The organism is Allomesorhizobium camelthorni (assembly GCF_011045125.1).
In the GTDB taxonomy this organism is placed as follows: domain Bacteria; phylum Pseudomonadota; class Alphaproteobacteria; order Rhizobiales; family Rhizobiaceae; genus Allomesorhizobium; species Allomesorhizobium camelthorni.
Genome location: NZ_JAAKZF010000025.1, coordinates 1 through 55,370, shown reverse-complemented (window position 1 = coordinate 55,370; position 55,370 = coordinate 1). Strand labels below are relative to the sequence as shown.

Below are 55,370 nucleotides of genomic sequence, written 5' to 3'. Positions count from 1 at the left end.
GTCTCAAAGAAGTCCAGCCGCCCCAGCGCCGGGAACTCGTCCAGCATCATGAGCAGTTGATGCTTTCGGCTCTTCCTGGGATCGCCCTCCAGCCGTTCGGTGAGCCGCCGGCCGATTTGGTTGAGGATGAGCCGCACCAGCGGCTTGGTCCGCGAGATGTCGGACGGCGGCACGACCAGATAGAGCGACAGTGGACGATCCGAATCCATAAGGTCGGCAATGCGCCAGTCGCAGGCCGATGTCGTCGCCGCAACGGTGGGATCACGATAAAGCCCGAGGAAGCTCATCGCCGTGGACAACACGCCCGAACGCTCGTTTTCCGATTTGTTCAGCACCTCGCGTGCTGCCGAGGCGACGACCGGATGCACCTGCGGCTTTTCGGCCGTGCCGAGATGATTGGTGGTCATCATCCGCCGTAGCGTCGCGGCAAACGAGCGCTGCGGATCCGATAGGAAAGTGGCGACGCGGGCAAGCGTCTTTTCCTCCTCGGCATAGAGCACATGCAGGATAGCGCCGACCAGCAGCGCGTGACTGGTCTTCTCCCAATGATTGCGCCGCTCCAGCGCGCCTTCGGGATCGACCAGTATGTCAGCGATGTTCTGGACGTCGCGAACCTCGTGTGGGCCTTTGCGGACTTCCAGCAGCGGATTGTAGCGCGCCGATCGGGGATCTGTCGGATTGAACAGAAGGCAATGTGAGAACTTCGACCGCCAACCTGCTGTCAGCTGCCAGTTCTCGCCCTTGATGTCGTGGATGACAGCCGAGCCGGTCCAGGAAAGAAGCGTGGGAACGACCAATCCGACGCCCTTGCCCGATCGTGTCGGCGCAAAGGCCATGACATGCTCCGGCCCGTCATGCCGCAGATAGCGATCCTTCAGTTTGCCGAGAAACACGCCGGCCGGACGAAACAATCCCGCCCTCTCGATCTCGCGCTTCGTGGCCCATCGTGACGAGCCGTATGTCGTGACCAGGCCACGCTGCCGGGCGCGCCAGAGCGAGCCAGCAATTGCGGCGGCGCAGCCCATCAACCCGCTCGCCGCCGCCAACATGCCAGCCCTGTCGAAAACCTCCGGCGCATAAGCTTCGAAGTAGAACCACCACGCAAACAGCTTCCAAGGCTTGTAAATCGGCCAGCCGGCCGCCCAAAACCATGGCGCGCCGAGCTGCTCTTGGTAGCCCAGCATATAGGCGCACCATTGGGTCGCAGCCCATACGCCAAGGATGAGAATGGCGAACACGACGGCGATCTGGCCGATAAGGAGCTTCGTCGGTGTCATGGGCGCAGCTCCGCTGTTTTGACAGACGGAATGCAGCATGACGCCGAGTGTCAGGCAATCGAAGGAGTCTTATGTACGATTCGGTGCGATCGGGCGGACATTACCGGCTTTGAACTGCTTGGTTGCGCCACTAGCCGACCGCTGCTTTCACTCCTTCGTGTGGACGGACCTTTGCGGAAGACGCAGGACCGGCGTCCATGATCAATTTTGTCGAGATCCACAGCCATGGTTCTCAAAATCTGATGTGGCATTTTCCATGCGCGGAGGATGTCGCCAGCTTGATTATTCAGCCGCGACGATAACCGGAATCGGAGCTAGTCTGACGAAATACGCAACGGGGTCATCCAATGTGGTTTGACGAGTTACCGGGAAAATCGTGGGCAAGCCTCTGGTCAGGCTATGTAGTATGTGGCGGGAACTGCTCCGGCATTCGTAAGATCGATGCGTGCTGCCCAGCGTGCGGTGCCGACCGATTTGATACATCGCCCAAGATCATGACAATAAATGGCAAGGAGGTGGTCATCCATGCCACCCTCGCGGGCGCCGAAGGCCGTTACGAGGACTACATCTATCTCGAGATGCTCCAGCGCGAATGGGAGCGTCCGGCCGCAGAGTTTGAACGCTTCTCACATTTCTCCGATACTGAACGTCCATCCGCTAGGGCAGCTTTGGTGCTGCTGTTTTGGGGCTACTTCGAGACTCGTATCGACCGGCTTCACCGCGCGGCGATGCGTGCGCTTCCACAGCGTGTTTTGAATGACGAGCTTCGGCGTTACTCCGGGATCAGGAGCCGCCTCTACGAACTCTACAAGATATTCTTCGGGACGACCTATTTCGATGATCTTCGCGATCAGGGATTTGTGGCAGTTGCTGATCTACTGAAAGACATTCACGAACGCAGGAACGCATTCGCACACGGAAAGCCACAGGCAATCAACGATGTTACGGTGAATGCGCTCGTCGAGAACCTCAAAGCTGAGCATGACGCTTGGATCGCGATATACAACAGGCGAGTGAGGTCCCGAGATGGCTGAGGCTCCCGCAATGCACATACGCTTGCCGGCGGCCGAGTCATAGAACGTGTATTGCCTTTCTCCCCGCGTTAATCGGGGATGTCATCGTCCGTTCCTTGTCGCCGAACCCTTGCGATCATCGATACGCTTTCACGGCCTCAACAAGGACCTGCGGTGTTGTGAGAAATGCTTATGCCACGGCGGCGCCGAAACCTGGCGGCAAGAGAATTGTCGACGCGGTCAGGGCATTGATCGGATACAAGAGGATCAGAACGTTGTGCTTCGTATCGAACGCTTCGGCGACGCATTCGTGCGGCACGCCATTCCGGTCTCTGATCAAAAGCGAAACGGGCCGAGTCATCTTCCGGCCTATCGGCATGACCGGGCCCAGGACATGGCTCAGAGTAATCTTCGCGTCGGTCGGTCGCCCAAATTGCATTATGAAGGATGGCGAAGGTTCGATACGGCGGACGACGGCTTCGGCTCCATGGCCGTTGACGAATTGAATTGGCTCCAGGATGTAGACGACGCACGCGCGGTGATTGGTGCGGGCAAACTCGCGCGCTGACGCATAGACCGACGCCCCGAACTTCTTTGCGAGATTCATCGGGGTCTTGATCTCGAACGCGCAGTCGGCGGCGTAGCGCGCGTACGTGTCGCCCTTGAAGAGGGCGTAACGTGCGAAGTTGTTCGCCTCGCGCTCGAACTGGTCGGCGATCTCGGGAGCGAGCGTCTTCTCGCAGTCTTGGAAGAAGCGAAAGAGCTTGCGGTGAGTCGGCATGTCGTGGTGCGCGGTTTCGTGCAGCGTCAGGAACGTCTGCTTCGACTTCGCGACCTTATCATCGATATGGATGAGGCTTTCCGCCGCGTCGTAAAGACCGAAGACCTTGGCGACGGCGGACTTGATGCGAACACCGGCGTCGGCGGCCTTGCTTCGCACATAGGCGATAATGGCGGCAGCATCGAACATGCTCGTCGGCGCGACACGAACCTCGGCGGCGGCGAGAATGTCATCCAGCGGAACCGGAAACCGATCCCACGCGGCAGCACGGTCGAGGAGCTTGCGTGCCCGCTCCTCAACCGCGCGAAGGTCTTCCGGGTCGAGGCTGCTGTCGTCAGGTTTTGTCACCCGGTCGCTTCCTGCTTCTGATGAACTTGAGATACTGTATCATTTCGGCTTCTTCTTCCGCTGTAAGATTATGCTCGGCAAAAGTCGCGACCCGTCCATGTCTTTCGCTGTCGTCGCGCGTCGTAGGCGACGTTAGATAGCCCGCCATCTCCATCAGCTTCTCGAAGCTTATGGCATACAGCTCGGCGAGTGCGTGTAAAATGTTGGGTGACGGCTTCTGAATCTTGTCGTTTTCGATTTGACTGAGATACGCATTCGATACTTGTTTGTTCGTGGCTTCCTCGACCTCACGTAACGTCATCTTCCGGTCGGTGCGAATCGAAGCGAGATACTGACCCAGAGTTGGCTTCACGGTACTCCTCTCGTCGGTGCGGGCTAGCATAGCGGCGTCCTTCTGCAACGCTTTGTTCTCCTTACAATTCTAGACCTCGCCGCTCGCGTCGTCAAGCTTGCAAAGTGTTTGCTTGATATCCTTAGCATGCTATGCCATATTGGAATCGAGGCAGCCGCGGTGGCGTGCCCGGTTCCCAAGGAGGGAAAACCAATGACTGAACGCACTGACATGAAGGGGGGCGACTCCGGCGTGGAGGAAGTCCTCAACGACATTGTCGACCTCGAAGAGTACGCGAAGCTCGGCAAGCACCCGCCCTTGGCCAAGGGTTACCGCATCCGCGTCAACGGCGAGCCTTTCGTTGTTCACGATCCGAAGCCTACCGGGCGCGCGATCCTGACACTCGCCGGGCTGACCCCCGCCGAGACCTACGCCCTGCGGGTCAAGCTCGCTGGTGAAAAGCCGCGTAAGGTCGGGCTTGATGAGAACATCGACCTGCGGCACCCCGGCGTCGAGAAGTTCAAGGCGCTACCGCGCGACCAGACGGAGGGCTGATCCATGGACCCCCGTCGCCAGTTCGACTTGCTCCCCGTCGATCGCGAGTTCCTTGAGGAGTACGGACTGTTGTGGGAAACGATCGTGGACGGCTCCCAATGGGTGCTGATCCACGATTTCCCGACGCCGCATGGGTACAACCATACGCGCGTCACGGCGGCGATCCGGATCGAGACCGGCTATCCGAACACCGAGCTCAACATGGTGTATTTGTTCCCGCCGCTCGCCCGGATCGACGGCAAGCCGATTGGCGCTACGGAAGCGCAGCAGGCGCTCGACAGGAAGTCGTACCAGCGTTGGTCTCGTCACCGCACCGGCGCGAACCCCTGGAAGATCGGGCGCGACTATCTCGGCACGCACATCATCCTGATCGAGGACTGGCTAGAGCGGGAGTTCGAAAAATGCCCGCTCGCATAACGCTCGCCTTGTCGGGCGATCAGCATGATCACCTGATGAGCTTTCTCTTTCCGGGGGACGGCAAGGAGGCCGTTGCCATCCTGCTGTGCGGACGGCGCGATGGCGACCGCTGCCATCGCCTGGTCGTCCGCGAAATCCACGGGATTCCTTACGAGGACTGCTCTGAGCGCACGCCGTCGCGTGTCACTTGGCCACCCGACTACATCGCACCGATGCTGGATCGCGCCGCTGCCGAAGGACTTTCAGTCGTGAAGGTTCACAGCCATCCGACCGGTTATGGCGCGTTCTCCGAAATTGACGACGAGGGCGACGCGCGCCTCCTGCCGATGATCCGGGGGTGGGTTGAAACCGATATCCTCCACGGCAGCGTTGTCATGCTGCCCTACGGCCAGATGTTCGGCCGCGTCTTGCTGGGCGACGGCAGCTTCGCGCCGATCGACTGCATCTCTGTCGCGGGCGATGATCTCCTTTTTTGGTACGCGGACGCGGGAAGCGCCGCGCTGCCGAACTTCGTCGCATCTCACGCGCAAGCCTTCGATGAAGGCACGATCCAGCGCCTTCGCCGCCTGTCCTTTGCAGTTGTAGGAGCCTCCGGCACCGGGAGCCCGACGATCGAGCAACTTGTGCGGCTCGGTGCCGCCGAGATTGTGATTGTCGACGACGATCATATGGAGGATCGCAACGTCAATCGGGTCCTGAACTCGACGATGCAGGACGTGAAAGACTGCCGCAGCAAGGTCGACGTGCTGGCCGATGCTGCCGAACGGATCGGCCTCGGAACTCGCATCATCCGCGTGCCTAAGAACCTCTGGCATCCCGACGTGGTCCGCGAGGTCGCGCAATGCGACGTGATCTTCGGCTGCATGGATACAGTCGACGGCCGCTATCTTCTGAATGCGCTCGCTTCCTATTATGCGATCCCGTATTTCGATATCGGCGTGCGCCTCGATGCGGTCAGAGACGGTACTGGCAAAGGCCGCATCCGCGAGGTCTGCGGCACCGTCAATTATCTGCGCCCCGGCCGCTCCAGCCTGATGAGCCGGGGTTTGTTCACGATGGCCGACGTTGCCGCGGCCGGGCTCCGGCGCAACGATTCGAACGCTCACGACCGCCAGGTCGAGGACGGGTACATCAGGGGCGTTGCCGCACATCGGCCTGCCGTCATCAGCGTTAATATGTTCGCCTCCGCGCTGGCCGTCGATGAGTTTCTCGCCCGTCTCCATCCTTTCCGGGAGGAGCCGAACGCCAACTACGCGAGCGTGACCTTCAGCCTAGCCAGCATGGAACTGATCTACGATGCCGAAGAGGGCATTTGCGAGATTCTCGGCGGCACAGTCGGCATCGGCGACTCGACCCCGATGCTCGGACTCATGGAACTGGCCGAAAGGCGGTCGTCGTGAACTGGTTCAACTCGTTCCTGCGGCGGGCGCGCGCCCGCCTCGATCGCTGGCTTCATCCGCCCTATCGCACGTTGATGGCGCAGGAAGCGCTTCCGAAGAAGCTCAGGCGCAAGACGATCTATATCGTCGAGGAGGATGGCTTCGAGGAGCAGGCGGCAATGCTATGCCCATGCGGCTGCCGCCGCGTCTTGCACATGAACCTACTCCCCGATGAACGCCCGTGCTGGCGTCTGACCCGGCATGAAGACGGCACGGCAAGCCTTCATCCTTCCGTCTGGAGGAAGAAGGATTGCGGGTCCCATTTCTGGTTCCGAAGAGGGCGTGTCGAATGGTGTCGGGAGACCGACCGCTAGCTAAGCCAGTTGGGACGAGCCAGTGTCTGCGGGTACGGCAAAAGGATCCTCGAATCTTAGCCACACCACTTCTCGGGCGTCAGCTTCGCGCGAACGCGAACGTTTGTCCCTTCTAAAAGCAGAGCGTCCTACTGCGGTCATCACGAAACACCGGGTCCACCTCTCTGCTGCCCGATTGTCCAGGAAATCCCCTCGCCGCGCATCATCCCCGAAACCTGCTTGCCGATATGCCGCTCGAGCACCGGGCGCCACGGCACAAGGGTAAACTCGCGCGATTTCTCGATGACGGCGTATTTGCCACTGGCGAGCTCAACTGAGCGGCGGAGCGTTCCTTCTACTCGCTGGCCGGATCGCGCTTCCGCATACGGCAGACCAAGCTCCTCCGAGATTTGACCGGCAACACGGATCAGCTCGCGCTGGCGCAGAACCGCCAGCACGTTGGCGCGGTAGACGATCCGATCCTGCTCTTCACGCGCGAGCCCTTGTGCAATCAGCCACTGCCGCCGACGGACCTGGGCCTCTCGCACATCGCGCCCGAAGCCCGAGTCCTGCAAGGGCTCTGGTTTATCGGAAACCAGCTCGCGATCGATCCAAGTGGCGCCGTCAAAACCGACCTGCTGCTCCAGCTTCAATGAAGAGAGCTTGTCGACTGTGACGGGCACAGCCCTGGCACGCTGACGCTCGTATTCCGCCACGCGGCTGAGATGATCCGATGCGATGATCCAGGTGCCGTCCGGCTCGCGCTGCACACCGCGGGTCGCGCGCCGGATCATCTCCAACCGGCGGACATGGGTTTCGGCGAAGCCTTCGGTGGCGGACGGGTCATGCTTCAGATGGATATCGATGTTGTAGCGCCCGTCATTGGCGGCAGCGATCTCGGCGACGGTTCGGTCAACCTGCTTGGGTTCAGTGTTGCTTGGCGTAACCCGAACGATGCAGCCCTCCGGCGTCGGCTCCGTCGCGTCGCCCCTGCCGATATCGATATAGCGGGTTCTGCCGTCCACGCCATCGACGATGAGATAATGCCGGTCGTTGATCTCATCGGCGAGTCCGCGCGCGACGACGCGGCCGGCGACAGGCTGAGCCGGCTCGCCGGATCGATTATGGATGACGCAGTCGGCGGCACTGCGGACGAGCCCTTTACCGGTCAGCTCGCGATGCATGGTCTTGATGATGTCGCCGCGCTCGGCCATGCGGCGCAGCGTGGGCTCGAGATCATCATTGAGACGCCAACGGCCAGGATTGATCTCCTCAGCGAGGCCTAACCGCTCAAGCTTGCGAAGGCGGCCCTGGCGCAGCGTCTGGCGGAACGAATCGCGATCCGCCGGCGAAACAGAGCCATCACCCTCGCGCATGCGTAGCAGCTGCAGGTCGATGCTGGTAAAGCGCTCCTGCTCCATTTCCTGGCGCAGGCGCTGCTCGATCTCGCGGTCGGTTCGGGGACCAAGATCGAGGCTGACCAGCTCGGCGGCCCGCTCGCGGATGCCAGACGAGATGTACTCGCGTGCGATGACGAGATTCTCGCCTCGGTCATCCTTGCCGCGGAGGATGATGTGGGTGTGCGGATGACCGGTGTTGAAATGATCGACGGCAACCCAGTCGAGCTTGGTGCCGAGGTCTTCTTCCATCTGCGCCATGAGGCGCCGGGTCAGCGGCTTGAGATCATCGTACTGGATGCCGTCTTCGGGCGCGACGATGAAGCGGAACTGGTGGCGGTCGCCGTCGGCCCGATCGACAAATTCCCTGCCGTCCACGCGATCCTGGTCAGCGCCGTAGAGCTGGCCGGGTTCGCCCTCCCGCGTGACACCGTCACGCTGGATGTAGCGCAGATGCGCCCACGCCCCGTCCATGCCCTTGCCGGCCAGCCTGACGATACGCGCCTTGACCATCACCCGGCGTTGCCGGAAGGCGGCATAGCGGTCGCGCGATTTGAGCAGCGCGGCCGCCGCGCCGCCGCGCCCCGTTCGGCTTCCGCTGAAGCGGCCACCACCACGGTGTTTGCCGCCCGCCCCGTTGATCGCCGCCAAAAGCTGGTTGGCGTAGCGCTTGCCGGCTTTCGAGCCGCGCGACCCGATTTTGCCCAGCTTCGGCCTGAACTCGTCATCCTTCACGCCAGCCTCCGGATATTAGCAGCAAGATCAGTGGCTTGCGCGCCCTAGCCTCCGGCGCGTGCGAGCAGCCTCCAGGAAAAACGATGTGCAGACAGGAACTTAGCCGCCTCGTGGAGGCGGTGCCTTTATCTTGCCTTACGCGCCCGCCCGTCCCCCGGCCGCACCGCCCGCACATCACCTGCGATCCGGTTTCTTCGGCCGAACGCGATCCCTCGCCAGCGGCACGAAGAGATCGCCGTTCGTTTCACCGGCGCGAACGCCGTGCCGAAGGAAGAAGAGCGACCGTCCGGAGGGAGCGTTTCGCTCCTTCGAAGCGTCGGACTTGCCTTTGAGTTCGTCCATGTCGGCGGCGGAAACCCCGGCCTCTTCGAGCTCTTTCAGATAGGAAACCGTCTCCTTGGGAAGCGGTCTGCCCGTGCGCAGATGCTCTTCGTAGCGCTCGGGTCCGGCATTGTAGGCGGCGAACAGGCCGGGGAAGCCGAAGCGGTCATACATGGCGCTGAGATAGGCTGTTCCGGCCAGAATATTGTCGCGCGGATCGTGCGGATCGGGCCCCAGACCGTGCGCGATGCGCATGTCTCGCCAGGTGCCAGGCATCACCTGCATGAGGCCCATTGCGCCGGCGTTCGAGCTAATGGGAAGGCCATCGAGCATGGTCTCGCCGTTGCTCTCTGCGTCCATGACGGCGTAAATCCAGGCCTCGGGAACAGAGAAACGCCTGCTGGCTTCGGATACGAACTGCTGCCACCGTTGAAGCTGCGGATTGCGGGAGATGGCGACCGGCTCGGCGCCGGTCGAGGCGGAACAGGCGCATGGCGGGATCGTAATGATGCCCAGCACCAGGAGGGTCACTCGGTCCATAGCGGCACGAGCCTCCCGATGACATTTGCGACCGGAACCGGCCCGAAATAGCCGCTGTCGAATGAGTCGGCTGCCTTGCCGCTGAGCAGGAAAACCTCGTCATCGGCGAGCTTTCGGCATTCGCTCCACCATGGCAGCGGACGCCCCTGGCGGTCGGTTTCGAGGCGGCGCGCGGCGATCTCGCCGCTTATGATGACGAACTCATTGAATGCACAGACATGCTCGCCGGGCAGTGCGGCAAGGCGCTTTACCAGCGGCACGTTGCGAGGCAGGTAGCCGCGTTTTTCGGCGAGGTCGGCGACCCATTCCGGCGGGCGCACGAGCGCCAGATCGCCGCGTGCGGACGCTGCAAAACCGACCCGGTAGAGCCCCACCGGCGCGCTCGCCGAGGCGTTCCAGACCAGCCAAAGCGATGGTTTGACGAAGGCGGTAAAACCGATCAGGCCGAGGCCGAGCGCCGCAACGGCGATGGTCCGGCGCGCCCGAAAGCGTGTCAGCCGGCTGCCGATCAGATGGATGGAAGGCCGCCCGCTCATGACCGGCCCCCATCGCCGGCGGAGCTGGAGCCGCTCTCATCGTGCTCGGAAGTGGAGTCTTGCGAGCTGCCTTTCGACCAGTCGTCGAGCTCGTCTATGTGGTAGCGGACATAGCGGCCATGCTTGCGGTATTTCGGGCCGCCCCCAGTCAGCCGCATCTTTTCGAGCGTCCGCTGGGACAGACCAATATAGAAGGCCGCCTGCGCGGTGTTGAGAAACGGACTGCCCTTCTTGGCGCGGGCCGCGCGCTCGTTTTCGTCGTCCATGTTGATCCTCGTTTCGCTTCGGACAAGCGACCGCGAGGATGGGCGAGCGAGATCGCTACAGGGACGGGCGAAGAGTCGGATGGGAGTTTTCGCCGCCCCGTCGGGCGCGCGATGTTCGGCGCAAAACGCGGAGAAAGCCCCCGCGCCGATTGCGGCGCGAGGGCTCGAACTGGCCGATCAGTCGGCCGGGTTCCAGATGACGGCGTAGGTATCGTCATCGTCCTGGCCGGCGGCGCGGCCAAGATTGGCGTAGAGTTTGCGCGGGCCGAATTCCGGTGCGGCGATGGAAAGGCTCACATAGTCCTTGCCGGAGGTCTCGCCGGTGCGGATCCAGCCCGCGCCGACCTCGACGCCCTGCGTCAGCACCCGGAAGTCGGGATGGTTGTCGGCGGACTTGCTCTGGTTGGGCACGATGTCGATGTCGGCGCGGACGCTGAGCGTCCTGAGCTGGCCCTTGTAGCCGCCGTTTTCTTGGCTTGTGACGTAACCGATCGCGGTCATTTCGAAGTCTCCTTTTCGCATCGCTGGGGACCATTCCCCTGCGATGGCGGACCGTGATGGGCGCGTCCGGACCGCCCGAACCCGGCAGGGCCGCAGCGGCAGCGGAGGACCCGAGCGGGCGGCTTTTTTGAAGCGAAGCGGCGCGAGGAAGCCGCCGCAGGCGGCGGGGAAAAAAGCTGGCAGCGAGGGTTTCGGGCGGTCCGGAACCGCTCATAGGTCGATAAGCCAGCGCAGGGAAATGGTCCTTGAAGACGCGGGGAGACGGGTCGCGTGATCGCGATGAACGCGGCGAGCAGATGGATGCCAGGCTGCCGGTGAGCACACGCTCAGACGCTGTGCCGATGAACGGATGTGCCCACGCGCCTGGCGCCCCGGCAGGCATTCCGGCGTGGTCATCGAGCGCTGACAGCGGCGAGTTTGGCGACCGGATTTGTTGCGCGACGCGGGGTGCAAAGACGGCGGAACGTACAGCCAGCGCGACCGGGAAACGACGTGAGCGGCGGCTTTCGACAAGCCGCCGCCCGGTGTGACTGGCTCATTCCGAGACGAACAGCGGCCGCACCTTGGCCCACTGATCGGCGGCGTGGAAACCGCCGCGATTGGTGTAGCTTTCGGCCGGGAATTTCAGCCAGCGCGGCAGCCATTTGTCGATTTTCTGGCGACCGTTCTCGCCCGACAGGCAATCGCGGATGATCTTCTTCTGCGTCTTGACTTCTCGGCGACGTTGCCGTCCGCGACGTGTTTGCCGGCCAGATCGGCCAGCATGGCGTTGGCGATTTCCTTGTCACGCAGGAGATCGAAGAAGGCACCGTCCGGCTGCCACCATGCGCCCGTATCGACATTCAGATGGTTGCCGAGCGCCTCGATGACGGCGCTGCCGGCTTCGAGCATCTCGGCCATGACTATGGTCAAAACGCGCATGACATCGGTCTTCGGAGAGCGCCAGCAAGCGGGCGAACACACGCGCGCCGTGGCATAGTCGTCGCCATTGCCGCCGGCGATAGTGCCGCCTTCATCCAGCGCTCCGAACAGTGCCAAAACCTCACGCCGCTGCTCGGTGAATGCGGCTTCGGCCTTGCAGCCGGCAATGCTTGCGGCCACCGTTTCAAATACCGGCGCGCTGCGGTTCGGGACGCACCTGCCACAGACCGGAACCGGTGATGGCGTGCGCCACCATCAACCGCAGGGCAACGCCCGGATGGTCGAGCATGGCCCCGCGCAGAGCTCGTGACACTCGGCCTGGCCGTGATGCGAGACGGCGATGAAGACCTTGCCGCCCTTCTTCTTCGGCGTCTTCCCTGGTCCCATGGTAGAGATACTGCCCCGGTTCCAGCACGACCGCCTCGCCCAGCCGACCTCCAGATAGGCATCGCGTCGGCAGCAATCACTTCGTTCTGCTTTTTTCCCAGAACATGCCGGCATCGACGAAATAGCTGTCGTCGAAGAGACGCAGACGAAGGCCGACAATCGGCCTGGGCTCGTCCAGTGTGTAATTCCCGTTGAGATGATACCGCTGGCGCTCCCGGATCGAGCTTGAGCGTCTCGTTGATGATGATCTGGCCTGCGGCGACCTCAACACCGAGGCGCTTGGCATCGATGCATCGAACGGCGTCATGCGGCGTGTCGTACGCGCTCTCATGGTGATGCGTGTCCAAAACCCGACAGCGGCAGAAAACATGTCAGGTTCAATACAAGCGGCCATCTGGGCATTGTGGAGGTTTCAAAGCCTAATCATGCGCTTACTGGGCGCTGAGCGCGCTGGCACGGCCTTTGCAAATTGACATGCGGCAACACTGAGTGAGGGCTGATTGCATGCAGGACGCGCAAGACGAGCGATGCTCTCTCTTGAACCCGTGTGCCCCGTCTCTGAGAGGGAAACAAGCTCGCGCATAAACAGGCGCAACCTTTGGCAATAGCTTTGGAGAGCTACATGGTGCTGCAGATGGAGTCCCCGGCTCCTTCGATCAAAGTGGAGAACTGGCTGCGTGGCGAGCCCCTCGCGAACTTCCAGCCCGGCAAAGTGTACATCGTCGAATTTTGGGCAACTTGGTGCGGACCATGTGTGGCGGCGATGCCCCATCTGGTGCAGCTGCAGGAGAAACACAGGGACAGCGGACTTGAGGTCGTCGGAGTCGCGGCACATGAAGCCGCTCCAACGGCCGTTGAGGCCCGAACCAAATTGGACGCGTGGTTGACCGAAAAGTGCTCGAATCTGAACCATCGGATCGCGTTCGACCACACAGGCGAAATGAACAAGCTTTGGATGGAACCCAGCTTGGCTGTCGGGATTCCGACCTCGTTCGTTGTCGACCGAGACGGACACATCGCCTTTATCGGTCATCCGATGGAACTCGATGAGGTTTTGCCGAAGGTGCTTAACGGCAGTTGGCGCACCAGCGATCAAGCGAAATCCGCCGTTGCGGAGCGGATCGCCAGAAACGAACCCCTAGCGCGCGAACAGGCGTTGAAGAAGCCGATCAATGAGAGATATTGGGCGGCGGTGAAGACAGAGGATTGGAAGACGGCGCTCTCGGCAATCGAAGAGGGCATCGCCTTGATGCCGGACGACATCAATTTCCGCCAGGCTCATGTGCATCTGTTGCTTCACAGAACGCACGACATGCGCACCGGTTTGCCGGTCATGCGCCAATTGGTTCGCGACGCGATCGACAGAAACTCCGAGCATTGGATGATTGTGGCGCTAGACCAACTCTTCCATCCGAACCTTGACCATTCGCGCTTTCCGTCTGCTGAGCGCTTCGCGATGGGCAAGGAGCTGTCCCAACACATGCTGGCACTCAATCCCCCGCAGGGCGACGGCCGTAAGTTCCTGTTTTATCCGGCGGTCGCCCGGTACCATCATGAGAGCGGCAACAAAGATCGCGCGATCGAGTTGATCGAGCTGGCGCTGAAGTCGCTGGACGGTCCAGAGCCTATCGCGGACGGACTGAAACAGCACCTTCTACCGGATTTGCTGCAGGCCCTGGCCAACTACAAGGGTGAGAAGGTTTGTCACGGCGCTCTCTGTGCGGCTCCGAAAAACAATGTCCCCAAAGTGCCAAGGCGCAGCCGACCGAGGAGAAAACATAAAACAGGGTGATAGTCGGAATTGTTTGAGACGAAATGCAACCTGATCCTTATGCGTACCGGGTCCCGCTGGAGCATGGCTGATCGAAAAATTTGCGTCCCATAAATAGTTGCGCGAATTGGAGGTCAGTCGCGAACAGGTGACGTCCTCTGGTGCTCGTCTGAAATTTGCCTGAGCGCCTCGTCACCGCCTTCCTTAGCCGCCAACCCGCTTAAGGAGGCAAAGCCGCTCCGAGCCCGAAAGACAGGTCACTGGATTGGACCACCACGTACCACGAGTACGTCCGCCGCGCATTCCGTTGTTGAAGAGCTTCGCGAGCGCATCCGGCAGCTCGAGGGCGGGAACGCGCGTGTCCGTGCCGTGCCGCCGTTCGGCCTGTCGGCGATCGACGGGGTTCTCCCTGGAGGCGGGTTCGCGCTTGGCAATGGTCCGTTCAGCACCTGGTGGACCGTTCGCGGCTGACCGTCAGGTTTTGATGTGAGGGCAGAATTAGCCGGGCAGATAAGTTTTTGATGTGAACGGCGCAAAGCCCGAGCCCAGCTTGCGCAATCGCCTGGTCCGATCTTTTGAGCGCACCGACCACATCCGAAAGGCCGGCGGCCTCCTCACGGCTTTCAGGGGATTTTGATGAAGCAAAGCAGTCAGGAACAACAGAGGACAAATGGAATGACGATGCAGACGGGTCGAGATGTAGGGGGGAGCAAAGGATCACGGTTGGTGAGCGCCGGAGCCGTGCAGGTCAGGGCCGCGCCATGGCGTGCTCGTCTAGCCAGGTTCCGCTCTTTGTCAATGCGCAGTACCGCCGCGGTGCTGTTTGTCGCGGCCGCTTCGTCCGGGGCGTTGGGGCAGGACAAGCCACCGTATGTCAATGCCGACGGAACCGGGACCAACGATCTGGAAGCCGCCATGCAAAGCTGGCGCGATGACCCAGAATTCCAGAGCAATTGGGGACTGAAGGCAATGCACGCCGACGGTGTCTATGCTTTGGGCTTTACCGGAAAGGGGATCAGGATTGGTGTGTTCGATTCCGGTATTCGATCTAGCCATCAGGAGTTCGGGGATGGACGGCTTAATCTCATTGACGTCAAAGGGTTTTCCACGGACGGGAAACAATTTGCTATGAGCGGCGAGTACAATCCAGAAATCAATGATGATCATGGAACTGCCATGACCGGACTGGTCGTCGCGAGCCGCAATAACAAAGAAATGCACGGCGTTGCTTTCGATTCGCCGTTCTATGTTGCCAATACGGGCGGAACCGACGCTCTGGAACAAGGCTCCAACAATCCAGCCCTCGACTTCAACTTCTTCAAATCAACGTTCGATGCACTTGGCGAAAAAAATGTAAGAATGGTCAATGAGAGTTGGGGAAGCGGTTCAGCTATTCCTTCAGAGAATAGGACAGGTAGCATTTCCGACTTGGTTTTTGCCTCTAGGAATTTCTGGAAGCTGCGGACTGTAGGAGCCAAAACTTGGCTTGATGCAACAGTCGATGGGGTCAGACAGCATGGCTTTGTTCAGGTGGTCTCCAACGGCAATAATAGCAAGTCTGCCAATCCTGATTTATTTGCTAGCCAGCCGTTTTTCAGTCCGGATGTGGAAAGGAAGTGGTTGGCTGTTACCGGTTACGACGAGACCGGCAGTCAAGTTTATCATAAATGCGGCGTAGCAAAGTGGTGGTGTATCATGGGCCCCTCTGGCATGACCTCGACCACGACAGACGGTAAATACATGGATAATGCCAACGGCACATCGGCATCGTCCCCAAACGTTTCAGGGGCTCTTGCCCTTGTCATGAACCGATACCCCTATATGAGCAACGAAGAGGCTGTTACAACGCTCCTCACCACAGCTCAAAACAAAATTGCTGATCCGGATCGCAAAGTGCCTGAACATGGCGTTAAGACCTATGACATTCTTACCGCGGTGAAGAATAGCAACGATCCGGTTCCGAATGAACTTGGCGGCTGGGGGCTTCCCGACCTGCAGAAGGCGATGGCGGGTCCCGGCCAGTTTTTTGGGCCTTTTGCGGCAGGCTTGCCGAAGGGCATGTCCGACACCTGGGAGAACGACATTTCCGATGAGGCGATCAGAGCCCGCAAGGATGACGATGTAAAAGAACAAGCAACTCTGCGCCGGCTTTTACAAAATGGCCAACGGGAAAATGGCGAGACATTCACCGAGGACGACAAAAAACACCTGAAGGAGCTCATCGACCTTCGCGAGAAAGCGATGCTGACTCGCGGCAAGGATCCGGTGACAGGCAAGACCTATGTTGGCAGTTTGGAGAAGCTTGGCGACGGACATCTCGTTTTGGCGGGGAAGAACACCTATGAGGGCAGCACTTGGGTACGCGGCGGCAAGCTGTCGGTGGATGGATCAATCACCTCGACGGTGACGGTGGATGGCAGCGGCATTGGTGAAGAGGTTGAATACTATACGCCGCAGGGCGACAAGCGAACCGAACAGGGCACGATCGGCGGGACGATTGGCGGCACCGGCACGATCGGTGGATTGATCGCAAAAGCGGGCGGGACGGTTGAGCCGGGCAGTGTCGCGCAGCCAATCGCCACGCTTAAGGTTGGCAATGTGGGTGTTCGCTTTGAGAAAGGCTCGACCTATGCGGTTGAGGGCAATTCGCTGGGCGCGAGCGACCGGATCGAGACCACCGGCACAGCCACGCTCAATGGCGGGACGGTCGAGGTGCATCCGCAGGCGGAGGGAGGACGGCTTTATCTGCCGAAGGAGCGCTATCAGATCCTGACAGCGGTCCGGGGGGTGAATGGTCAATTCGACAAGACGACCTCGGACCTCGCGTTTCTGGATCCGTCGCTTGATCACCGGACCCATGATGTCGGACTGACACTGACGCGCAACGACGTGGCGCTGGCCTCGACAGCGGCAACGGCGAACGAGACGGCGGTTGCGGTGGCGCTGGAAAATGCCTTTCCCCTGACGCCGTTGCTGACATCACACGGCAAATCGACCCCGGCGGGAGAGCCTCAGACGGATGCAACGCCGAACCCGGCGCCGGCCGTGCCGGTTGCCGAGGCGCCGCCACCGCCCACTGTACAGGCGCTGCCGGCCGCCCCGCTCGATCTGCTGCCGCTTGCCATTCTCAATTTGAGCAAGGGCTCGGCCGGCTACGCCTGGGTGCCGCTGTCGGGTGAGGTTCATGCGACGGTGAAGGGTGCGCTGACAGGGGAGAGTTCTTATGCGCGCGATGCGGTGACGGAGCGTCTGCGCGCGGCGTTTGACGGGGCTGGGGCCTCATCCGTGCCGGTGATGGCCTATGGGCCGGACGGGGTGGAGCCGGCTCCCGCCGCTACGGATTGCTTTGCAGTGTGGGGCCAGGCCTATGGCGCCTGGGGAACTGCCGATGGGGATGGCAATGCGGCCGGTTATCACCGCTCGGCGGGCGGCTTCTTGGTGGGCGGGGATGTCTCCGCTGGTGATTGGCGGCTAGGCCTTGCGGGCGGTTATGGTCATTCCTCCTACGAGGTCGATGCGCGCGCCGCATCGGCCGAAGCGGACAATTATACTCTTGCCCTTTATAGCGGCGCCCGAATCGAGGCGTTGTCTTTGAACTTTGGCGCGGCGCATAGCTGGCATTCGATCGATACCCGCCGGGGGGTCGTCTTCCCAGGCTTTGCCGACTCGGTGACGGCGTCCTACGATGCCCGTACAGCGCAGGTCTTTGGCGAGGCAGGCTACGAGCTGAGCTACGGGTTTGCCCGCTTCGAACCCTTCGCCAATCTGGCGCATCTGCATCTCAAGACGGATGGCTACCGGGAGGAGGACAAGAACGGCGCCGGCTTGACGAGCAGCAGCAGCAGCAGCGATGTGACCTACACCACGCTGGGGCTTCATCACGGTAGCGACTTCGATATTGGCGGCAGGGCCATCAAGGCGCGTGGGACGCTTGGCTGGCGGCATGCCTTTGGCGATGTGGTGCCGCAGGCCACGCATGCCTTCGCCGGCGGCCAGAACTTTACGATCTCCGGCACGCCGGTCGCCAAGGACGCTGCCATCGTCGAGGCCGGGCTAGACTTCCATCTGGCCGCCAACGCCAGTCTCGCGGTCTCTTATGAGGGTCAGATCGCGTCCTCTGTGCAAGAGCATGGCGTCACCGCAAAGCTTGGCGTGCGGTTCTGATAGAAGTGGAGCGCACAAGCGGACGTGCAGGGAATTCCGACGCTCACGGGTGTGATGGGGGATTGCCTGAGGAGGCGAAACATCGCCAAAGCCACGGAGGAGGATCGGCGGCAGCGGCGGCATTGTGCTCGGCATAGTGACGGCACCGACCTTGGCTGTCATTGGCGTCAAGGCCGATGCTGCCTTTGTCGATCTGTGCACGCGCTCCCGATTGGAATGCCGAAGAAGACGGCGCCAGATCCATGACGAGGCGCCGGGACAAGACGGTTTATTCGCCAGCCCTCTATTCGGCCCTTCTTTCGGCGGCATTTTTGGGCTCGCGGCCGGCCTCGGCTCTGGCGCGGTTTGCCGGGCGTCTTCTCAGCACCACATCGGCTGCACTGCTGGTTATCGAGCCCGTGGCGATCGAACTGGCGCGCGCCCAGCAGACGGGGCCCGGCATTGTCGCTGATCCGAATGCGGCGGCCGGTGTTCGCCCGACGATTGGGACAGCAGCCAATGGCGTGCCGATCGTCGATATTGCCAGGGCCAAAACAGGGCGGGCCTGTCGCACAATCGATATCAGGACTTCAATGTCGGAACGCCCGGCGCCATCCTCACAACTCCATCAATGAGGTGTCGCGCTCACAGCTTTCCCTTTGGCGAGGCTTTCGGTGAAAGACTCCGACAGCAGGACGGGAACACCAAGGCCGGTTGAATAGATGGCGAGCAGCGCGATCCCGTTCGACGCGGTTGAGGAAAGCGCGCTGAACGTGAAAAGCAGGCTGCCGATGGAACGGGTGTGGTCCGCCGGCTACGGCGTTGCCGACCATATAAGAGATATAGCCCGGCACGAGAGGCAGGAACGAGATTGCACCGGCCGGCGGTACTGTCAAAATGCCGCTGTTGAAGATCGGGCACCCTATCAATCAACCCTTGGGCTTTTTTCGCGCGCTTGGGCGATGGAGCGTTGCAGCGTGGGAAAGTCGATCAACCCAGGGATCACTTCGTCGCTGACCACCAACGCCGGCGTCCCGAAGATGTGCAGATCGCTGGCGAGCGCGCGATTGCGCGCGAGGGCGTCTGCGATGGCCGGATCATCCATATCCCGCTTGAGCTGCTCAACCTCGATGCCCACCTGTCCTGCGATAGTCAAAATGGAGCTTTCGCTGAGCCGACCGCGAGAACCCATAAGGGCGAGGTGGAACGCCTCATACTTTCCCTGTTTGCGGGAGGCGAGCGCCGCCGCTGCGGCGAATTTGGAATCCGGTCCCAGGATCGGATACTCTTTGAACACAATCTTCAGCTTGGGATCGTCCTTGACGGCTTGATGGACGACAAGGGCTGCCCCCCGGCATTGCGGGCAGTTGTAGTCGAAAAATGTGACCAGAGCGACATCGCCTTCCGGATTGCCAACAGTTGGCGCAGCCGGGTCGTTGAAGAGTGCGTCGCGCCGCTCCGGAATGAGCATCCGCAACTCCGCCGCGAGCAGGCGACGGTGTTCGCTCTGGCGCAGCCAGTCTATGATAACTGGATAATGTAGGGCTGCCAGCCCGAGAAGAAGCAGGGCTAGGACCGAAAGAGCGATCAAGCCGGCTTTTAGCTTGTTAGACATGCGTCAGACTCCAATCCACAGTGAACGGCAGGGCCGCCAAGGTCGCCGCAAGCTCTGTGCCAAGCAGCGGCAGCGCGAGGAACACGCAGGTTTCCGAAATGGATAAGGGCTGCTGGCGCTTGCCTTCACCGAAAGAAGGTCCGCGACCATTTGAGGAGGCTGCTCAGCGTCATGCTCGCCGGAAAGCGCAACAACGGTTTGCCACGCCGCTTCGATGGGGACTATCTCCCATTCACGGCGGAATTGATCACGTCGCCCTGCGCACGACAGCGGCTCCGTCCCACTATCCAGGCGTCGACGATGATGGCTGGTTTGTAGGACTTTCGACATACGGGACTGCGTTGAGTTGATGAGGCTGCGGCAGCCCAATGACGGTGAACCAAACCCGCCACTGCACGGACTGTGCAGGCCAGCGGCTAAATCCAAACAGGAATATGGCATCTCCTTCGACGTCATGCCGGCAGCTGAATTCGCAGGCGTCGGCAATTTCAGCGTCGAGCCCATATCCGGTTGCGAGCTCGACACCGATTTCATGTTCTGTCGCCAGCGGGTCCATGCGTCGCTGACCCCGATCGTGAGCGCCGCGCCGCCTGCAGACCCCTTCCATCCAGCTTGACGATGCGGGACTGATGACGACGCGCCGCTGCCGCAAGGCGGCTAAGCGGTTGTTCGGGACTTTCTCGAAATCAGCGAATGACCGGCTCGCCATGGAAGCGCCGGCGCGAGGGCGGCGAAACGCCGAAGCCGACTTCCATCATCAGCCTGGGCGTGTGCGCGGGCACGGTGCCCATATGGAAGCCGAACGGATCCTCGACGAAACCGAGACCGGCCTGGCCGGTCAGCGTGACCGGGCTCTGCTCGCCGTAGACGTCCAGAACCTCTTGCGCCGGATGGCCCACCAGAAGCGTCAGCTGGTGCTTGAGGGCGCGGCGGTTATGGCTGCCGCGGACATAGACATGCGGGCCGGCGCCCTCGTCCACCGGCTTGAGATAGAAGAAGAACTTCAGCATCCGCCAGTCATCGAGGTCGAAGTGGTATTTGCCGAGCGAGGCCAAATTCTTGTCGGCGTCCGAGGCCTGGCCGGTCGGGAAGCTCCACCAGACGCGCGTGGTGATCAGTTTCGCCTGACCGCCGAGATAGTGCGCAGCGACATCCATGAGCAGAGGATCGTTCTGGATGGCGAGTGCCGCCTTGCAGCCGAGAACGCGCTCGAAATAGTGGCCGCTGAGCAACGGACGGCCGAAGCGGGCCTCAGCCTGCGCATGGTCCGTCGGCATGAATTCGAGGCGGCGATCGAAATTGCCGAAGCAAGGCGTGCACCGGGCGAAGGCGGCGATCTCCTCATGGATCAATGTCGGCAGGACGAGTCCGGAAAAAAGCCCATCGGACCGCAGCGCGTCGACAACGTCCTGGCGATTGACGCCGGCAAACATCGTGTCCTGGGCTTTTTGCGACGCTCGAACCGGCTTTGCACCACGCCAGTGCATTCTCCGTGCCGGCATGGTGCGGGCGAGGACGAACATCGGAAGCCATGCCGGGTTCTCGCGAAGGTCCGACAGGTAGGTCGGAATGCGCACGGCGATGCGACGCAGCAGGCTGCCGTTTCGCGCGATCGCCTCGAGGCTTGTAGCGCCGGATTTGTCAGGGCTTATCGTGGTCATCAGGGTCCTCGGGTATGAATGCGATATCAACGAAGCATCGGTTTACGCTCCGTCATTGTTACCCAAACCCGATTCCCGCACCGGAAGGACACCTAACCGCGCGTCATGTTTTGTGCAATGCACAACAACCTTATCCGCGACAGCGCAGACGGTATCGCCGTCGAGCGCGGCGACGCGTTTGACCAGCGGCACATTTGCGGGCAGGTAGCCCCGCTCGGCCGCAAGCTGACGGATGTGTCGGGGCGCGCGGGCAAGCACCAGATCGCCACGGGAAATGGCAGCGTCGGGATCGACCCGGTAGAGCCCGAGAGGCGCGCTTTGCGAGCCATTCCAGACCAGGCGCGGGGTTGGGTCGCCGATCATTGACGCGCCAAGGATGGCGAGCCCGACGCCGGTCAGAACAAGGGCAGAGCGCATGGTTAGCCCCTCCCCGCGCCCGATTCACGCGCATCGGTGGTTGCTCCCTTGCCATATCGGAGCGACCATTCGTCGAGATCGTCGATGTGATAGCGGACATAGCGGCCGTGCTTGCGGAAGCGCGGACCGCTTCCGGCCGTGCGCATCTTTTCCAGCGCGCGGTTGAGGAAGGGGCTGCCCTTTTTAGCGCGTGCGGCGCGCTCGTTTTCGTTGTTCATGATTGATCCCTCGTCGAGACAGCGGGCGGCGGCGAAGGTCGCCTCATCACGGCGAGGATCGGCGAACGAGGCCGGCTTGAGGACCGGCGAAAACACGGTCTGGGGTTTTCGCCGCCTTTGCGCGAAAGTCGGCAAGGCAGGAAGAAGGCCCCCGCGCAAGCCAGGCGCGGGGGCTTTTGGGCCGTCAGTCGGCCGGGTTCCAGATCACGGCGAAGACTTCCTCCTCGTCCTGGCCGGCGGCGCGGCCGAGATTGGCGTAGAGCTTGCGCGGCCCGAATTCGGGGGCGGCAAGGCCGAGCGAGACGTATTCGTTGCCCGACTGCTCGCCCGTCCTGATCCAGCCGGCTCCGATTTCCACGCCGCCGGTCACGACCCGGAAATCGGGCTGAGCATCGGTGCTCTTGGAGCGGTTGGGGACGATTTCGATGTCGGCGCGGATCGAGAGCGTCCTGATCTGGCCCTTGTATCCGCCGGAAGACTGCTTGGTGACGTATCCGATTGCAGGCATTGCTTGATCTCCTTTTGCCTCGCCGGGGACCATTCCCCTGCGATGCGCGAACCGTCATGGGCGCGGGCCGGACCCGCTAACCCGCAGGGCCGCAGCGTCAGCGAAGGACCGGAGCGGACGGCTTTTTTGAAGCGAAGCGGCCGCGAGGAGCCCGTGCGGAGCTTGCGGAGGAAGCGGGCGGGGAAAAAAGCCGGAAGTGATGGTTTGTGCGGGGACGGCAAGCCCATAGGTTCAGCCGTTGAGCAGGGATGGTGTCCGACGGGCAAAGGAGACGATGCGGTGCCGGCGCGGAGAAAACCATTGCAACCGGTTGGGAAGACAGGGCCGGGAGGCGCTCCGTCTCACAATGACGCCGATCTCCACCAACCCTAAAGTACCGCGCTCGGCCTCCGATTTTGGTTTGGCTGGGGACACGTGGGTGAGCAAGTCGCCTGCGATGCAAGCGGCCCGAGCAGGCGGTCAGGAAAGAAATCCGGCTTGCTTTCTTGGTGTTGCCGGATCGGTCTGCGAGTTGGCAAACCATCCAGCGGCGGCAGCGGTTCCGGCACAGGCAAGAGGGTTTTGTCGGCGCAGGCGAGGACGCTACGGCTCAAAAAAGATGGCCACGCTATCGCCGCGGCGTCCGGAATCGCCCACGAATATGCGAGCGCCTGTCGGCAGGAACGGGCGGCGGAATGATCCGCCGCCCCTGCGCTTATCGCCTCATTCAGCGGCTGGCGGCGCAAACAGCGGCGCGACCTTCGCCCACTGTTCAGCGTTCCGGAAGCCGCCACGTTCGGTATAGGCGCGGGCCGGAAACGCCATCCAGGCCGGCAGCCAGTTCTCGACTTTGGTGCGCCCGTTTGTGCCTTCAGAGAAGTCGCGCACGATCTGCTTCTGTGTCTTCACCTTCTCCGAAATGTTGGCTGCGGCGACCTGCGTTCCGGCGATGTCCGCCAGCATCGCGTTGGCCACCTCCTTGTCGCGTATGAGGTCGAAGAAGGTCCCGTCGGGCTGCCAGACAGCGCCCATATCGACGTTGAGGTGCATGCCGAGGGCTTCGACAATGGCGCTTCCGGCCTGCATGGTTTCAGCCATGACGACGCTGAGCACGCGCAGCACGTCGTCATCGCAAAGCGCCAGAAGCCGGGCAAAGACGCTCGCGGTCCAAAAGTCGTCGCCGTTGCCGCCGCTGACGGTTTCTTCCTCGCCCGACTGGCCGAGCAAGGCGAGGACCTCGCGGCGTTTTTCCGCAAAAGCGGCTTGCGCAGCACAGCCGGCGAGGCTTGCCGCGATGGCCTCGCTGCCTGCTCGCTGCGGCTCCGGCTTCACGGACCAGAGCGGCGAGCCGGCAATTGCATGCGCCACCATCAACCGAAGGGCGACCCCCAAATGATCGGCGAGCACGCTGCGGACGGCGGCGTGGCGATGCAGGTCGATATAGGTCTGCATGGCGCTGGTGACTTCCGGGCGCGACGGCTTCGGCGCGGCTGAATCCTCATCGCCGCCATCCTGCTTGGATCGCGCGCGGCGCGCTTCCTTGGTCGTCAGGTACCCCTCGTGGAAGGCGACATCGCCCTGACGGGAAACGGCAATGAAGACTTTGCCGCCCTTCTTCTTCGGCGTCTTCTCGTACTCCCAGGAATGGAAATAACGGTTGGCGTCCAGAACAATGACATCGGACCATCCGGCCTCGAGATAGGCTGCCTTGCGCCCGGCGATCGCCTCGTTCTGCGCTCGCCAGAATGTGTCCGCGTCTTCGAAATAGCTCTCTTCACCAAAAAGATCGGCGACGATCTGACCGGCATAGGTGTCGAGCGGAAACAGCGCGGCCTTTGTGGAAATCGTCTGACCGCCGAGCAGCCAGGCCTTCAACTGCCCGCGATGCGGAGCATAGGTGTCGGGATTGTTGAACAGCGCCAGCCATTCCTTCTGCCGTTCCTTGTTCGCCAGCGTCAGATAGCGCACGCTCTCGGCGTCGATCTCGTCGCGGCGATAGGCGTTGCGGATGGCGGGCAATAGGTTGCCGAGCGCCAGACGGCGTTTGACCATGATTTCGGTGATGCCGAAGGTCGCCGCGATGTCGGCGACCGTGCGGCCTGCCTTGAGCAGCCGGGTGAAGGTCTCCCATTGCGAGACTTCATCCGGATCGAGCCGGGCGATGTTCTCGATAAGCGAGGCTTCGAGCGCGGCCGCATCGTCGCCCGGTTCCATGATGGCGCAAGGCAGGGGTTCCACCGACTGCCCCTCATCGGCGATGGTCATTGCGGCGTAGTAGCGCCGCCTCCGGCGACGATCTCGAACGTGTCCGGACTGCCGTTTTCGCGAACAAGCAGCGGCTGGACGATGCCGCGCTGGCGGATGGAAGGCAGGATATCGGCGATATCCGGCGCACGCTTGCCGTCTCGCATGTTGAAAGGTGAGACAGTGAGCTTGCCAAGGTCAATGTGAGCGAGTTGCATGGTGATCTACTCCTTAAGCTTTTGCTTGCGGGGTTTGCCGGCTCCGTCCGGACATCTGCCGAGACGGTGGACGGAGCCGGTTGCGCCAGGATGGCGCGGTCATCCGTCGCCGTGTTCTTGCTCCGGCGACGGAATTTCGAATTCGGGTGATTGAGCAATGCCGAGAGCGGCTGCGAAGCGGCGCAGGATGGCTTCGGCCTCCACGATGCGGCCTTTGTTGCGAGCCGCTGCGGCGTAGACGCAGAGCGGAAAGCGGCCGACGAAATGAATGTCCCGCTCGATGCCGAGGCCGAACGCGCCTTTGACGGTTTCCATCTCCGAGAGGCTGAACGAGCCAAGCTCCGGACAGCCGAAACCGAGATCGGCAAGGCCGAACAGGGTGTCGCCATCCGCCATCATTTCGGTGACGAGCCATGTGGCGGGGCCGCACGGGTCGAAGAGCTTGACGAGCGGAATGTGATCGGTTTCGGGTTGCGCCGCGCCGTTGGAAGCGAGGCGGGCGCGTAGGTTTTCGGGGATCAGGGTCATGCCGCGATCTCCTGCTCTACCGCGTCCGTGTCGACGCCCTCGCCACAACCAAGGATGAAATCCGCCGCCTTGCTGGCCTGCGATGCGGCGCGGAAGATGGCGCGGTCATCTTGGCGCAGCACGTCGAGCCACGTGGCGAGGTAATCGGCGTGACGGACGGTCGGGATGATGTTGAGGCTGGCGCAGATGAAGGCGCTGGCCATTTCCGCGACCAGTTCCTCGCGCGCATAGAGCGCCGATCCGAAGCGGCCTGACAGGTCGCGCGCGAGCCGTGAAGCGTGGCCGGTCCAGTGCCCGAGCTCATGAAAACAGGTCCGGTAATAATTGATCTGCTCATGAAAGGCGGGCTGCGGCGGCACCTGAATGAAATCGCGCGCCGGCACGTAGAAGGCCTGCTCGCCGCCGATGCGGAAATCCGCTCCTGTCGCCTTGATCAGGCGTTCGGCGTGGGGAACGATCTCGCGCTCCGGCAGTGGCTCGGCTTGGCGTGCCAAGTCATCCGGGAGTCCCTCGCATTGCGCGATGTTGAAGACGGTGAACCGCTTGAGGAACGGCACGGTCGCGGGCTCGTCGCCATCCTGCGCCGTGCGTTCGGCCTCTGATTTCGGTATGAAGCGGTCGGCGTAGCAGACGGTGGTGCCGCGTTCGCCCTTGCGGACAAAGCCACCGGCTCCCACCGCCTGCTTGAAGGTGATCCAGTGTTGCGAGGGGAAGCCTTTTTCGATGACGGCGCCCCACAGGATGAGAATGTTCACGCCGGAATAGCGCCGGCCGGTGACGGCGTTGCGGGGCAATCCGACGCCTGCCGTGGCGCGGCCCCATGGCTGCACCCAAGGGAACCGCCCCTGCTCCAGCTCGGCAACGATGCGGCTGGTTACCTCCTGATAAAGGTTCGGCCGGTTATCGTCCTTGTTCCGGCTCCCGTGTTTTCCGCTGGCGGGACGTCTGGCGGTCTGGCGCATGGCTTTTCATCCTCTCTGATCCAAGCCGCGCCTCCCCCGGAAGCGGGGTGGGCGGCGACTTGCGACCGGAAAGGCCCGCCGAAAGGCAGACCGCACCCGCGGGGCGTTGTCGTATCTGTGCGAAGGAGTGGACACGGGCCGGAACGAATGTGGAGGACCCGAAGCGAAGCGGAGGGTTGCGGCCTGCCGCGGCGGGCCTAGAAGGGAGCGCCGCCCACACCGCGCCACCGGGAGAGGCCACCTGAACGATGTCGCCGCTCGCAAGAGCGGCGTCCGCTGGACAACCCGAAGGGTTGTTATCGCCAGGGATCGAAGCCAGAAGGGCCGAGACCGCCCTGAGCAAGGCGAAGGAAGCGGGCTCGGTTCACGAGAGCCCGGCGCGCGCCATCAGGCGCGCGGGCGCCCGCCAAACGCCAACAGGACGGCTTGGCCAAAGCGGGCGTTAGCTGTTTGATCCTGTACTCGAAATCTTCGCGGCCTTGCGCAGTATTTCATGTGGATGGAATCCGATCGTCTCGGCGAGGTCGAGGAATTCGACCACGTCAATATGCCGACCTCCCGATTCGATGGCCGCGACAAACGACTGATACCGACCGGGAGCCCGGGCGTGTATCTGCGACTGCTGGATGCCAGTGCGGACGGGGTGGAGCACGACACGCAGACGCCCTGCGCGTCACCTCCGGGGAATAAGGCCGAAAAAATCGCCGCGGGTTTGCTCATCACATCGAGCGCGGAAGAAATCCTGCGCCTTCAGTCCATCCGCGAAGTGTGAGGGGGTCGGCGGCGGCGAACCCCACCGAAACCCAGGCCCCTGTCCGGCGTGCGGCATGCAAGTATCCATCGTGTGCATGCGTTTCATAAACACAATCGATTTTACGAATTCTAGAGAATAGCGGATATGAAAACGTCGGTCGGGAGAACAGGTCGATTGGGAATGCGAGCTGCCACTCGCCGACCATGTCACATTGTCCTCATGGACCGACCGGCGCGGTCGCGGCGAGACCATTCGAAACAAATCGCAGTTGGGCGCCAGCCCCGGAGTTCCGCTTGATATCCATGCCAGGGATGTCGCGTGTGCAATTGAGGCTTTTAGGGTAAAGTTCGATGGAAATACAAACGCTGGAATCGCCCTCTTCACTAAAGGTACATCGGCATATCGTCTCACTCCTGCAAAAGCCCGATCCCATCATCTTGGACATCGGCTGCAACGACGGAACCGATACGCAACGTTTTCTCAGCCTCTGCCCGAAAGCTGACCTCTACTGCTTTGAGCCCGACCCTCGAGCGGTTGCTCGTTTTAAGAAAAACATGAAGCTGCACCTGGACAAGGTGAGACTGTTTGAGATCGCGATCAGTAACCGAAATGGCAGGATTGATTTCCACCCAAGCAATGCGGATGGAAGTGCGAAGGAATGGGACCAATCTGGCTCGATACGCCGACCCAAGAATCATCTTGTCGAACATGATTGGGTTCGGTTCGATCGCCCCATCTCGGTTGAAACTCGAAGGCTTGACGACTGGTGCAGCGAAGCGGACCTGAGCAGGATCGATTTCATCTGGATGGATGTGCAGGGAGCCGAGTCGGATGTCATCGCTGGCGGCAGACAGACCTTGAGCAACACGCGCTTCATCTACACCGAATACAGCGATCATGAGCTCTATGAAGGGCAGCTGTCCCTGCAAGCCATTCTTGATCTTTTGCCTTCGTTCGAAGTGGTGACCTGCTATCCCGACGGGGTGGAGGGCAATGTATTGCTTAGGAATACGCGCCTTTAGCCCGTCCTGTTCATGAGCCTTGTGGTTCGAACGCCGCTGAGCGTCATGCAGGCGTGAGGCGTCTTTTTCACAGCAGCTGAGACTGGAACGCGTTGGCGGGTCAAGGTTTGGGTTCGGCGGGGCTTTGATGCCCCGGCGCTCATGGTGCTGCGGGCCGCAGCGTGAGAGCGATTTGTCGGAACAGGCTGGCCGCCCGCAGGCGAGCTTGAAGGCCGTGTCGGTGCGCAGTCGCCTGAGCTTGTCGAAGGGCGAGATCGTTGGCATCCTCGTAGCCGCATGCCCGGCACGCAGCAGTCGCCAGTCGACATCACCGGCGCGGTCAGGGCGGATATTCCGCGCATGGCCATCGGCTGGCGCAAGGGCGGCGGCAAGATGGTGAACAACGGCCACACCATTCAAATGAATATGCCGCAAGGCAGCACGTTGACGCCCGCAGATCGCGTTTACGAACTGATGCAGTTCCATTTCCATGCGCCGAGCGAGCACCACGTGGCGGGCAAGAGCTTCCCGATGGAGGCGCACTTCGTCCATAAGGATACGCAAGGCGACGCTCGTGGCGTCCTGGGCGTATTCCTGACGCCAGGCGCGCCTAATGCCAGCTTTGCCAGCCTGGCTGCGGCTTTTCCCGCGCGAACGGGCGAGGAGGTGGCGGTCGACGAAATCGATCCCAACGGGCTTGTGCCGACATCCCTGGGCTACTGGGCCTATGAGGGATCGCTGACGACGACGCCCTGCACCGAAAATGTCGACTGGAAGGTGACCATGGAACCGGTTGAGGTCGACGCGGCGAACGCGCGGCCGATCCGTTCACCCGGTCGGCGCTTCGTCCTTGGCCTCAGCTAAGGGTGCCCGCGACGGCATATCCAACCTGTCTTAAAGCACCGCTCGCGGAGCACTTTCCATCAAGTCGGGAGAACGCGCCGCAAGGGGAACTCGGCCTTGATCTTCTTCACACCGGGAAGCTTTGAAAGAATATTCCGGTGTATCGCCTCGAACTCCTGGATTTCATTCACTGAGACGAACAGAAGGTAATCCGTGTTGCCAGTAACGGCGTAGCATTCCTCGATTGCTGAATACGTCCGGAGAGATCGTTCGAAAAGATCGATCACACGCGAGTTGAGCGCTTCCAGCTCGATCCGGATCGGAATTCTGGTGCTCACGGAAAGCTCCTCCTGCCGCCCTGTGTCATCACGTCCAGTCGAAGCGCCGCACTTGTCAGCTGATATCCAGGCAGGTCATCGAGATCCGATGTAGCGCTACGCACCGCTTTCAACAAAGATAAGCTGTGGCTTATACGGCGATCTGGGGCCGGCTTTCCCAGACGCGGTGTGCACCGCCTTGGCTATGGCATAAGCGCCTCCACTGCCGCTTTGTCATTTCGATCAATTCGCTTGTTTCGTGGTCTCCAGTTCCACGTTCCTGCTTCCCCACGACGCTTAGACCCGCGACTCGACCGGTTCGCGCAACGACAAGGTCTGCTCAAGCCGCACGATCTCGCCGCGCAACGTCTCGATGGTATCATCGCGATCACGAATGGCATGCAGGCGCACAGCTCGATCGGCCTCCGAACCCGAGAGCGCCTGTTTCAGCTGGGCCACCATCGCATTCGCCAGCTGCAAATTTTCCTCCATGTCGGACCCGGCTGGATGTTGCGCCCTGCGAACCGTTGAGGCGCCGGAGCCCGAGGAGGTGTTCTGTCCAGCTTCCTGGACGGTGCTGTTTGGCTCACGCGCGGCAGCGGAAATGTCGAACGACGGTCCTGCCGCGGCGAGCAAATCCCACCAGGTTCGAAATACCTGACGGTATCGTTCGGTCACCGCCCGACCCCTGTCCACGATCCCAGCTTGCTGTGCGTACCGGAGTTCGTCCTCATAACCGAGCTCTATGAAAAGCTCGGCGCCGACGAGATCGGTTACTGCTTGCATTTCTTCGATGGTCAGTTCGGTTTGCCAGGCGTGAACCGAGCGTTTATCGACTCCTTGCTTCTCTAGGATTTTCCGATCCCCGAAGTTACTGGATCGGAGATAGTCCGTTTGCTCGATCGTTGCCGCTTCAATTCGGGCTGGATCGTAGCCGAGGCCGGCGATCACGCGCCGGATTTCCTCGTCGGGGCGCGCCACCAGGAGTTCGTAGCGCACCACTTGCGTCTGCCGGCGAGCGCGGTGCGCCGCCAGCGCAGGCAGGCCCAGAACGAAATCGGCGAGAGAATATGCGAGATCGAGCTGAGGCAGGCCGAGCACGAGATCGGCAAGGCAGGCCATGCTGGCTGGTGGGGCGGAGCGTTCTGACACGAACGGGACTCCCCACGTCGATTTCAGTGATGCGGCAATTGCGTAGGGATTGCGCAACAGAAGGATGTGTGGTGCTTCTGGGTAGAGGGAATCCAAGTAATCGAGCACCATCCAATAGCGCGGAGTCTTGTCTATGAAGGTGCGCTTGCCCGCTGCCGCCAAATACTGGCTGTAGGCCGCATCGGCAAAAGCGCGGCTGACGCTGGAACGATCGACTCGGCCCAGGAATTCGGAGGTCGCAGACTGAATCAGTGATGGCCCTGCTGGGTGACGGTGGTCCACCCTTCCAAATGCCTCAAGTGCCAGCATTAGCCAGGGCTCAGGCGGGGCTGCAATATCTGGATGCTTCTGGAGCAAATGCGCCAGCAGCGTCGTTCCAGACCGGGGCAGGCCGAGGAGAAAGCAGACCGCAGGCGAATTGTTAAAATTCCGGCTCATAATTCCACCTTTTTATAGCTGGGCAAGCGAACGCATATTCGCCGCAACGTCAGTTTGTTCAGTGATGACAAGAATGCGAGCGGACTACATCGAGTGTGGCGTGCCGTCGGCGCCAGATTGGGTGCCTCTCCTGCAGAACTGGATACACGGCGCCGATTGAATGGCCCGTGCCGAGTCCCTCAAGACCCGGTCGCACTCCGTACAATGCTCCGGCCCAACTGGATGGCTTCGCATTAAAGCGCCCCGTCGGCCGATGGGTTCTTCAAAACAACTCGGAAAGGTCCGCGTGGTCGCAGAGTTCCAACTGATTTTCCCGGCATAGTCTCAACCGCACCTGGGAGCGCATGCAAAGAACTCCACTTGCCTGTTGTTTTTCAAGCGCTTCAGAAGCAGTGGTTTGGGTTGGTGCACCTTAGACGGGGAAACGTCCAATCGTGATGTTGGCCAATTCGGCTGCCAGGACCCCATAGAAGCACGATTCAGATATGAACTCTTCCCGCCCTTCCTTGTAAATTTTGCCTCAACGCACTTGATGTCGGTTAAATCCAGCGTTTTCTAATAGCACTCGGCAAGATCGGTAAAATTGATTGTTTGAATGACAATCATCGGCGCTATGGATGCACGAAGGTATCCAAACCCCTCGTTGCTCGACGATCTTAACGCAAGCTCAGCTCCCGGCCGCGGCACGCTCAGTCAGATCGCAAAACGGCTTTGACAAGGCTTCGTGCCATCGCACAAGCCAGGGACGGTCACAGCCGCAACAGCGAGAACGCTTTTCTACTGGCGTGCCGCCTTTGCGGCCTGCCTTGAGCAGCAGGGTGAAGGTCTCCCAGTGGGAGATTTCATTCGGGCCGAGCCCGGCGATGTTCTCGATCAGCGAGGCCTCGAGCGCGGCCGCATCGTGATGGCGCAAGGCGGGGTTTTCGACCGCCAGGCCTTCACCGGCGATGGTCTTTGCCGCGTGGCGGCGGCGCTGTCCGGCGACGATCTCGAAAGCGTCCGGACTGCCATTGTCGTGAACAAGCAGCGACTGGGGCAGGCTGTCGGGATCTGCTTGCCAACTGGCGTCGAATTTTGTCACTTCAAACATTGAGGAAGTGCCTATAGCCGCCGCCCATCAGGTAGCGGCCGCGTCGGACGGCGCGACGCACCTGATCGCGAAGATGGCCGCCTGGGTGAGACCAATCTTGTTCGACACGCCGCCGCCCGAACAGGGCTATGGCGATCTCCTGATGGGATGCCCCTGCCAGTGACCCATCCAAAGCCTGGAGCACAACACGCACACGCCCTCCGCGGGGCTCCGGTGGAAAGCAAGCGGCCGCCAGGCGGCCGCCGCCGTGGATGTCATTCAGGCATTGAAGGGCGGCGACATGGAACCTCAGGCGCCGCGGCGGCACGATCGCGTCGACCTTTAGCCGCCATGGGCGCAGAACGGAGGCGCCGGAAACGGCAATCTGCACGGCAATCCTGTCTCAGCAGCACATGCTGCATTCCCGCCGGCGTCAGCAGGACGTCCTTGCCGCATGAGAGCGAGGAAAGGTCAAGCAGTTCAAAGCCGCGCTCAGCCGGCTCTGCAGCCGCCTGCAGGATGTGCGGGCAACCGCGCGGATCCCAAAACGCCTTTGCTGACGTGGCGTCCAGCTGCGGCGCGTCCGCGAAAGAGGAGGCTCCATTGCGTGAGCGGGGAGGCCCGCGTCTTCAGTTCGATAGTCCTTCGGCGCATCTTCGGACAATGCGCGCGGGCGGCGCCATTTTGGCGTGGTCGCGCTGGAATTGCCCAGGCTGTGCGCGGCAATCGACCGGCATAGTCGTAAGCTTGGCGATGGCGCCAGTCCGGCCAGCCTGCGCGACAGTCGGTTGCGCCCGCGGGCGGAAGCGGCCGATTCATGGTCAGGGTGTCCATATGGCGCTATGCCGAGAGGCCGAGAACTGGTTGCCACAGTACCGGCCCGTTCAGACGACCCCTCCAGCGGATGCGCAAAAGGCTCGCGCGGGAAATCTCGAGAAAGCCGGCCACCGCCTCGGTTTTGCCGACGCGCTTCGGCTGTCCGATGCGCGACAAAGGCCACGTTGCGAGGCGCAGGATCCGTTCCATACGCGTATCGGTCACCGTCACTATCCGGGTGAGATTGTTGGCCAGGGCGAACTCGATCATGCCGGCGAAGAGCTCGTAAGTTGCTTGGGCCAGCCCGCCCGCCGCCTTGGGCGTTGATGGGGGGAGATCGAGCGCGAAACGGCTGCTTTCCCATATGTCGGGAGTCGAGGGCACAACGTCAGCACCCAGCAGCCCCGAGAATGTGTCGCGCAACATTGTGGGTCCGGTGGTGGGCAAAAGGCGAACGCAACCGCGAATTCGCCAATCGGACCCCTTGAGAAGCAGATAGACAGGCTTGAAGCCGTCAAAGGCGTCTGTTTCCATTTCGCCTTCGGTCTGAACTTCCCAATCGAGCCTTTCCTTGAAAACCCGATGCCTGAGCCCGTGCATCTCTTTGAGCTCGCTTGCGAACTCACCGTAGAGGTCAGGGGTTATCAGCTGCATCATGATCGCCTCCGTGTGGGATGTGTTCCGCCATGGAAGGGCAAAGCTGGCAGTGATGCAGCCTGTAGACGTTTACAGCTATCCTGGCGGCAGGATCAGGATATCGCGCGACCGGAGGCAGCCACCCGTGCAACGGCCTGTTTGATCGTTCGCACGCCAAGCTTTGCCTTTGCATTTTCCAGATGGAAGGTCACCTGCGCTTACAGATCGCAAGAATCTGGCTGACATCCCAAGCCGACTTGCCGCGCACCGCCCATTTCAGGCACTCGAACTCCCGCGCGGTGAGCGTTACGCCACCCACCAACCAATCGTCGGCGAACCTGCCGGACAGGAGGGGCTTGCCAAGGTGATGACCGGCCTGTTCGCCGAGGCGCCGGCGATCGCGACAGCGATGCCTTTCAGGTGAAGCATCGACGATACCGGCGCCGAGGTGAGTTTCGACGCGCAGCGTGACGGCATTTTTGGCTCAATGCGCCTGCTTTCGGAACGGAAGGACGCCGCTTTCGTCGGCGGGCTCGCACGGCCCGTCAGGTCGTGTTGTGTCGAACTAAGGTCGGGCGAGCTTCACTGCTTGCGTTTTCCACGGGTGTTCTCAGAGCTCGCACGGGAGATCGATCAGGCGCTTACGGTTGCACTCGATGTCGTCTTCGACGATGTCGGACATGAGACACGGCGCTATAAGTTCGCGGACTAGACGTGGCCTCATCCGGGAATGCAACGCACGGCGTAGCCGTTGCTATTCATCGGACGGAACGGCAGTTCTTCGCGATCGCTGTTGCCCGGGCGCAGCCATGAGAATTGCCGCGGCCCGGGCTGACCACCCGCACAGCGCCAACAGCTGGAATGGCGGGCGAACGAGCGGCGTGAGTTCCGCGAAGCTTGGCGCCCTGCCCGAGATGTAATGGCATTGCCTGCAGCCGGTAGGACTCGCGCCCACGGCACGGCGAGCTTGCGGCGCCGCTTCCGCTTCGCAGCGGCGGAAGAGCGCCGTGCGAAGGACGGCGCTCAAAAATGCCTTGCATGGGCAGCCAAAAAGCAGATTGATACCGCCGCGATTCGGATCGTAGCGGTCTTTGAAACCAGCACGACGAAATCGACTGACGCAGAAGATCGGAATCAGATGGTGGAGGGCTTTGACGTCCTGGCGGTGGGGCTGCATAGGAAGGACGAAATGCAACTTATCCTCAGCGCCATTCGCAGAGCCTGGCACTCGGCCTTGCTCAGAATCGACAGGGCCCGGTTGCGACGGCAGGGTCGGCAGCTTGGCGGTGTCGACCGCCGCGGCTGATTTTCGCCCACCCGCAAGTCCGCACTCTCGCACACTCCGCGATGCTGGCGGCCAATGGCCCATCCTCTCCGCGAGACACGGCGGTGCCCAAGAGCTGCCATCGTCCCCTTGTCGGTTGAAAACTGCGGCGTCGTGGCTGGGCGCGTCAAGGCGTTTCCAGAAGGCTGTCTTCGGCCTCCAACCCAAGTGCGGTACCGCGAATACCCGCTTTCGGTCGAGGTTCCATCAGCTCCTCGGCTCTGCCGTTCGGCGCTCCGGGCGGCCCATCCTCGTTAATCATGCCTGGCTGCCGCGCTTGGCACCGGCGCCGAGCATGCGCTCCTGCGCTTTGGCCCGAGAGATCGCCTGGCCCGACAGGGCACCGCCCGAAATTGATGACGGGCAGCCCTCAGGCCCGGCAATCATGGGGCTGGTTGCATGCGTCCGTTTAAACGCAGCTTGCTGGTGCGATCGATAGACTTCAAATAGGTCAACCGGTTTGTTGAGCTGGCGGACAGTGAGGCCGAGAATGTTGCCGGCGCGCGCGGCACATCAGGTCGGCTAACCGGCAGGACAGCCAACATCTCCTTTTCCTCGGGTCCCCACTCTTTCCGCTGGCGGTGTGTGGTTCCACACGCCCAGCCAGTCTTCGTCGCTCAGATCGTCCGTCACCTCATGGGTATCTGCCACGTGATATCGGGTACGTGAAGCGCCTTAGAGCGACGATGTTGCGCCCAACCAAGTTCGCTGTGAGCTTCACTGCTTGAGTTTTCCACGGTGTCCTGCGAGCTCACACAGGAGATCGATCCGGCGCTTACGGTTGCACTCTTTGTCGGGTTTTCGACGATGTCGGACATGAGACACAGCGCTATCAGAGCGATTGCATTGTCCTGAAACGATTTTCTCCTTTGGCACGACACATGCAGGGCTATCTGCAAGCACTGCCAGCACCGGCGCGCCGAGCGCGCGCTGCGGCAGGAAACTGAGGAGAAATAACCCGTGATCACGCTAGCCGAACATGCGGTCGCTGCCGCGAAAACTGAGCTTCCCCTAGCCGACGGAAGACCTTGCGGCATTATTCTTCAGGTTGTCCGGGCATGACCGCAATCGATCCCCGCCCAACGCTGAATGCTCCCGACGATGATCCCTATCTTTGGCTTGAAGATGTGGAAGGCGAACGGGCACTTGCCTGGACCGCCAGCCAGTCGGCAAGGACCCTGGAGCACTTCGGTGGAACGCGGTTCGAGCACGACCGGGATGCCCTGACAGCGATTTTCGACCGTCCCGACAGGATTCCCATGATCACGCGCCGTGGTCAGTACGTCTACAATTTCTGGCAAGATGCCCGTAACCCGCGCGGACTGTGGCGCCGGACCACCCTTGCCGCCTATACGAAGGCGGATCCCCAGTGGGAGCTCCTGCTCGATCTCGACGCCCTCGCCGCTGGCGACGGAGAGGACTGGGTCTGGGGCGGGGCGTCCCTCGAGCCGGAGAGAGGGCAAAGAGCCGTTCTGCACCTTTCTCGCGGCGGCAGCGACGCGGTCGTCCATCGCGAATTCGATCTGGCGTCTCTGGGCTTTGTCGGCGACGGTTTCAATCTCCCGGAGGCCAAGGGCGACATTGATTGGCTCGACCCTGACACGCTTCTGCTTTCCAGTGCGCTTGGTGATGGCATGGCCACCCGCTCCGGCTACGCGCGGACCGTGCGGCTGTGGAAGCGTGGCGCAGATCCGCTCACCGCGCCGGTAATCTTCGAGACCGGTTCCGAATCCCTCGGCGTGTCTGGCCATCTGGACCGCACGGCCGAGAGCGAGCGCCTTTGGTTCATCGAGCAGCCGGCCTTCTTCGAGGCGATTGGCCGAATCGGCGACAGGAGCGGTCCGAAGATTAAGATCGACCTTCCTTGGGACGCTTGGTGGGACGTCTTCGGCGACTGGCTGGCGGTAAAGCCGTGCAAGCCCTGGACGGTGGGAGGGACGACCCATGCCGCCGACGCGCTGATCGGCATCTCCCTCTCCTCGTTCATCGCCGGCGAGCGCGGTTTTGGCACCCTCTTTGAACCAGACGACAGGCGCTCCCTGCAGTCATTCTTCTGGAATGACGGGAAGCTCATCATCTCCTACCTCGTCAACCTCGTTCCGCGTTTCGAGGTGTTCACACCCGGCCGCCAGGAATGGACGCGCCGAGCCCTGGACACCGTGCCCGCCGAAGGGACTGTTCGCCTCTGGCCGCTCGACCAGGAAACTCACGAGACCAATGGAGAGGTCCTCGTTTCGGCTCAGGACCCGATCACGCCGCCGCAGCTTCTCCTCTTCGACCTCAATGCCGCGCCGCCTCTCGGCGCTCCAGTGATCCTGAAGCGCGCCCCGGAGAATTTCGACGCATCCGGGCTGGTGGTCACGCGCCACGAGGCAGTCTCGACCGACGGTGAGATGATCCCCTACACGCAGGTCGGCCCGGCGGACGGGAACGGGGATGCCCCGGTTCACCTCACCGCCTATGGCGGGTTCGGCATATCGCTCCTGCCCTCCTACAACTCCTCGCTCGGCAAGCTGTGGCTCGAACGCGGCGGCACGAGCGTGGTGGCGAACATCCGGGGCGGCGGCGAGTTCGGCACCCGTTGGCACGAGGCCGGGCGCAGGGCGGGCAAGCGTCTCGCCCATGACGATTTCGCGACCGTTGCCGCCGACCTTGTGCAGAGAGGTATTACGCGGCCGTCGCGGATTGCCGCCGAGGGCGGCTCAAATGGCGGCCTCCTGATCGCCAATATGCTTATCCGTTATCCTGAGCGTTTCGGCGCGCTGTTCTGCACGCTTCCGCTTATCGACATGCGCCGCTACACCAAGCTTTTTGGCGCAGGCGGGATTGACGAATATGGCGATCCCGACAAGCCGGAGGATTGGACTTTCCTCAAGGAAATGTCCGCCTATCACGCCGCGGCGCCGGGACAGCGCTATCCGCCGATCCTGCTCGCCACCACGAAGCGGGACGACCGCGTCCACCCGGGCCACGCGCGTAAGATGGCCGCCAAGCTGCAGGTTCTTGGCTATCCCGCTTACTTCTACGAGCCCGACGCGGGCGGGCACAGCTACGGCAAGAACAATCGGGAGCGGGCCGCATTCATTGCCCTGGGCAACAATTTCCTTCGCAGTGCGATCGGCTGGCAAGCCGATCGCGTTCGATAGGTGGGCCCAGAGGGCAGCGTTTCAAATAAAGTGATCACAGGTCGGTGATTGCGAGCACGGCTGCACAGTCTCACGCAAATTGAGCATGAGCGTTCCGTCAATCTCAATCAATTCAAACAGGATTCATCATAGTGCAGTGTGTCGTTTCTGAAGATCAAGGAGAGAATATCATGGCGAGAAAGCAAATGGGCGTGGCCCGGGGAGTAATAGCGGCCATCGTCCTCATCGTAGTGGGACAGCAGGCCGTCGCGGCGGACCTTGCGCAAGCCGCGAGCGTCCCGCAGGCAGGAGCCTCGGTCACAAAAGCGCCGAGCCCTTGGCAGATCCGCCTGCGTACGCTGGGCGTCATCACTGAGGATTCGGGTTACGTCAATGCGGCGCCCGGCTCCGATCTTTCCTATTCGGACACGGTGACGCCGGAACTCGATATCTCCTATTTCTTCACCGACAACATCGCCGCCGAACTCATACTCGGCACCACCTATGCCAACATCGACGGCCAAGGAACGATCGGCGGGCTGGGCAAGATCGGCAAGGTTTGGCTGCTGCCGCCCACGCTCACATTGCAGTATCATTTTACCAATTTCGGCGCCTTCAAGCCCTATGTCGGCGCCGGCGTGAACTACACGGTGTTCTATAACCAGGATGCCGGCAGCGCCGATGCTCTCGATGTTAAGGACACGTTCGGCGCTGCGCTGCAGGTGGGATTCGACTACATGGTGGATCAGCACTGGGGCGTCAACTTCGACGTGAAGAAGCTTTTCCTGGAGCCAGACTTCAACGTCACGGTGGACGGGGCGAACCTGACGGGGAAGGCCGCGCTCAATCCGTGGTTGGTTGGCGCGGGCGTCACCTACCACTTCTGATATCAAGGGCTAAGGCGGCTTGCTGACGCAATCTGAAATGAAGGGCGCCTCGTGCGCCCTTTTGCCGTCGGCCCTGTACGGGCGAATCGACCCATTCGAGGAGGCGGCCTTGTTGCCTGGGGCGGGGAAGTGTCCGAAATCGAAGGAACGTTCTGATCAACTTTATCGATGACTATCCGACGCATAGCAGCCGATTGTAAGGCGACACTTGAAGAAGCCTTTGAGAGAGGGCGGCTTTCCCGGTTCCACCCAACCAGGAAGAGTACCCCTGGTCAACGCGGCCTCGTCAGGCCCGCGGGCGCGGAGAAATTAGCTGGAAGTCGGGTGTATCAGGCCTGTTTGTCGGGCCGAACCAGATCTGTGTGGCTGACGCCGAGGGCCGATGCCAGTTCATAGATCGTGATGATCGTCGGATTTCTTCGGCCTTTCTCCAAGCCGCTGATGTACTGTTGGCTGAACCCGGAAATCTCGGCAAGCTGCTCCTGCGTCAGACGCTTCCTTTGTCTGATTCTCTGCACATTCCGACCGACCAACTTGCGCATATCCATGCACGACAAGCCATCGGATTGGGCAGCTTGAGTTTATCAACTATAATATGTAATCCACATTGAGCGGCCGAATCCGCTGGCGGAGGGCTTCGCGGAGGCCATTGTCCGGAGATAGAATCCAGCGATGTTACAGCCTAGATCGAACGCGCCGATTGCCGACGAAGTCCCCTGGTCGGACAGCGTCACGGCCTACGACAAAGAGCATTTCACGACCTATATGCGGCTGCTCGATGCTTCCGCCGACAACGCCACTGAAGAGGAAATGGCCCATCTGATCCTCGGCATTGATCCTGCACGCGAACCGGAGCGCGCCCGGAAGGCTCTTCGCAGTCATCTCGACCGTGCGAACTGGATGGTCACGACCGGTTACAAGGACTTGTTCGCCAGCTGACGAAATGGACAATGCGTTCCGTCGCGCTTTAGGCAACGAACTCCCTGTATCCACCATTCATCAGCGCATGGCCGCGGTGAATGGCGCGGCGGACGCGGTCACGCAGATGATCGCGAGGATCGTTCCAGTCGGCCTCGACACGCGGTTCGCCGATCAGCGCTTCGGCGATTTCGCGATGTGAAGCCCCCGCAAGCGAACCGTCGAGCGCCTGGAGGACAAAGCGAAGGCGCCCGCCACGCGCGTCCGGCGGGAACAGGGTTTTCGGCAGTCCGTGCGCCACAAGACTGTTGAGACATTCGAGTGCCCTCAGCCGATGCTTCAACTGCCCGGTGGGCCAGATTGCGTCGATATGAAGTTGGACGGGCAGCAAAACGCTTTCGCCAGACACGACAAGCTGGAAATGCCGGTCGGCATTCCGCAACAGAACATGTTGGCAGCCGGCGCCGGAAAGCAGGACTGTTGCGCGGCATGGCAGCGTGGCCAGGTCGAACGGCGGCGCCCCCGACGATGAGGAAAACTGTTCCGCCACAACTGGCAAGACATATGGGCACTGGCGTGGACCCCAGAATACGGCCGCGTTACGCCTGGGAGAGTCCGCGAAACAGAACGCCCCAACGCGCCAGGGTGACGCGCGAGGCAATGATGTCGAGCGATGTCCGACGTTCCAGCCATTCGGCCCGCTCCAGTGCAATGGCCAAATCATGCCGGAATGCCGGATTGCGTCGCAAGAACTCCCAGGCCCATTCTCTCCGGGTCAGATGAGCGGTGTAGCCGTACGAGTTCTTATCCCACCAATCCGGCCAGTCGGCGGCGCTGCCTTCCGCCATACTCATGACCCAGGCCCGCCAGGAGCAAGGAGATTACGACCGGACATCAAGCGGCCCTGCAGGCCACCGGCGCCCACAGCACCGGACCATGAAGCCCGCCGTTCCGTCGAATGGCCTCCAGCCTGTCGGCGGAGGCGTCGAGATATCCGGCCACGGCGCGGGTGGTGCCGATTGTGTGCGGTTCGCCGATCCGCGCAAGCGGCCAGCCGGCGCGGCGAAGGATGCTCTCCATGCGCAGATCGGTGACGGTGACAATTCGGCCGAGACAGCGCGACAGGCCGAACTCGATCATGCCGGCGAAGAGCTGGTAAGTGCCGACGGCAATTCCGCCAACAACCTTCGGGGCGGATGGCGGAAGATCGAGGGCGAACCGGCTGCTTTCCCAGACGCCCGGTTCGGCGGGCGCCGTCTTCCCCTCCAACAGCACCGGAAAAGTGTCGCGAAGCATCGTCGGCCCGGTCGACGAAAGCAGGCGGAGGCAACCATCGACACGACCATCGGAACCTCGCAAGATCAGATAATGCGGCTTCAACGCGTCAAAGGAATCGATCTCGCACCCGCCATTGGTCCGCACGTCCCAGTCGAGCCGCTCCTTGAAAACGCGGTATCGCAGACGGTGCATTTCATGCAGTTCGTCGGCGAAGTCGCCGCAGCAATCGGGTGCGATCAGCTGGATCATGAGGGCCTCCGGGCAGAAATGACCCTGCCATTGGAGGCGAATGCGCCCGCCGAAACAGCCTGTGCAAATGCACAGGGGGAGCAAAAGACAAATTCAGTTTTTCAGAGCATTGAAGATCGTGAGGAGGCCAGCAGCGCGATGGCCTGATTTTTGGTGCGCACGCCAAGCTTTTTCTTGGCATTGTCCAGATGGAAGGCGGCGGTGCGCGGCTTGATGCCCAGGATGCCGCCGATATCCCAGGCGGACTTGCCGCGCGCGGCCCATTGCAGGCACTCATATTCACGGGGTGTCAGCGAAACGCCGTCCACTGTCCGATTGCCGGACAGCTTGCGGCGAACGCAGATGTGAAAGCAGGTCGCCATGAGTTGGAGCGCCTGCTCATATCGCTCGGCAATGCGCAGGAACGCCGGATTGGGCTCATCAGCGGCAAAGGTCACTGCTGCGATGCAGCCCCGTCGATCGACGATCGGGATGGTTAAACCACAGCGGATGCTGAACTCGGCCGCTTCTTCGAACAGCCTCTGCTGAACCTGCGATGTCGCAAAGCCGCGCATATCCGGTCCCCACCGAAACGGGCATCCGCCACAGCGTGCACGAATGATGACCGGATCGACCTTCTGATACCGGTTTTGCAGGTAGTGCGCGGTCCAGCGAGCCGGATAATTCGAGATCAGCCTGGGCTCGCCCGAACGCTGCGGCGGCAAGGACAGATAGGCGAAGGTGATCAGCTCGAGTCCAGCGGCCGCACCAGCCATGGCGTCGCGAAAATCCGTCTCATCGACGCTTTCCGACAGCTGTTCCAGGAATGTCTCGAAGAGAAGTTGCATGTCCTTCGTCATGCCTTGAACTCAATGCCTCGATTTCTCTGCTGTGCCTCACCCTGGCGTGTAGACGCGACGGTCAGCCTCCCGGCATGAGCGCGGCCGATCTTGCTGCTTGCGCGGCGAACAGGATCCGCACCGATGGCCAAACGATCGCGCACCGCTACAGCGCGTACGATCTTGTCGCCATCATCGCCCTCATTGCTTTCCTACTTCTGCTTGAAGAACCCACTTTGCGGAGCGTGTCTCAAGCCGCGAACTTTGCTCACTTGATGAAACAGACGGTGATGTGCTGATGTTGTCGATGAGCCGCGTTTCGCCGAGCCAGGCTGCTGCAACTAGGCGCGCCGGTCGGTCAAGGCCTGCCAACGATTGCAGATCTGTTTCCGCGCGTAGTTCCAGGTATTCGACCTCGCGATAGCCTGCAGCCAGAATTGCTACGCGCGCTTCGTCAAGCGTTGGCATGACGGGAGAGCCGTTCGCAAGCCGCTCCGCCGTCTCGAGCAGGACCGAGGCGAGCTTTGGGGCAACGGAGCGCTCCGCTGGCGAGAGCCGGACATTGCGCGACGATAGAGCCAGACCATCGGCTTCGCGGACTGTCGGACAAGGGACGACGGTGACCGGTATATCCAGATCCCGGACCATACGGTTGACGACGTGCAGCTGCTGGAAGTCCTTTTCGCCAAAAAAGGCCAAGTCGGCGCCGGTCTGCAGAAAGAGCTTGGCGACGACGGTCGCCACTCCGTCGAAATGGCCCGGTCGGAACGCGCCGCACAGGCCTTCGCTGACGCCTGATACCGACACGGTCGTGGCGAAGCCAGCTGGATACATCTCCTCTGGATCCGGCACGTAGAGCAGATGCGCGCCCAGCGGAGCGAGCTTTGCCGCATCTTCGTTTTCCGTCCGGGGATAGGCGGCGAGGTCGGCGGCATTGTTGAACTGCCTGGGGTTGACGAACAGCGTCACGATTACACGATCGGCAGTCTGGAGCGCGGAACGCACGAGGCTCAAATGTCCTTCATGCAAGGCCCCCATGGTCGGCACCACAGCGACACTGGCACCCGAGCGGCGCCATGCGGCGACGATTTCGCGAAGCGCGGCAACGGTCCTGACAATCGGCACGCTCACGCTGCTTCTCCGCTCTTGGTGGCGTGGGCGCCCTTGAGCGGATCGGCAAACACGTGCTCGGCGGCGGGGAACATCCGCTCCCGCACCTCTTGCGCGTAGGCCGCGATCGCCGCCTCGGCGGCCTGCCCGAGTTCGGCGTAGCGCTTGACGAATTTGGGCCGGAAGTCGCCGAAGAGGCCCAGCATGTCGTCGACGACGAGAATCTGGCCGTCACACGCCGCCGAGGCGCCGATGCCGATGGTAGGGATCGCCACCTCTGCGGTGATCCCGCGGGCGAGCGCCTCGGGGACCTTCTCCAGCACGACCGCGAAGGCGCCTGCCTCGGCTACCGCAAGGGCATCGCGCCTGATACGATCGGCATCCCCACCTCTGCCCTGCAAGCGATAGCCGCCGAACGCGTTGACCGCCTGCGGCGTCAACCCGACATGGGCCATCACGGGTACGCCGCGACCGGCGAGGAAACTGATGGTATCGGCCATCGCCGCGCCGCCTTCGAGTTTGACCGCCGCGCATCCGGTTTCGGCCATGACGCGCGCGGCATTGCGGAAGGCCTGCTCGGGGCTTTCCTCGTAGGAGCCGAACGGCATGTCGACGACCATCAGCGCCTGCTCCAGGCCTCGGCGCACGGCCTTTCCGTGCATGATCATCATCTCGAGCGTCACGCCGAGCGTCGACGGCAGGCCGTGGAGAACCATGCCGACGCTGTCGCCGACCAGCACCACATCGCAATGGGGATCGACCAGCCGGGCAACCGGGGTCGTGTAGGCGGTAAGGCAGACGAGCGGCGTCCCACCCTTTCGCGAACGAATATCCGGCGGTGTGATCGCCTTGGTGTTAGCAACCGCACTCAATAGAGGCCTCCTTCCCTAACGTTACCAACCGCGGGTGTCGCGTTTGGCATATTTTTGTGCAGGTGCGAAGAGCTAAAATCGCGATGGCGCGTGGTGTTGACGTGCCGACAGTTATCGTAGAGACCAAACTAAATCGGTTCAGGTGCTTTCGTAGCGGAGCTCTGCCCAATCAGTTCAGGGATCATGGATCAGGCAAAGGGAACCAGGAAAAGCAGAGCTGGAGGCAAGGCCGACACGGCCAAAGTGGACCTGACCGCCGTCGTCGTGGCTGTGAGCAACAATGAGCCCTGTGTCCTCACCATCGGGCAGACGGACACCTTGCCCTCCGGTCCGCTCGCGCTCGAGCACCGATCGCTGCAGTCCGGTTTAAGAACGTGGGTCGAGGAGCAAACCGGCCACCCACTAGGATATATCGAGCAGCTCTACACCTTCGCCGATCGGGACCGCGCCGGCGCCGAGCTGGAGCGGCGCGTCATCTCCATCAGCTATCTCGCCCTCACCCGCAAGGAACATGCAACGGCTCCGTCCAGATCCAGCTGGCAAAGCTGGTACGACTACTTTCCCTGGGAGGACCATCGTGCCGGTACTCCGCCGATGGTGTCGGACCTGCTGCGGCCACGCCTGATCGAGTGGGCGGAGAGCGCCGACGACGACGCGACGCGCCTTGAGCGTCGACGACGGGCGGCGATCGCCTTCGGCTTCGGCGACCGTCCGTGGAACGAGGATCTCACACTCAAGCGCTACGAGCTGCTTTATGAAGCAGCCCTGGTGGAAGAGGCGATGCGCGGTTCGACTCTGCCCCCGCCGGTTGGCGGAAAGTCCATGGTTTCCGATCATCGCCGCATCCTTGCGACGGGCATTTCGCGGCTGCGCTCCAAGATCAAATACCGGCCGGTCGTCTTCGAACTGATGCCGCCGGCCTTCACGCTTCTTCAGCTGCAGCGAACCGTGGAGGCGCTCGCCGGCAGGCTCATCCACAAACCGAACTTCCGTCGCCTCATCGAGCAGCACCAGTTGGTCGAGGAGACTGGCGAAACCAGCACGGAGACAGGCGGCCGGCCGGCGAAGCTCTACCGCTTCCGGCACGCCGTGCTGGAAGAGGGGGAAGTTGCCGGGGCAAAATTGCCGCTCTCGCGGGCTTGACGCTTATACTCACCACGAATATATACGCCTTATATTCAGGTAGAGTATAATTGGAGGGCTCGATGAGCGCCATGCTGCCTTCGGGCGCGTCCTTGTACGACCGCGTTCAGCGCGTAATCCCCCCGATCGAATGGCCGACCTTTTTGGACGACATCGAGGCAATTCTCGTGCTGAAGCGGCAGCGCAATGCGGTCGTCCTGGCGCACAACTATCAGACGCCGGAGATCTTCCACTGCGTGGCCGACATTGTCGGCGACAGCCTGGCGCTGGCCCGCAAGGCGATGGCGGTCGAAGCGGAAGTCATCGTGCTTGCCGGCGTGCACTTCATGGCCGAGACGGCAAAACTGCTCAATCCGGAAAAGACGGTGCTCATCCCGGACCTGAAGGCTGGCTGCTCGCTGGCTGACTCCATCACCGCCGCCGATGTCCGCCTGCTGCGGCAACGATATCCGGGCGTGCCGGTCGTCACCTATGTCAACACGTCCGTCGAGGTGAAGGCAGAGTCCGACATATGCTGTACCTCGGGCAATGCGAAGGCTGTGGTCGAGTCGCTCGGCGTTTCTCAGGTGATCATGCTGCCGGATGAATTTCTGGCCCAGAACATCGCCGCCCAGACCGACGTCGAGATCATCGCCTGGAAGGGCCATTGCGAGGTGCATGAGCGGTTCACCCCAGCCGACATCAGGCAGCTGCGGGAGGATCATCCCGGCGTGACGGTGCTTGCCCATCCCGAATGTCCACCCGAAGTGGTCGCGGAAGCCGACTTCTCCGGTTCGACGGCCGCCATGTCCGATTATGTCGGAAGCCAGAAACCGCCTCGCGTCGTGCTGATGACGGAATGCTCCATGAGCGACAATGTCGCGGTGGAGCATCCCGACGTCGAGTTCATCCGGCCCTGCAATCTCTGTCCGCACATGAAGCGGATAACGCTCGCCAACATCCGTTCGGCGCTCGAGCAGAACCGGCATGAGGTGAGGATCGAGCCCGAGATTGCCGGACGAGCACGGCTCGCGGTCGAGCGGATGCTCGACGTATGAGCGCGGATATCCGCAGCTTCTTTGGCCGGCCCATTATCATAGGCGGCGGCATTGCCGGATTGTTGACTGCGCTTCATCTTGCGCCAGAACCGGTGCTTATTTTGTCAAGGACGTCGCTCGGATCTGACGCATCGAGCGCGTGGGCACAGGGCGGGCTGGCTGCCAGCCTTGGCGGTGACGACTATCCGGTACTGCATCTCGCCGACACGCTCGCCGCCGGCGACGGGCTGTGCGACGCAGAAGCCGCAACCCGCATCCTCCAGGCGGCGCCTGACGCGATCGAGACCCTGGCGAGCCTTGGGGTCCGCTTCGATCGGACGCCTGAAGGAGCACTGCGCCTGGGATTGGAGGCCGCGCACGGCCGCCGGCGCATCGTTCATGCCGGCGGCGACGGCAGTGGACAGGAAATCATGCGCGCGCTGGTCAAGGCCGTGCGTTCCGCTCCCTCGATTGTGGTCGTCGAGGGTGTGGAGGCGCGCCGACTGGCGATGGAGGACAATACGGTCCGGGGCGTCTGGGCAAGCTGTTCGATGAGTCCTGTGTTCTTGTGTACCGGACGGGTCGTCCTCGCCACGGGTGGAATTGGCGGACTGTTCCTCGACACCACCAACCCTTTGGGCAGTTGCGGACAAGGCCTGGCGCTCGCGGCGCGCGCCGGCGCCGTCCTTGCCGATCTGGAATTCATCCAGTTTCATCCGACAGCACTTGACGGGCCGGATCGTCCGATGCCGCTGATCAGCGAAGCGGTTCGCGGCGAAGGCGCGGTGATCATCGACGAAACGGGCCAGCGGTTCCTCGAAGGCGTGCCGGGCGCGGAGCTCGCGCCTCGCGACGTCGTGGCGCGCGCCATCTGGACGCATCTTTCGATGGGCCATCGGGCTTTTCTCGATGGACGAGAAAAGCCTGGCCCGACATTCGCGCGACAATTTCCGACGATCGCATCCGCCTGCCGGCGCGCAGGCATCGACCCGGCGCGCGACCTCATTCCCATCCGGCCGGCCCAGCACTATCACATGGGCGGCGTCGCGGTGGATCGGGACGGACGTAGCTCGGTTGCCGGACTGTGGGCTTGCGGCGAAGTCGCCTCGACCGGACTGCACGGCGCCAACAGGCTCGCCAGCAACTCGCTGACCGAAGCCGTCGTATGCGCGCGCTGGGTCGCCGAAAGCGTGGCAGGATCTCCGCTCGGTCTCAGAACACGATCATCGGTACGGGAAATTCCGGCGCCCAATCCACTCTCCTTGCGCCCTCTCCTCTCACGCAGCCTTGGCGTGAAGCGGGATGGTGAGTTTTTGCGAGACGCCGTGAGCACATTGCTTCCGCTAGCCGAGCTACACCATGCAGCGACCGATCCCGCGGCAGTTGGACTGATGATCGCGGTTGCAGCCTTGCTGCGCCAAGAAAGCCGCGGCGCTCACTACCGCACGGACTTTCCTGATCGTGCGGTCGTCGCCCGCCGCTCCAGGCTCACGCTCGATGAGGCCTTGGCGACAGCTCGGGAATTCGCATGTTCGTCAACGCTTGAAGAGCTTGAGCAATGAACCTTTCGCCGCTTCCCGCAATCATGCTTGAGCCCCTGGTGCGGGCAGCACTTCTGGAAGACCTTGGCCGGGCGGGTGATCTGACCACCGATGCGATCGTGCCGAAGAACCATCGCGCGAGGACCGCGCTGGTTGCGCGCCAGACCGGAGTCGTCGCCGGGCTCGATCTGGCGATGCTGGCGTTCCGGCGCGTCAACCAGGACCTCGAAATCACAGTGGAGCGAGCAGACGGCAGCCATGTTGCGCAGGGCGAGATCATCGCATCGGTGGCCGGCCCGGCGCAGGCCATTCTCACCGCCGAACGGACAGCGCTCAATTTCTTGTGCCATCTAAGCGGAATCGCCACGGCGACGGCATCGATTGTCAATGCGATCCGCGGGCACAAGGCCAAGATCGTCTGCACCCGCAAGACGACGCCCGGCTTGCGGGCTATAGAAAAATATGCCGTGCGCGCCGGCGGCGGCTCCAATCACCGCTTCGGTCTCGACGACGCCATCCTGATCAAGGACAACCACATCGCCATCGCCGGCGGAATCCGCCCTGCCATCGAGCGGGCACGAAGTAGCGTCGGCCATCTGGTCAAGATCGAAGTCGAGGTCGATACGCTGGCCCAGCTGGAAGAGGCCCTGGAGCTTGCCCCCGACGCTGTCCTGCTCGACAACATGTCGCTTGACGAATTGCGCCGGGCAATTGTGATAGTGGCCGGCCGGGGAATCACCGAGGCGTCAGGCAGGATCACCGCCGCGACGGCGCCAGCCATCGCCGCGACCGGCATCGATCTGATTTCCGTCGGCTGGCTGACCCATAGCGCGCCTATCCTGGATATCGGCCTCGACTATCGGGGCTCAATCGACTGACAAACGGACGGCAGCGGGCTGATGGCCTTTCCGGTCGCCATAAATCAGCCAGCAAAGAAGCCGTAAGGGCCAGAACGCAATGAACAGGATAGATATGCACGCACCGAATTCGACGAAGACAACGCCACAGGCACAATCCGCGGATGGCGAAATGTGGACCGTGGAAAAGGCTCGGGCACTTCACGATGCTCCCTTCAACAACCTCCTCTTCCTGGCGCAAACCGTTCACCGGCAGAATTTCGATCCCAACAAGGTCCAGCTCAGCCGGCTTCTCAGTATCAAGACAGGCGGATGCCCAGAGGATTGCGGCTATTGCAGCCAGTCCGCTCATCACGAAACAGGCCTGAAGGCGTCGAAGCTGATGGAGGTCGAACGTGTCATCGCCGAAGCGACCAAGGCGCGTGATGCCGGCGCCACCCGCTATTGCATGGGCGCGGCCTGGCGAAACCCCAAGCCGCGCGAGATGGATGCGGTCGTGGCAATGATCGACGGCGTCAAGGCGCTGGGCATGGAGACCTGCATGACGCTCGGCATGCTCGATCTTGAGCAGGCCGCTCGACTGAAACAGGCTGGCCTCGATTACTACAACCACAACATCGATACGTCGGAGCGCTACTACAGCGAGATCATCAACACGCGCAGCTTTGCCGACCGGCTGGAGACGCTCGAGCATGTTCGCCAATCCGGCATCAAAGTGTGCTGCGGCGGTATTGTCGGCATGGGCGAGGACCGGATCGACCGGATCGACATGCTGGTGACCTTGGCCAATCTGCCGGAACATCCCGAAAGCGTTCCGATCAACATGCTGATCCCGATACCAGGCACCCCGCTTGCCGAAGCCAGGCCGATCGAGCCGATCGAATTCGTGCGCGTCATCGCGCTGGCACGCATCATGATGCCGAAATCGTATGTCCGCCTGTCCGCCGGCCGCACCGCCATGACCGACGAGATGCAGGCGTTGTGCTTTTTTGCCGGCGCCAACTCGATTTTCGTCGGCGACACGTTGCTGACGGCTGACAATCCCGGCGAGGACAAGGATACTCTGCTGTTCCGGCGCCTCGGCATCGAGCCGATGGAACTCGATGCGCAATGAACGGGACACCGCTTGCCCGCTATAGCGCGACCTTGCAGGGACTGGCGCGCAAGGACCGGCTGCGGACGCTGTCGCCGCGCGCCGGGCTCGACTTCTCGTCGAACGACTATCTCGGGCTTGCCGCCTCCAGGAGACTTGGAGAGGCGGTCGCGGCGGCGATTGCGCGGGGCACGCCTGTTGGCGCCACCGGATCGCGGCTGTTGCGCGGCAACGCGCCGGAACATGAGCAGCTGGAGGCAGACGCGGCGGCGTTCTTCGGGGCCGAACGCGCGCTGTTCTTCGGCAGCGGCTACATCGCCAACTTCGCTCTGCTGACCACGCTGCCGCAGAAGGGCGACCTTGTGATCCTCGACCAGCTTGCCCACGCCAGCATGCATGAGGGGGCGCAAGCCGGACGCGCCGAGTTCAAGCTGGCCGCGCACAACGACGTCAATGCTGTCGAGGACGCGATCAAGCACTGGCGCGCCGAAGGTGGCATGGGGCGTGTCTGGATCGGGGCCGAAAGCCTTTACAGCATGGATGGCGACTGCGCCCCTTTGGAGAACCTCGTCGCGCTTGCCGACCGGCACGAGGCATTTATCGTTGTCGACGAGGCACATGCCACCGGCGTGTGGGGACCGGACGGCCGCGGCCTTGCCGCCCCCTTCAAGTGCCGCGACAACATCGTGGCGCTCCATACGTGCGGCAAGGCGCTCGGCGCGTCCGGGGCGCTGGTTACCGGGCCGGGAACGCTGTGCCACTATCTCGTCAACCGCTGCCGGCCATTCATCTACGCCACCGCGCCATCGCCGCTGATGGCAGTGGCGGCGCGCGAAGCGATTGCCATGCTGTCCGACGAGCCCATGCGCCGTGTTCAGCTGCATGAGCGCGTTGCCTTCGCGGGGCGCCAGCTGGCCGAGCGCTGCGGCGTGAAGCCCAGCGGCTCGCAGATCCAGCCATTTGTCATCGGCGATGTCGGGCGCACCATGGCGGTGGCGGCAGCACTGCAGGCCCGCGGCTTTGACATACGCGGCATTCGTCCGCCGACGGTGCCCGAGGGCACGTCGCGCCTGCGCATTTCACTGACGCTCAACGTGGACGAAGCCGACATTTCGGCGATGGTCGAGGCGCTTGCCGAGGTGCTGGCCTCGACATGACCAAACGCATCGTCATCACGGGCACTGATACCGGAATCGGCAAGACAGTTGTCGCGGCTGGTCTCGCCGGCCTGCTGGGCGGCGCCTACTGGAAACCCGTGCAGTCGGGCCTTGACGGCGAAACCGACAGCCAGACGGTTGCGCGCCTCGGCGAACTGACGCCCGAGCGGATCCTGCCTGAAGCCTGGCGCCTGACGCGGCCGCTGTCGCCGCACCGCGCCGCCGAGCTCGACGGCGTGGCGATCGACCCCGACCGCCTCGTCTTGCCCGAAGTCGAATGTCCCTTGATCGTGGAGGGCGCCGGCGGCCTGATGGTGCCGCTCACCCGCAAGACCCTGTTCATCGACGTCTTCGCCCGGTGGCAAGCGCCGGTCGTGCTCTGCGCGCGCACCTCGCTCGGCACCATCAACCACACGCTGCTTTCGATCGAGGCGCTGCGCCGCCGTGACATCCCGTTGCTCGGCGTGGCCTTTATCGGCGAGGCAGTGCCTGACACCGAGTGCACGATCGCTGGAATGGGCCAGGTACGCGTGCTCGGCCGCCTGCCCTTGCTCGACCCGCTGACGGCCGGGATGCTGCGCTTGGCCATGACCACATACTTCAACATGGCGGCGTTCGATGAGGTCCGCGCATGAACCGCTCGGCGGTCTGGCATCCCTTCACCCAGCACGCGCTCGAACCGGCCATGCAGTCGATTGCGCGGACCGGGGGCGCCCATCTGGAAACGGCGGACGGAAGGCGCATTCTCGACGCCATTTCGTCCTGGTGGGTGGTTACCCACGGCCATCGCCATCCGGCGATTGTCGAGGCGATCCGAAAGACGGCCGATTCCCTCGACCAGATCATCTTCGCCGGACTCACGCATGAACCGGCCGAGCGCCTGGCCAACGCCCTCCTTGGCCTCGCTCCGTCCGGACTCGACTGGGTGTTCTATTCCGATAGCGGCTCGACCAGCGTCGAAGTGGCCTTGAAGATGGCGCTCGGCTATTTCCGCAACATCGGCGCGCCACGTTCGCGCATCGTCGCCATGGAGCACAGCTATCACGGCGACACGATCGGCACGATGAGCGTCGGCGCCCGCGGCGTCTTCAACGCCGCCTACGAACCCCTGCTGTTCGAGGTCGACACCATCCCCTTCCCGGCCGCCGGGCGCGAGCAGGAAACGCTCGATCGGTTCGAGGAAGTCTCCCGCGACCGAAGCACTGCCGCGCTGATCGTCGAGCCGCTCGTACTCGGCGCCGGCGGCATGCTGATGTATCCGGCTTGGGTTCTGGCCGAACTGAGGAAGATCACCGAAGCCTACGGCACGCTCTTGATCGCCGACGAAGTGATGACCGGCTGGGGGCGCACTGGAACCCTGTTCGCCTGCGAGCAGGCATCCGTCTCTCCGGACATCCTGTGCACCTCGAAAGGCTTGACCGGCGGCGCCATCCCGTTGGCGGCCACGCTCGCCACCGATGCCATCTTCCAGGCCCATTATTCCGTGGACCGGAAGAAGACTTTCTTCCACTCGAGTTCCTACACCGCCAATCCGATTGCCTGCGCGGCAGCACTCGCCAATGCCGAGATCTGGCGTGACGAACCGGTGACTGAGCGGATCGCGGCGTTGAGCGCGAGGCAGGCCGCCGGGCTTCGGCGCTTTCGCGACAATCCCTTTTTCACCGACAGCCGCGCGACCGGCACGATCGCGGCCCTCGATCTGCGCACCGATTCCGCTGGCTATCTGGCCGAGATCGGCCCGAAGCTGCGCGCGTTCTTCCTCGAGCGCGGCCTGCTCGTGCGTCCGCTCGGCAATGTTCTCTATCTTCTGCCGCCCTATTGCATCACCCGCAACGAGTTGGATGGGCTCTATGATGCCATCGAGGAGGCCGGCGAACGCTTCGGTTCGAGGCCATGAGCAGGTCGTCGCGCATTCTCGGGTTCGGTCATCATGCGCCCGCGCGCAAGGTAGAGAACCCGGAAATCGAAAACCGTCTCGGGCTCGAACCCGGCTGGATCGAGCGGCGAACGGGGATTCGGTCGCGCTTCTGGGCAACGGACGAAGACACGTTGTCGGGCCTTGCCGCGTGCGCCGGCGACATGGCGCTGGCGAATGCCGGCATCGATCGCGGCGATATCGGCCTGCTGTTGCTTGCGACCTCGACGCCCGATCACCTGCTGCCGCCCAGCGCGCCGCTGGTCGCACACCGGTTGGGGCTCGGTCGCGCCGGCGCGGTCGATCTGACCGGCGCCTGTGCCGGCTTCATCTATGCGCTGATGTTCGCGGATGGATTCACCCGCCTGCACGGCAAAGCGGCCCTTGTGATTGCCGCCAATATCCTCAGCCGCCGCATCAATCCGGCCGAGCGGGCCGGCGCCGTGCTGTTTGCCGATGCCGCAGGCGCCGTGGTGATTGGTCCGTGCAACGACCCCGATCGAGGCATCCTCGGCGCCGCGGTGGATTCGGACGGCTCGCGCTACGGGCTGATCCAGATTCCGGCAGGCGGCAGCAACAGGCCGTTCCACGACGGTGTAGATCTCGGGCAGACCCGAATGACGATCACCGACGGCCGCGAAGTGTTTGCCAAGGCCGTGGAGATGATGACTGCCTGTTCAAAGGACGCGCTCACTGCTGCCCAGATGCAACCGCAAGATATCGATCGGTTCGTGCCGCACCAGGCCAACGCCCGTATTTTCGATGCCGTCGGACGAAACCTCGGCATCGCCGATCACGCGATCGTCAAGACGATCGCAGAATACGGCAATTCTTCCGCCGCGACGATCCCGCTCTCGCTCTCGCTCGCCCACCGGGCGGAGCCGCTTCGGCCGGGCGAAAAGATTCTTCTGGCGGCGGCGGGCGCCGGTCTCAGCGGCGGCGCTCTCGTCGTCGGAATTTAGTCGGGCTGCTACCGCCCACGGGACGGCAAGACCGCTATTTGAAATGGATGGGACCAATGCGAAAAATAGTGGCCGGCAAGCTGCACGGCATCTACGTCACCGAAGCGAACCTCGACTACCATGGCTCGATAACCCTGGATCCTGCCCACTGCGAAGCAGCCGGGATCCTGCCCATGGAATTTGTGGAGATATGGAACAAGAATTCCGGTACGCGGATTTCGACCTATGTCATTCTCGGCGAGCGCGGCTCACGATGCTGCATCCTGAACGGTGCTGCCGCGCGCACCTGCCAGCCAGGCGACCAGATCATCGTCTGCAACTCCGTCTATCTGGACGAAGCGCATATCACCTCGCTGAAGCCGCGGATCGTCACGTTCGACCAGGACAACCACATACTCGACCGCCTGAGCTACTCGGTCGATCTCGATGCACATGGCCGATACAGCTTTTCCATCCTTGACGAGTCCAATACGGCTTTGGCCATCCCTGCCCTGGTCTCTGGGGCGTGAATTCTCGCCGACACATGCGCGAGCTTTCCGCCCGGTTTGATTGGCCGCCGATCATCGGTGCGGAACCGAATGCGCTAGACAAAAAGCGCCGGACCGTTCAACCTGAGGCATTCACCAGGGGAGTCTCGGCAAGGGGCTGAGACGCCATGAATCCTCGCATCTCTTCGCTAGGCAGGATGAATGGCTCGAGCCTCAAGCCCCTTCTGGCCCCGAGCATACCGGACAATGACTTTCTGACCCTCGTCCAGCCCGACGAGACCAGAGCGCGTCAAAGCCGTGGCATGAACGAACACATCCCTGCCACTGTCTTCAAGGCTGATGAAACCGAACCCCTTAGCGGCATTGTACCACTTCACGGCGCCGGGGCTCTCCAGCTCCGGTACCTCGGGTCTTGTGACACCCTTCGGCGCAACACGATCGCGGCGTCCGGTACTCGACGCGCGCTCCGTGCCGCCACTGACCGTGATCACTTGCGCAACCTGTGGCCCTTTTGGGCCTGCCTCGGTCCTGACCCGCAGGAGCATCCCTTCGGAAACTTCGGCATGCCCTGAGGCCTGCAATTTCGATATGTGCAGGTAGGCGTCGGACCCATCCGCCAATTTGACGAAGCCAAATCCCTTCTGAGCGTTGAACCACAGCACCTCGGCATCAACCTCAGCCGAAGCTGAAGTTGCTGAAGTTGGACGATGGAAATAGCTGGGCTCTTGAGGCTGATTGTCGGTTTTTGTGTTGTGGAAGCTTTGGTGTCGCGGCTCGCGATGATTTCGGTATTTGCCCATTCTCGTACCGGCTAAAACTGGTGGAAGGCGCAGAGTATCATCGGGAAAATCCCTGATCAATGTGAGTGGCAGGAATGACGCCTTCCGGCCGTCGTCGAAGTCACCCCAAACCTGCACAATCATTCGATCCCGTGTGTAAAAGTTCCGCGATTACAGTAGCATAGCCGGCATGATATTGTCCTCTTCGAAGCAGGCCTGCTTTTGTCGGCGCTGCATGGAGCGAAAAATCGATGCCACCGGGATCCAGCCAATATAAAACTCATGTCTCCACCGTGCTGCGCCCGAGGATGGCGGCAGGCCTGGACTTCTCGGCCGTTACCCTATCGGCCGGCTTCAAGCTGACCTTCTAAGCCCCGGGCCGTCGCCCCGAAAATGGCGACGATTAAAAGGCAAGAGTTCAGTCGTCCAACCATTCGATTATGCGGATCGCGACGCCATGGAAGCAGCTGTTGCTGCATTGCGATCCGTA

58 protein-coding genes and 3 pseudogenes (1 of these 61 running past the window's edge) are annotated in these 55,370 nt (G+C 62.0%); 26 read left to right on the top strand and 35 right to left on the bottom strand.

Annotated elements, in window-relative coordinates:
- Window positions 1–1,277: the 5' portion of a conjugal transfer protein TraG gene (locus G6N73_RS17910; protein ID WP_165029960.1), read on the bottom strand. It extends 754 nt beyond the left edge of the window; only the first 1,277 of its 2,031 coding nucleotides appear in the window; the start codon lies at window positions 1,275–1,277; its stop codon lies off the left edge, out of view.
- Window positions 1,278–1,624: 347 nt separating this feature from the next.
- On the opposite strand from G6N73_RS17910, the gene G6N73_RS17905 reads away from it, so the two are divergent.
- A complete protein-coding gene (locus tag G6N73_RS17905) occupies window positions 1,625–2,311 on the top strand; it encodes a hypothetical protein (RefSeq protein WP_165029958.1) in 687 nt (228 codons plus the stop codon).
- A 169-nt stretch (window positions 2,312–2,480) separates the two neighbouring features.
- Here G6N73_RS17905 and G6N73_RS17900 read toward each other — a convergent pair whose 3' ends face one another.
- Together G6N73_RS17900 and G6N73_RS17895 are read right to left on the bottom strand one after the other, a co-directional pair.
- Window positions 2,481–3,419, bottom strand: a complete 939-nt coding sequence (locus tag G6N73_RS17900; RefSeq protein WP_165029956.1) for a M78 family metallopeptidase domain-containing protein — start codon at window positions 3,417–3,419, stop codon at window positions 2,481–2,483.
- Entirely contained in the window at window positions 3,406–3,819 is a 414-nt protein-coding gene (locus G6N73_RS17895) for a helix-turn-helix domain-containing protein (RefSeq protein WP_246252192.1), read from the bottom strand. Before G6N73_RS17895 ends, G6N73_RS17900 begins: the two co-directional genes overlap by 14 nt.
- 144 nt (window positions 3,820–3,963) lie before the next feature.
- Here G6N73_RS17895 and G6N73_RS17890 point away from each other — a divergent pair, with 144 nt between their 5' ends.
- Genes G6N73_RS17890 through G6N73_RS17875 form a run of 4 tightly spaced genes read left to right on the top strand, consistent with a single transcriptional unit; the run spans window position 3,964 to window position 6,475 of the window.
- Window positions 3,964–4,305 carry a multiubiquitin domain-containing protein gene (locus tag G6N73_RS17890; protein ID WP_165029954.1) on the top strand — a complete coding sequence of 114 codons (342 nt, stop codon included), beginning with the start codon at window positions 3,964–3,966 and terminating at the stop codon, window positions 4,303–4,305.
- Between the two features lie 3 nt (window positions 4,306–4,308).
- Window positions 4,309–4,722, top strand: a complete 414-nt coding sequence (locus G6N73_RS17885) for an E2/UBC family protein (RefSeq protein ID WP_165029952.1) — start codon at window positions 4,309–4,311, stop codon at window positions 4,720–4,722.
- Window positions 4,707–6,122, top strand: coding sequence for a ThiF family adenylyltransferase (locus G6N73_RS17880; RefSeq protein ID WP_246252190.1), 1,416 nt, complete (start codon window positions 4,707–4,709; stop codon window positions 6,120–6,122). Before G6N73_RS17885 ends, G6N73_RS17880 begins: the two co-directional genes overlap by 16 nt.
- Window positions 6,119–6,475 (top strand): ubiquitination-like system serine protease family protein, encoded by a 357-nt coding sequence (locus G6N73_RS17875; RefSeq protein WP_165029950.1) that lies wholly within the window; start codon window positions 6,119–6,121, stop codon window positions 6,473–6,475. Before G6N73_RS17880 ends, G6N73_RS17875 begins: the two co-directional genes overlap by 4 nt.
- 140 nt (window positions 6,476–6,615) lie before the next feature.
- On the opposite strand, the gene rlxS is transcribed toward G6N73_RS17875, so the two are convergent.
- The 7 genes from rlxS to G6N73_RS17840 all read right to left on the bottom strand — a co-directional run bounded on the left by rlxS (window position 6,616) and on the right by G6N73_RS17840 (window position 12,365).
- A complete protein-coding gene (gene rlxS / locus G6N73_RS17870) occupies window positions 6,616–8,586 on the bottom strand; it encodes a relaxase/mobilization nuclease RlxS (RefSeq protein ID WP_165029948.1) in 1,971 nt (656 codons plus the stop codon).
- 174 nt (window positions 8,587–8,760) lie between these two features.
- Entirely contained in the window at window positions 8,761–9,447 is a 687-nt protein-coding gene (locus tag G6N73_RS17865) for a lytic transglycosylase domain-containing protein (protein WP_165029946.1), read from the bottom strand.
- A complete protein-coding gene (locus G6N73_RS17860; protein ID WP_165029944.1) occupies window positions 9,435–9,983 on the bottom strand; it encodes a S26 family signal peptidase in 549 nt (182 codons plus the stop codon). Before G6N73_RS17860 ends, G6N73_RS17865 begins: the two co-directional genes overlap by 13 nt.
- Window positions 9,980–10,249, bottom strand: coding sequence for a helix-turn-helix transcriptional regulator (locus tag G6N73_RS17855; protein ID WP_165029942.1), 270 nt, complete (start codon window positions 10,247–10,249; stop codon window positions 9,980–9,982). Before G6N73_RS17855 ends, G6N73_RS17860 begins: the two co-directional genes overlap by 4 nt.
- Before the next feature lie 177 nt (window positions 10,250–10,426).
- Window positions 10,427–10,750 (bottom strand): DUF736 domain-containing protein, encoded by a 324-nt coding sequence (locus tag G6N73_RS17850; protein WP_008838504.1) that lies wholly within the window; start codon window positions 10,748–10,750, stop codon window positions 10,427–10,429.
- Window positions 10,751–11,374: 624 nt separating this feature from the next.
- Window positions 11,375–11,851 carry a hypothetical protein gene (locus G6N73_RS17845; protein ID WP_165029940.1) on the bottom strand — a complete coding sequence of 159 codons (477 nt, stop codon included), beginning with the start codon at window positions 11,849–11,851 and terminating at the stop codon, window positions 11,375–11,377.
- A gap of 283 nt (window positions 11,852–12,134) precedes the next feature.
- Window positions 12,135–12,365 carry a hypothetical protein gene (locus G6N73_RS17840; protein ID WP_165029938.1) on the bottom strand — a complete coding sequence of 77 codons (231 nt, stop codon included), beginning with the start codon at window positions 12,363–12,365 and terminating at the stop codon, window positions 12,135–12,137.
- A 315-nt stretch (window positions 12,366–12,680) separates the two neighbouring features.
- Here G6N73_RS17840 and G6N73_RS17835 point away from each other — a divergent pair, with 315 nt between their 5' ends.
- The 3 genes from G6N73_RS17835 to G6N73_RS17825 all read left to right on the top strand — a co-directional run bounded on the left by G6N73_RS17835 (window position 12,681) and on the right by G6N73_RS17825 (window position 18,607).
- Window positions 12,681–13,850: a TlpA disulfide reductase family protein gene (locus G6N73_RS17835; protein WP_206078925.1), complete on the top strand. Its 1,170-nt coding sequence runs from the start codon at window positions 12,681–12,683 to the stop codon at window positions 13,848–13,850.
- Between the two features lie 654 nt (window positions 13,851–14,504).
- Window positions 14,505–17,993, top strand: coding sequence for an autotransporter domain-containing protein (locus G6N73_RS17830; RefSeq protein ID WP_165029936.1), 3,489 nt, complete (start codon window positions 14,505–14,507; stop codon window positions 17,991–17,993).
- Window positions 17,994–18,235: 242 nt separating this feature from the next.
- Window positions 18,236–18,607: a hypothetical protein gene (locus G6N73_RS17825; protein WP_165029934.1), complete on the top strand. Its 372-nt coding sequence runs from the start codon at window positions 18,236–18,238 to the stop codon at window positions 18,605–18,607.
- Between the two features lie 290 nt (window positions 18,608–18,897).
- Here the strand turns inward: G6N73_RS17825 and G6N73_RS17820 are convergent, their stop codons facing one another.
- From G6N73_RS17820 to G6N73_RS17785, 10 genes are all read right to left on the bottom strand, one after another.
- Window positions 18,898–19,587 carry a DsbA family protein gene (locus G6N73_RS17820; RefSeq protein WP_165029932.1) on the bottom strand — a complete coding sequence of 230 codons (690 nt, stop codon included), beginning with the start codon at window positions 19,585–19,587 and terminating at the stop codon, window positions 18,898–18,900.
- Between the two features lie 283 nt (window positions 19,588–19,870).
- Window positions 19,871–20,143 (bottom strand): phospholipase effector Tle1 domain-containing protein, encoded by a 273-nt coding sequence (locus G6N73_RS38620; protein ID WP_165029930.1) that lies wholly within the window; start codon window positions 20,141–20,143, stop codon window positions 19,871–19,873.
- A gap of 130 nt (window positions 20,144–20,273) precedes the next feature.
- The gene (locus tag G6N73_RS17810; RefSeq protein WP_206078924.1) at window positions 20,274–21,248 is read right to left on the bottom strand and encodes a hypothetical protein; all 975 of its coding nucleotides are present in this window, start codon (window positions 21,246–21,248) and stop codon (window positions 20,274–20,276) included.
- A gap of 42 nt (window positions 21,249–21,290) precedes the next feature.
- Entirely contained in the window at window positions 21,291–21,665 is a 375-nt protein-coding gene (locus G6N73_RS36350; protein WP_206078923.1) for a S26 family signal peptidase, read from the bottom strand.
- A 2-nt stretch (window positions 21,666–21,667) separates the two neighbouring features.
- The gene (locus tag G6N73_RS17805) at window positions 21,668–21,883 is read right to left on the bottom strand and encodes a DNA-binding protein (protein ID WP_165029928.1); all 216 of its coding nucleotides are present in this window, start codon (window positions 21,881–21,883) and stop codon (window positions 21,668–21,670) included.
- 184 nt (window positions 21,884–22,067) lie between these two features.
- Window positions 22,068–22,391, bottom strand: a complete 324-nt coding sequence (locus G6N73_RS17800; protein ID WP_165029926.1) for a DUF736 domain-containing protein — start codon at window positions 22,389–22,391, stop codon at window positions 22,068–22,070.
- 702 nt (window positions 22,392–23,093) lie between these two features.
- Complete coding sequence (locus G6N73_RS17795) at window positions 23,094–24,635, bottom strand: ParB/RepB/Spo0J family partition protein (RefSeq protein ID WP_246252186.1); 1,542 nt, start codon at window positions 24,633–24,635, stop codon at window positions 23,094–23,096.
- A complete protein-coding gene (locus tag G6N73_RS37000) occupies window positions 24,632–24,832 on the bottom strand; it encodes a ParB/RepB/Spo0J family partition protein (RefSeq protein WP_246252184.1) in 201 nt (66 codons plus the stop codon). The genes G6N73_RS17795 and G6N73_RS37000 overlap by 4 nt, the downstream gene beginning before the upstream one ends.
- Before the next feature lie 99 nt (window positions 24,833–24,931).
- A complete protein-coding gene (locus tag G6N73_RS17790; RefSeq protein ID WP_165029924.1) occupies window positions 24,932–25,360 on the bottom strand; it encodes a DUF2958 domain-containing protein in 429 nt (142 codons plus the stop codon).
- Window positions 25,357–26,322: an ArdC family protein gene (locus G6N73_RS17785; protein ID WP_165029922.1), complete on the bottom strand. Its 966-nt coding sequence runs from the start codon at window positions 26,320–26,322 to the stop codon at window positions 25,357–25,359. The genes G6N73_RS17790 and G6N73_RS17785 overlap by 4 nt, the downstream gene beginning before the upstream one ends.
- Window positions 26,323–26,815: 493 nt before the next feature.
- Between G6N73_RS17785 and G6N73_RS17780 the strand changes: the two genes are divergently transcribed.
- The 3 genes and pseudogenes from G6N73_RS17780 to G6N73_RS17770 form a co-directional block, all read left to right on the top strand.
- A complete protein-coding gene (locus G6N73_RS17780; protein ID WP_165029920.1) occupies window positions 26,816–27,094 on the top strand; it encodes a hypothetical protein in 279 nt (92 codons plus the stop codon).
- Window positions 27,095–27,426: 332 nt separating this feature from the next.
- Window positions 27,427–28,098: an FkbM family methyltransferase gene (locus G6N73_RS17775; RefSeq protein WP_165029918.1), complete on the top strand. Its 672-nt coding sequence runs from the start codon at window positions 27,427–27,429 to the stop codon at window positions 28,096–28,098.
- 243 nt (window positions 28,099–28,341) lie between these two features.
- Window positions 28,342–28,941: pseudogene (locus G6N73_RS17770) on the top strand (carbonic anhydrase); the annotation flags it as partial.
- A gap of 59 nt (window positions 28,942–29,000) precedes the next feature.
- Here G6N73_RS17770 and G6N73_RS17765 read toward each other — a convergent pair.
- From G6N73_RS17765 to G6N73_RS38310, 7 genes and pseudogenes are all read right to left on the bottom strand, one after another.
- Window positions 29,001–29,258 (bottom strand): Lrp/AsnC ligand binding domain-containing protein, encoded by a 258-nt coding sequence (locus tag G6N73_RS17765; RefSeq protein ID WP_165029914.1) that lies wholly within the window; start codon window positions 29,256–29,258, stop codon window positions 29,001–29,003.
- Between the two features lie 276 nt (window positions 29,259–29,534).
- Complete coding sequence (gene noeE / locus G6N73_RS17760) at window positions 29,535–30,827, bottom strand: nodulation protein NoeE (protein WP_165029912.1); 1,293 nt, start codon at window positions 30,825–30,827, stop codon at window positions 29,535–29,537.
- Window positions 30,828–30,954: 127 nt separating this feature from the next.
- Window positions 30,955–31,173: pseudogene (locus tag G6N73_RS36995) on the bottom strand (GNAT family protein); the annotation flags it as partial.
- Between the two features lie 321 nt (window positions 31,174–31,494).
- A complete protein-coding gene (locus G6N73_RS36345) occupies window positions 31,495–31,917 on the bottom strand; it encodes a ParB N-terminal domain-containing protein (protein WP_206078922.1) in 423 nt (140 codons plus the stop codon).
- A complete protein-coding gene (locus G6N73_RS38615; protein ID WP_425484110.1) occupies window positions 31,910–32,101 on the bottom strand; it encodes a DUF2285 domain-containing protein in 192 nt (63 codons plus the stop codon). Before G6N73_RS38615 ends, G6N73_RS36345 begins: the two co-directional genes overlap by 8 nt.
- A gap of 635 nt (window positions 32,102–32,736) precedes the next feature.
- A complete protein-coding gene (locus tag G6N73_RS17745) occupies window positions 32,737–33,369 on the bottom strand; it encodes an acyl-homoserine-lactone synthase (RefSeq protein ID WP_165029910.1) in 633 nt (210 codons plus the stop codon).
- 187 nt (window positions 33,370–33,556) lie between these two features.
- On the bottom strand, window positions 33,557–33,616 hold the full coding sequence (locus tag G6N73_RS38310; RefSeq protein ID WP_343044658.1) for a hypothetical protein: 60 nt from the start codon (window positions 33,614–33,616) through the stop codon (window positions 33,557–33,559).
- Window positions 33,617–33,682: 66 nt separating this feature from the next.
- Here G6N73_RS38310 and G6N73_RS38610 point away from each other — a divergent pair.
- The 4 genes and pseudogenes from G6N73_RS38610 to G6N73_RS17725 all read left to right on the top strand — a co-directional run.
- A pseudogene (locus G6N73_RS38610) lies at window positions 33,683–33,871 on the top strand (insulinase family protein); the annotation flags it as partial.
- Window positions 33,872–34,267: 396 nt separating this feature from the next.
- Entirely contained in the window at window positions 34,268–34,654 is a 387-nt protein-coding gene (locus G6N73_RS36975; RefSeq protein ID WP_246252180.1) for a hypothetical protein, read from the top strand.
- 1,076 nt (window positions 34,655–35,730) lie between these two features.
- Window positions 35,731–37,818, top strand: coding sequence for a prolyl oligopeptidase family serine peptidase (locus G6N73_RS17730; protein ID WP_165029908.1), 2,088 nt, complete (start codon window positions 35,731–35,733; stop codon window positions 37,816–37,818).
- A 170-nt stretch (window positions 37,819–37,988) separates the two neighbouring features.
- Entirely contained in the window at window positions 37,989–38,684 is a 696-nt protein-coding gene (locus G6N73_RS17725) for an OmpW/AlkL family protein (protein WP_425484108.1), read from the top strand.
- A 329-nt stretch (window positions 38,685–39,013) separates the two neighbouring features.
- Here the strand turns inward: G6N73_RS17725 and G6N73_RS17720 are convergent, their stop codons facing one another.
- Window positions 39,014–39,232 carry a helix-turn-helix transcriptional regulator gene (locus G6N73_RS17720; RefSeq protein ID WP_008838479.1) on the bottom strand — a complete coding sequence of 73 codons (219 nt, stop codon included), beginning with the start codon at window positions 39,230–39,232 and terminating at the stop codon, window positions 39,014–39,016.
- A 124-nt stretch (window positions 39,233–39,356) separates the two neighbouring features.
- On the opposite strand from G6N73_RS17720, the gene G6N73_RS17715 reads away from it, so the two are divergent.
- Window positions 39,357–39,623 carry a DNA -binding domain-containing protein gene (locus G6N73_RS17715; RefSeq protein WP_165029906.1) on the top strand — a complete coding sequence of 89 codons (267 nt, stop codon included), beginning with the start codon at window positions 39,357–39,359 and terminating at the stop codon, window positions 39,621–39,623.
- A 28-nt stretch (window positions 39,624–39,651) separates the two neighbouring features.
- Here G6N73_RS17715 and G6N73_RS38605 read toward each other — a convergent pair whose 3' ends face one another.
- From G6N73_RS38605 to panB, 6 genes are all read right to left on the bottom strand, one after another.
- A complete protein-coding gene (locus G6N73_RS38605) occupies window positions 39,652–39,993 on the bottom strand; it encodes a DUF2285 domain-containing protein (protein WP_425484107.1) in 342 nt (113 codons plus the stop codon).
- Window positions 39,994–40,201: 208 nt separating this feature from the next.
- Complete coding sequence (locus G6N73_RS17705) at window positions 40,202–40,450, bottom strand: transcriptional regulator domain-containing protein (RefSeq protein WP_165029880.1); 249 nt, start codon at window positions 40,448–40,450, stop codon at window positions 40,202–40,204.
- A 46-nt stretch (window positions 40,451–40,496) separates the two neighbouring features.
- Complete coding sequence (locus G6N73_RS17700; RefSeq protein WP_165029904.1) at window positions 40,497–41,129, bottom strand: acyl-homoserine-lactone synthase; 633 nt, start codon at window positions 41,127–41,129, stop codon at window positions 40,497–40,499.
- Window positions 41,130–41,230: 101 nt separating this feature from the next.
- Window positions 41,231–41,956 (bottom strand): LuxR family transcriptional regulator, encoded by a 726-nt coding sequence (locus G6N73_RS17695; protein ID WP_425484109.1) that lies wholly within the window; start codon window positions 41,954–41,956, stop codon window positions 41,231–41,233.
- A gap of 192 nt (window positions 41,957–42,148) precedes the next feature.
- Entirely contained in the window at window positions 42,149–43,078 is a 930-nt protein-coding gene (gene panC, locus G6N73_RS17690; RefSeq protein WP_165029900.1) for a pantoate--beta-alanine ligase, read from the bottom strand.
- Window positions 43,075–43,929: a 3-methyl-2-oxobutanoate hydroxymethyltransferase gene (panB, locus tag G6N73_RS17685; protein ID WP_165029898.1), complete on the bottom strand. Its 855-nt coding sequence runs from the start codon at window positions 43,927–43,929 to the stop codon at window positions 43,075–43,077. The genes panC and panB overlap by 4 nt, the downstream gene beginning before the upstream one ends.
- Window positions 43,930–44,109: 180 nt before the next feature.
- Between panB and G6N73_RS17680 the strand changes: the two genes are divergently transcribed.
- The 10 genes from G6N73_RS17680 to panD all read left to right on the top strand — a co-directional run bounded on the left by G6N73_RS17680 (window position 44,110) and on the right by panD (window position 54,122).
- Window positions 44,110–45,072, top strand: a complete 963-nt coding sequence (locus G6N73_RS17680; protein WP_165029995.1) for an NUDIX hydrolase — start codon at window positions 44,110–44,112, stop codon at window positions 45,070–45,072.
- Between the two features lie 62 nt (window positions 45,073–45,134).
- Window positions 45,135–46,109: a quinolinate synthase NadA gene (gene nadA / locus G6N73_RS17675; protein WP_165029896.1), complete on the top strand. Its 975-nt coding sequence runs from the start codon at window positions 45,135–45,137 to the stop codon at window positions 46,107–46,109.
- Entirely contained in the window at window positions 46,106–47,650 is a 1,545-nt protein-coding gene (locus G6N73_RS17670) for an L-aspartate oxidase (protein ID WP_165029894.1), read from the top strand. Before nadA ends, G6N73_RS17670 begins: the two co-directional genes overlap by 4 nt.
- Window positions 47,647–48,507 carry a carboxylating nicotinate-nucleotide diphosphorylase gene (nadC, locus tag G6N73_RS17665; protein ID WP_165029892.1) on the top strand — a complete coding sequence of 287 codons (861 nt, stop codon included), beginning with the start codon at window positions 47,647–47,649 and terminating at the stop codon, window positions 48,505–48,507. The genes G6N73_RS17670 and nadC overlap by 4 nt, the downstream gene beginning before the upstream one ends.
- A 151-nt stretch (window positions 48,508–48,658) precedes the next feature.
- Entirely contained in the window at window positions 48,659–49,600 is a 942-nt protein-coding gene (gene bioB, locus G6N73_RS17660; protein WP_246252177.1) for a biotin synthase BioB, read from the top strand.
- On the top strand, window positions 49,597–50,736 hold the full coding sequence (locus G6N73_RS17655; RefSeq protein WP_165029890.1) for an 8-amino-7-oxononanoate synthase: 1,140 nt from the start codon (window positions 49,597–49,599) through the stop codon (window positions 50,734–50,736). The genes bioB and G6N73_RS17655 overlap by 4 nt, the downstream gene beginning before the upstream one ends.
- A complete protein-coding gene (gene bioD / locus G6N73_RS17650; protein ID WP_165029888.1) occupies window positions 50,733–51,371 on the top strand; it encodes a dethiobiotin synthase in 639 nt (212 codons plus the stop codon). The genes G6N73_RS17655 and bioD overlap by 4 nt, the downstream gene beginning before the upstream one ends.
- The gene (locus G6N73_RS17645; RefSeq protein ID WP_165029886.1) at window positions 51,368–52,633 is read left to right on the top strand and encodes an adenosylmethionine--8-amino-7-oxononanoate transaminase; all 1,266 of its coding nucleotides are present in this window, start codon (window positions 51,368–51,370) and stop codon (window positions 52,631–52,633) included. Before bioD ends, G6N73_RS17645 begins: the two co-directional genes overlap by 4 nt.
- On the top strand, window positions 52,630–53,613 hold the full coding sequence (locus G6N73_RS17640) for a beta-ketoacyl-ACP synthase III (RefSeq protein ID WP_165029884.1): 984 nt from the start codon (window positions 52,630–52,632) through the stop codon (window positions 53,611–53,613). Before G6N73_RS17645 ends, G6N73_RS17640 begins: the two co-directional genes overlap by 4 nt.
- 56 nt (window positions 53,614–53,669) lie before the next feature.
- Window positions 53,670–54,122, top strand: coding sequence for an aspartate 1-decarboxylase (gene panD, locus G6N73_RS17635; RefSeq protein ID WP_165029882.1), 453 nt, complete (start codon window positions 53,670–53,672; stop codon window positions 54,120–54,122).
- 167 nt (window positions 54,123–54,289) lie between these two features.
- Here the strand turns inward: panD and G6N73_RS37975 are convergent, their stop codons facing one another.
- Window positions 54,290–55,024, bottom strand: a complete 735-nt coding sequence (locus tag G6N73_RS37975; protein ID WP_281352898.1) for a cold-shock protein — start codon at window positions 55,022–55,024, stop codon at window positions 54,290–54,292.
- Window positions 55,025–55,370 lie beyond the last annotated feature (346 nt).

Coding starts and splice junctions, on each gene's coding strand:
- G6N73_RS36975 (WP_246252180.1), top strand. CDS start 34,268: ATGGCATTGCCTGCAGCCGGTAGGACTCGCGCCCACGGCACGGCGAGC.
- G6N73_RS17850 (WP_008838504.1), bottom strand. CDS start 10,750: ATGACCGCGATCGGTTACGTCACAAGCCAAGAAAACGGCGGCTACAAG.
- bioB (WP_246252177.1), top strand. CDS start 48,659: ATGTGGACCGTGGAAAAGGCTCGGGCACTTCACGATGCTCCCTTCAAC.
- G6N73_RS17785 (WP_165029922.1), bottom strand. CDS start 26,322: ATGCGCCAGACCGCCAGACGTCCCGCCAGCGGAAAACACGGGAGCCGG.
- G6N73_RS17830 (WP_165029936.1), top strand. CDS start 14,505: ATGACGATGCAGACGGGTCGAGATGTAGGGGGGAGCAAAGGATCACGG.
- G6N73_RS17800 (WP_165029926.1), bottom strand. CDS start 22,391: ATGCCTGCAATCGGATACGTCACCAAGCAGTCTTCCGGCGGATACAAG.
- nadA (WP_165029896.1), top strand. CDS start 45,135: ATGAGCGCCATGCTGCCTTCGGGCGCGTCCTTGTACGACCGCGTTCAG.
- G6N73_RS17715 (WP_165029906.1), top strand. CDS start 39,357: ATGTTACAGCCTAGATCGAACGCGCCGATTGCCGACGAAGTCCCCTGG.
- noeE (WP_165029912.1), bottom strand. CDS start 30,827: ATGAGCCGGAATTTTAACAATTCGCCTGCGGTCTGCTTTCTCCTCGGC.
- G6N73_RS17805 (WP_165029928.1), bottom strand. CDS start 21,883: ATGAACAACGAAAACGAGCGCGCCGCACGCGCTAAAAAGGGCAGCCCC.
- G6N73_RS17745 (WP_165029910.1), bottom strand. CDS start 33,369: ATGATGCAGCTGATAACCCCTGACCTCTACGGTGAGTTCGCAAGCGAG.
- G6N73_RS17820 (WP_165029932.1), bottom strand. CDS start 19,587: ATGTCTAACAAGCTAAAAGCCGGCTTGATCGCTCTTTCGGTCCTAGCC.
- G6N73_RS37975 (WP_281352898.1), bottom strand. CDS start 55,024: ATGATTGTGCAGGTTTGGGGTGACTTCGACGACGGCCGGAAGGCGTCA.
- G6N73_RS17790 (WP_165029924.1), bottom strand. CDS start 25,360: ATGACCCTGATCCCCGAAAACCTACGCGCCCGCCTCGCTTCCAACGGC.
- G6N73_RS38620 (WP_165029930.1), bottom strand. CDS start 20,143: ATGGACCCGCTGGCGACAGAACATGAAATCGGTGTCGAGCTCGCAACC.
- G6N73_RS17810 (WP_206078924.1), bottom strand. CDS start 21,248: ATGACCACGATAAGCCCTGACAAATCCGGCGCTACAAGCCTCGAGGCG.
- G6N73_RS17905 (WP_165029958.1), top strand. CDS start 1,625: ATGTGGTTTGACGAGTTACCGGGAAAATCGTGGGCAAGCCTCTGGTCA.
- G6N73_RS17700 (WP_165029904.1), bottom strand. CDS start 41,129: ATGATCCAGCTGATCGCACCCGATTGCTGCGGCGACTTCGCCGACGAA.
- G6N73_RS17860 (WP_165029944.1), bottom strand. CDS start 9,983: ATGAGCGGGCGGCCTTCCATCCATCTGATCGGCAGCCGGCTGACACGC.
- G6N73_RS17780 (WP_165029920.1), top strand. CDS start 26,816: ATGTGGATGGAATCCGATCGTCTCGGCGAGGTCGAGGAATTCGACCAC.
- G6N73_RS17645 (WP_165029886.1), top strand. CDS start 51,368: ATGAACCGCTCGGCGGTCTGGCATCCCTTCACCCAGCACGCGCTCGAA.
- G6N73_RS17720 (WP_008838479.1), bottom strand. CDS start 39,232: ATGGATATGCGCAAGTTGGTCGGTCGGAATGTGCAGAGAATCAGACAA.
- G6N73_RS36345 (WP_206078922.1), bottom strand. CDS start 31,917: ATGTTTGAAGTGACAAAATTCGACGCCAGTTGGCAAGCAGATCCCGAC.
- G6N73_RS17775 (WP_165029918.1), top strand. CDS start 27,427: ATGGAAATACAAACGCTGGAATCGCCCTCTTCACTAAAGGTACATCGG.
- G6N73_RS17890 (WP_165029954.1), top strand. CDS start 3,964: ATGACTGAACGCACTGACATGAAGGGGGGCGACTCCGGCGTGGAGGAA.
- G6N73_RS17835 (WP_206078925.1), top strand. CDS start 12,681: ATGGTGCTGCAGATGGAGTCCCCGGCTCCTTCGATCAAAGTGGAGAAC.
- G6N73_RS17865 (WP_165029946.1), bottom strand. CDS start 9,447: ATGGACCGAGTGACCCTCCTGGTGCTGGGCATCATTACGATCCCGCCA.
- G6N73_RS17880 (WP_246252190.1), top strand. CDS start 4,707: ATGCCCGCTCGCATAACGCTCGCCTTGTCGGGCGATCAGCATGATCAC.
- panD (WP_165029882.1), top strand. CDS start 53,670: ATGCGAAAAATAGTGGCCGGCAAGCTGCACGGCATCTACGTCACCGAA.
- G6N73_RS17730 (WP_165029908.1), top strand. CDS start 35,731: ATGACCGCAATCGATCCCCGCCCAACGCTGAATGCTCCCGACGATGAT.
- G6N73_RS36350 (WP_206078923.1), bottom strand. CDS start 21,665: ATGCGCTCTGCCCTTGTTCTGACCGGCGTCGGGCTCGCCATCCTTGGC.
- G6N73_RS37000 (WP_246252184.1), bottom strand. CDS start 24,832: ATGCAACTCGCTCACATTGACCTTGGCAAGCTCACTGTCTCACCTTTC.
- G6N73_RS17725 (WP_425484108.1), top strand. CDS start 37,989: ATGGCGAGAAAGCAAATGGGCGTGGCCCGGGGAGTAATAGCGGCCATC.
- bioD (WP_165029888.1), top strand. CDS start 50,733: ATGACCAAACGCATCGTCATCACGGGCACTGATACCGGAATCGGCAAG.
- G6N73_RS17640 (WP_165029884.1), top strand. CDS start 52,630: ATGAGCAGGTCGTCGCGCATTCTCGGGTTCGGTCATCATGCGCCCGCG.
- G6N73_RS17855 (WP_165029942.1), bottom strand. CDS start 10,249: ATGGACGACGAAAACGAGCGCGCGGCCCGCGCCAAGAAGGGCAGTCCG.
- G6N73_RS17795 (WP_246252186.1), bottom strand. CDS start 24,635: ATGACCATCGCCGATGAGGGGCAGTCGGTGGAACCCCTGCCTTGCGCC.
- G6N73_RS17670 (WP_165029894.1), top strand. CDS start 46,106: ATGAGCGCGGATATCCGCAGCTTCTTTGGCCGGCCCATTATCATAGGC.
- G6N73_RS17705 (WP_165029880.1), bottom strand. CDS start 40,450: ATGGCGGAAGGCAGCGCCGCCGACTGGCCGGATTGGTGGGATAAGAAC.
- nadC (WP_165029892.1), top strand. CDS start 47,647: ATGAACCTTTCGCCGCTTCCCGCAATCATGCTTGAGCCCCTGGTGCGG.
- G6N73_RS17695 (WP_425484109.1), bottom strand. CDS start 41,956: ATGCAACTTCTCTTCGAGACATTCCTGGAACAGCTGTCGGAAAGCGTC.
- G6N73_RS17840 (WP_165029938.1), bottom strand. CDS start 12,365: ATGACGCCGTTCGATGCATCGATGCCAAGCGCCTCGGTGTTGAGGTCG.
- G6N73_RS17885 (WP_165029952.1), top strand. CDS start 4,309: ATGGACCCCCGTCGCCAGTTCGACTTGCTCCCCGTCGATCGCGAGTTC.
- G6N73_RS17655 (WP_165029890.1), top strand. CDS start 49,597: ATGAACGGGACACCGCTTGCCCGCTATAGCGCGACCTTGCAGGGACTG.
- G6N73_RS17825 (WP_165029934.1), top strand. CDS start 18,236: ATGACGAGGCGCCGGGACAAGACGGTTTATTCGCCAGCCCTCTATTCG.